51 protein-coding genes and 2 pseudogenes (2 of these 53 running past the window's edge) are annotated in these 57,069 nt (G+C 68.8%); 23 read left to right on the forward strand and 30 right to left on the reverse strand.

Features of this window, described 5'->3' with window-relative positions:
- Positions 1 to 788, forward strand: partial view of an arylsulfotransferase family protein gene (locus ACFYZZ_RS16805; protein WP_389176192.1) — the 3' portion only. It extends 577 nt beyond the left edge of the window; 788 of the gene's 1,365 nt are visible here — the last part of the coding sequence; the start codon falls outside the window, past its left edge; the stop codon is at positions 786 to 788.
- Positions 789 to 854: 66 nt separating this feature from the next.
- Here ACFYZZ_RS16805 and ACFYZZ_RS16810 read toward each other — a convergent pair.
- The 4 genes and pseudogenes from ACFYZZ_RS16810 to ACFYZZ_RS16825 all read right to left on the reverse strand — a co-directional run.
- A pseudogene (locus ACFYZZ_RS16810) lies at positions 855 to 1,082 on the reverse strand (cupin domain-containing protein); the annotation flags it as partial.
- A gap of 18 nt (positions 1,083 to 1,100) precedes the next feature.
- A complete protein-coding gene (locus tag ACFYZZ_RS16815; RefSeq protein WP_389176194.1) occupies positions 1,101 to 1,832 on the reverse strand; it encodes an SDR family oxidoreductase in 732 nt (243 codons plus the stop codon).
- 223 nt (positions 1,833 to 2,055) lie between these two features.
- On the reverse strand, positions 2,056 to 2,934 hold the full coding sequence (locus tag ACFYZZ_RS16820; protein ID WP_389176196.1) for a universal stress protein: 879 nt from the start codon (positions 2,932 to 2,934) through the stop codon (positions 2,056 to 2,058).
- 325 nt (positions 2,935 to 3,259) lie between these two features.
- Positions 3,260 to 3,805, reverse strand: coding sequence for a MarR family winged helix-turn-helix transcriptional regulator (locus ACFYZZ_RS16825; protein WP_389176876.1), 546 nt, complete (start codon positions 3,803 to 3,805; stop codon positions 3,260 to 3,262).
- 260 nt (positions 3,806 to 4,065) lie between these two features.
- Between ACFYZZ_RS16825 and ACFYZZ_RS16830 the strand changes: the two genes are divergently transcribed.
- Positions 4,066 to 5,133 carry an alkene reductase gene (locus ACFYZZ_RS16830; RefSeq protein ID WP_389176198.1) on the forward strand — a complete coding sequence of 356 codons (1,068 nt, stop codon included), beginning with the start codon at positions 4,066 to 4,068 and terminating at the stop codon, positions 5,131 to 5,133.
- Between the two features lie 59 nt (positions 5,134 to 5,192).
- Here ACFYZZ_RS16830 and ACFYZZ_RS16835 read toward each other — a convergent pair whose 3' ends face one another.
- The 3 genes from ACFYZZ_RS16835 to ACFYZZ_RS16845 all read right to left on the reverse strand — a co-directional run bounded on the left by ACFYZZ_RS16835 (position 5,193) and on the right by ACFYZZ_RS16845 (position 8,724).
- Entirely contained in the window at positions 5,193 to 6,365 is a 1,173-nt protein-coding gene (locus tag ACFYZZ_RS16835; protein ID WP_389176200.1) for a M23 family metallopeptidase, read from the reverse strand.
- A 299-nt stretch (positions 6,366 to 6,664) separates the two neighbouring features.
- The gene (locus tag ACFYZZ_RS16840) at positions 6,665 to 7,291 is read right to left on the reverse strand and encodes a low molecular weight phosphatase family protein (RefSeq protein ID WP_389176202.1); all 627 of its coding nucleotides are present in this window, start codon (positions 7,289 to 7,291) and stop codon (positions 6,665 to 6,667) included.
- A complete protein-coding gene (locus ACFYZZ_RS16845; RefSeq protein ID WP_389176204.1) occupies positions 7,288 to 8,724 on the reverse strand; it encodes a polysaccharide biosynthesis tyrosine autokinase in 1,437 nt (478 codons plus the stop codon). Before ACFYZZ_RS16845 ends, ACFYZZ_RS16840 begins: the two co-directional genes overlap by 4 nt.
- A 480-nt stretch (positions 8,725 to 9,204) precedes the next feature.
- Here ACFYZZ_RS16845 and ACFYZZ_RS16850 point away from each other — a divergent pair, with 480 nt between their 5' ends.
- The 7 genes from ACFYZZ_RS16850 to ACFYZZ_RS16880 all read left to right on the forward strand — a co-directional run bounded on the left by ACFYZZ_RS16850 (position 9,205) and on the right by ACFYZZ_RS16880 (position 16,420).
- Entirely contained in the window at positions 9,205 to 9,843 is a 639-nt protein-coding gene (locus tag ACFYZZ_RS16850; RefSeq protein WP_389176206.1) for a hypothetical protein, read from the forward strand.
- Positions 9,844 to 9,853: 10 nt separating this feature from the next.
- Positions 9,854 to 11,743, forward strand: a complete 1,890-nt coding sequence (locus tag ACFYZZ_RS16855; protein WP_389176208.1) for a DUF4012 domain-containing protein — start codon at positions 9,854 to 9,856, stop codon at positions 11,741 to 11,743.
- Entirely contained in the window at positions 11,736 to 12,569 is an 834-nt protein-coding gene (locus ACFYZZ_RS16860) for a glutaminyl-peptide cyclotransferase (protein WP_389176210.1), read from the forward strand. The genes ACFYZZ_RS16855 and ACFYZZ_RS16860 overlap by 8 nt, the downstream gene beginning before the upstream one ends.
- Positions 12,570 to 12,704: 135 nt before the next feature.
- Entirely contained in the window at positions 12,705 to 12,887 is a 183-nt protein-coding gene (locus ACFYZZ_RS16865) for a sugar transferase (protein ID WP_389176878.1), read from the forward strand.
- Positions 12,888 to 12,942: 55 nt separating this feature from the next.
- Positions 12,943 to 13,992: a WecB/TagA/CpsF family glycosyltransferase gene (locus tag ACFYZZ_RS16870; protein WP_389176212.1), complete on the forward strand. Its 1,050-nt coding sequence runs from the start codon at positions 12,943 to 12,945 to the stop codon at positions 13,990 to 13,992.
- Positions 13,993 to 14,048: 56 nt separating this feature from the next.
- Positions 14,049 to 15,215, forward strand: coding sequence for a glycosyltransferase family 4 protein (locus tag ACFYZZ_RS16875; protein ID WP_389176214.1), 1,167 nt, complete (start codon positions 14,049 to 14,051; stop codon positions 15,213 to 15,215).
- Positions 15,209 to 16,420, forward strand: a complete 1,212-nt coding sequence (locus ACFYZZ_RS16880; RefSeq protein WP_389176216.1) for a glycosyltransferase — start codon at positions 15,209 to 15,211, stop codon at positions 16,418 to 16,420. The genes ACFYZZ_RS16875 and ACFYZZ_RS16880 overlap by 7 nt, the downstream gene beginning before the upstream one ends.
- Positions 16,421 to 16,484: 64 nt before the next feature.
- Here ACFYZZ_RS16880 and ACFYZZ_RS16885 read toward each other — a convergent pair whose 3' ends face one another.
- A complete protein-coding gene (locus tag ACFYZZ_RS16885; RefSeq protein ID WP_389176218.1) occupies positions 16,485 to 17,456 on the reverse strand; it encodes a GDP-L-fucose synthase family protein in 972 nt (323 codons plus the stop codon).
- 244 nt (positions 17,457 to 17,700) lie between these two features.
- On the opposite strand from ACFYZZ_RS16885, the gene gmd reads away from it, so the two are divergent.
- Complete coding sequence (gene gmd, locus ACFYZZ_RS16890; RefSeq protein WP_389176219.1) at positions 17,701 to 18,741, forward strand: GDP-mannose 4,6-dehydratase; 1,041 nt, start codon at positions 17,701 to 17,703, stop codon at positions 18,739 to 18,741.
- A gap of 103 nt (positions 18,742 to 18,844) precedes the next feature.
- Here gmd and ACFYZZ_RS16895 read toward each other — a convergent pair.
- The 3 genes and pseudogenes from ACFYZZ_RS16895 to ACFYZZ_RS16905 form a co-directional block, all read right to left on the reverse strand.
- Positions 18,845 to 19,602, reverse strand: a pseudogene (locus tag ACFYZZ_RS16895) (transposase).
- A gap of 32 nt (positions 19,603 to 19,634) precedes the next feature.
- Complete coding sequence (locus tag ACFYZZ_RS16900) at positions 19,635 to 20,153, reverse strand: DUF6082 family protein (RefSeq protein WP_389176221.1); 519 nt, start codon at positions 20,151 to 20,153, stop codon at positions 19,635 to 19,637.
- Positions 20,137 to 20,331: a hypothetical protein gene (locus ACFYZZ_RS16905; RefSeq protein WP_389176222.1), complete on the reverse strand. Its 195-nt coding sequence runs from the start codon at positions 20,329 to 20,331 to the stop codon at positions 20,137 to 20,139. Before ACFYZZ_RS16905 ends, ACFYZZ_RS16900 begins: the two co-directional genes overlap by 17 nt.
- Positions 20,332 to 20,618: 287 nt before the next feature.
- Between ACFYZZ_RS16905 and ACFYZZ_RS16910 the strand changes: the two genes are divergently transcribed.
- On the forward strand, positions 20,619 to 21,359 hold the full coding sequence (locus tag ACFYZZ_RS16910) for an FkbM family methyltransferase (RefSeq protein ID WP_389176224.1): 741 nt from the start codon (positions 20,619 to 20,621) through the stop codon (positions 21,357 to 21,359).
- Positions 21,360 to 21,548: 189 nt separating this feature from the next.
- Here ACFYZZ_RS16910 and ACFYZZ_RS16915 read toward each other — a convergent pair whose 3' ends face one another.
- The 3 genes from ACFYZZ_RS16915 to ACFYZZ_RS16925 all read right to left on the reverse strand — a co-directional run bounded on the left by ACFYZZ_RS16915 (position 21,549) and on the right by ACFYZZ_RS16925 (position 25,506).
- On the reverse strand, positions 21,549 to 22,445 hold the full coding sequence (locus tag ACFYZZ_RS16915; protein ID WP_389176225.1) for a glycosyltransferase family 2 protein: 897 nt from the start codon (positions 22,443 to 22,445) through the stop codon (positions 21,549 to 21,551).
- Between the two features lie 51 nt (positions 22,446 to 22,496).
- Positions 22,497 to 23,732, reverse strand: a complete 1,236-nt coding sequence (locus tag ACFYZZ_RS16920) for a lipopolysaccharide biosynthesis protein (RefSeq protein WP_389176227.1) — start codon at positions 23,730 to 23,732, stop codon at positions 22,497 to 22,499.
- 271 nt (positions 23,733 to 24,003) lie between these two features.
- Positions 24,004 to 25,506, reverse strand: a complete 1,503-nt coding sequence (locus ACFYZZ_RS16925; protein WP_389176229.1) for an O-antigen ligase family protein — start codon at positions 25,504 to 25,506, stop codon at positions 24,004 to 24,006.
- A 406-nt stretch (positions 25,507 to 25,912) separates the two neighbouring features.
- Here ACFYZZ_RS16925 and ACFYZZ_RS16930 point away from each other — a divergent pair, with 406 nt between their 5' ends.
- Positions 25,913 to 26,674, forward strand: a complete 762-nt coding sequence (locus ACFYZZ_RS16930) for a class I SAM-dependent methyltransferase (protein WP_389176231.1) — start codon at positions 25,913 to 25,915, stop codon at positions 26,672 to 26,674.
- 281 nt (positions 26,675 to 26,955) lie between these two features.
- A complete protein-coding gene (locus tag ACFYZZ_RS16935; RefSeq protein WP_389176233.1) occupies positions 26,956 to 28,449 on the forward strand; it encodes a sugar transferase in 1,494 nt (497 codons plus the stop codon).
- Between the two features lie 124 nt (positions 28,450 to 28,573).
- On the opposite strand, the gene ACFYZZ_RS16940 is transcribed toward ACFYZZ_RS16935, so the two are convergent.
- Positions 28,574 to 28,939 (reverse strand): hypothetical protein, encoded by a 366-nt coding sequence (locus ACFYZZ_RS16940; RefSeq protein ID WP_389176235.1) that lies wholly within the window; start codon positions 28,937 to 28,939, stop codon positions 28,574 to 28,576.
- 127 nt (positions 28,940 to 29,066) lie between these two features.
- Between ACFYZZ_RS16940 and ACFYZZ_RS16945 the strand changes: the two genes are divergently transcribed.
- The 3 genes from ACFYZZ_RS16945 (at position 29,067) to ACFYZZ_RS16955 (ending at position 31,480) form a co-directional block, all read left to right on the forward strand.
- Positions 29,067 to 29,921: a slipin family protein gene (locus ACFYZZ_RS16945; RefSeq protein WP_389176237.1), complete on the forward strand. Its 855-nt coding sequence runs from the start codon at positions 29,067 to 29,069 to the stop codon at positions 29,919 to 29,921.
- A 24-nt stretch (positions 29,922 to 29,945) separates the two neighbouring features.
- Positions 29,946 to 30,452 carry a glutathione peroxidase gene (locus ACFYZZ_RS16950; RefSeq protein WP_389176239.1) on the forward strand — a complete coding sequence of 169 codons (507 nt, stop codon included), beginning with the start codon at positions 29,946 to 29,948 and terminating at the stop codon, positions 30,450 to 30,452.
- Between the two features lie 161 nt (positions 30,453 to 30,613).
- Complete coding sequence (locus ACFYZZ_RS16955; protein ID WP_389176240.1) at positions 30,614 to 31,480, forward strand: MerR family transcriptional regulator; 867 nt, start codon at positions 30,614 to 30,616, stop codon at positions 31,478 to 31,480.
- A gap of 123 nt (positions 31,481 to 31,603) precedes the next feature.
- Here ACFYZZ_RS16955 and ACFYZZ_RS16960 read toward each other — a convergent pair whose 3' ends face one another.
- The 3 genes from ACFYZZ_RS16960 to ACFYZZ_RS16970 all read right to left on the reverse strand — a co-directional run bounded on the left by ACFYZZ_RS16960 (position 31,604) and on the right by ACFYZZ_RS16970 (position 33,841).
- Positions 31,604 to 31,795 (reverse strand): DUF397 domain-containing protein, encoded by a 192-nt coding sequence (locus tag ACFYZZ_RS16960; RefSeq protein WP_389176242.1) that lies wholly within the window; start codon positions 31,793 to 31,795, stop codon positions 31,604 to 31,606.
- A gap of 191 nt (positions 31,796 to 31,986) precedes the next feature.
- Positions 31,987 to 32,844: a helix-turn-helix domain-containing protein gene (locus ACFYZZ_RS16965; RefSeq protein WP_389176244.1), complete on the reverse strand. Its 858-nt coding sequence runs from the start codon at positions 32,842 to 32,844 to the stop codon at positions 31,987 to 31,989.
- Positions 32,845 to 33,085: 241 nt separating this feature from the next.
- Positions 33,086 to 33,841, reverse strand: coding sequence for a GPP34 family phosphoprotein (locus tag ACFYZZ_RS16970; RefSeq protein WP_389176246.1), 756 nt, complete (start codon positions 33,839 to 33,841; stop codon positions 33,086 to 33,088).
- 195 nt (positions 33,842 to 34,036) lie between these two features.
- On the opposite strand from ACFYZZ_RS16970, the gene ACFYZZ_RS16975 reads away from it, so the two are divergent.
- Both ACFYZZ_RS16975 and ACFYZZ_RS16980 read left to right on the forward strand, forming a co-directional pair.
- Positions 34,037 to 36,304 (forward strand): D-alanyl-D-alanine carboxypeptidase, encoded by a 2,268-nt coding sequence (locus tag ACFYZZ_RS16975; protein WP_389176248.1) that lies wholly within the window; start codon positions 34,037 to 34,039, stop codon positions 36,302 to 36,304.
- Positions 36,305 to 36,490: 186 nt separating this feature from the next.
- A complete protein-coding gene (locus tag ACFYZZ_RS16980) occupies positions 36,491 to 38,434 on the forward strand; it encodes an MFS transporter (RefSeq protein WP_389176250.1) in 1,944 nt (647 codons plus the stop codon).
- A gap of 118 nt (positions 38,435 to 38,552) precedes the next feature.
- Here the strand turns inward: ACFYZZ_RS16980 and ACFYZZ_RS16985 are convergent, their stop codons facing one another.
- The 7 genes from ACFYZZ_RS16985 to ACFYZZ_RS17015 form a co-directional block, all read right to left on the reverse strand.
- Positions 38,553 to 39,299, reverse strand: a complete 747-nt coding sequence (locus ACFYZZ_RS16985; RefSeq protein WP_389176252.1) for a hypothetical protein — start codon at positions 39,297 to 39,299, stop codon at positions 38,553 to 38,555.
- The gene (locus tag ACFYZZ_RS16990; RefSeq protein ID WP_389176254.1) at positions 39,292 to 40,503 is read right to left on the reverse strand and encodes a protein phosphatase 2C domain-containing protein; all 1,212 of its coding nucleotides are present in this window, start codon (positions 40,501 to 40,503) and stop codon (positions 39,292 to 39,294) included. Before ACFYZZ_RS16990 ends, ACFYZZ_RS16985 begins: the two co-directional genes overlap by 8 nt.
- A gap of 5 nt (positions 40,504 to 40,508) precedes the next feature.
- The gene (locus ACFYZZ_RS16995; protein WP_389176256.1) at positions 40,509 to 42,551 is read right to left on the reverse strand and encodes a protein kinase; all 2,043 of its coding nucleotides are present in this window, start codon (positions 42,549 to 42,551) and stop codon (positions 40,509 to 40,511) included.
- Positions 42,548 to 43,501 (reverse strand): hypothetical protein, encoded by a 954-nt coding sequence (locus ACFYZZ_RS17000; RefSeq protein WP_389176258.1) that lies wholly within the window; start codon positions 43,499 to 43,501, stop codon positions 42,548 to 42,550. Before ACFYZZ_RS17000 ends, ACFYZZ_RS16995 begins: the two co-directional genes overlap by 4 nt.
- Positions 43,502 to 43,767: 266 nt before the next feature.
- Positions 43,768 to 47,496: a HEAT repeat domain-containing protein gene (locus ACFYZZ_RS17005; RefSeq protein ID WP_389176260.1), complete on the reverse strand. Its 3,729-nt coding sequence runs from the start codon at positions 47,494 to 47,496 to the stop codon at positions 43,768 to 43,770.
- An 8-nt stretch (positions 47,497 to 47,504) separates the two neighbouring features.
- Positions 47,505 to 47,891, reverse strand: a complete 387-nt coding sequence (locus tag ACFYZZ_RS17010; protein ID WP_389176262.1) for a hypothetical protein — start codon at positions 47,889 to 47,891, stop codon at positions 47,505 to 47,507.
- A 345-nt stretch (positions 47,892 to 48,236) separates the two neighbouring features.
- A complete protein-coding gene (locus ACFYZZ_RS17015; protein WP_389176264.1) occupies positions 48,237 to 49,082 on the reverse strand; it encodes a hypothetical protein in 846 nt (281 codons plus the stop codon).
- Between the two features lie 92 nt (positions 49,083 to 49,174).
- Here ACFYZZ_RS17015 and ACFYZZ_RS17020 point away from each other — a divergent pair, with 92 nt between their 5' ends.
- From ACFYZZ_RS17020 to ACFYZZ_RS17030, 3 genes are all read left to right on the forward strand, one after another.
- The gene (locus ACFYZZ_RS17020; RefSeq protein WP_389176266.1) at positions 49,175 to 49,963 is read left to right on the forward strand and encodes an SDR family oxidoreductase; all 789 of its coding nucleotides are present in this window, start codon (positions 49,175 to 49,177) and stop codon (positions 49,961 to 49,963) included.
- Between the two features lie 116 nt (positions 49,964 to 50,079).
- Positions 50,080 to 51,651 (forward strand): sodium:solute symporter family protein, encoded by a 1,572-nt coding sequence (locus tag ACFYZZ_RS17025; RefSeq protein ID WP_389176268.1) that lies wholly within the window; start codon positions 50,080 to 50,082, stop codon positions 51,649 to 51,651.
- 39 nt (positions 51,652 to 51,690) lie between these two features.
- Positions 51,691 to 52,323 (forward strand): lipocalin family protein, encoded by a 633-nt coding sequence (locus tag ACFYZZ_RS17030; RefSeq protein WP_389176270.1) that lies wholly within the window; start codon positions 51,691 to 51,693, stop codon positions 52,321 to 52,323.
- A 31-nt stretch (positions 52,324 to 52,354) separates the two neighbouring features.
- Here ACFYZZ_RS17030 and ACFYZZ_RS17035 read toward each other — a convergent pair whose 3' ends face one another.
- Both ACFYZZ_RS17035 and ACFYZZ_RS17040 read right to left on the reverse strand, forming a co-directional pair.
- Positions 52,355 to 53,470 carry an ADP-ribosylglycohydrolase family protein gene (locus tag ACFYZZ_RS17035; RefSeq protein ID WP_389176272.1) on the reverse strand — a complete coding sequence of 372 codons (1,116 nt, stop codon included), beginning with the start codon at positions 53,468 to 53,470 and terminating at the stop codon, positions 52,355 to 52,357.
- A gap of 95 nt (positions 53,471 to 53,565) precedes the next feature.
- The gene (locus ACFYZZ_RS17040; protein WP_389176274.1) at positions 53,566 to 54,306 is read right to left on the reverse strand and encodes a TetR/AcrR family transcriptional regulator; all 741 of its coding nucleotides are present in this window, start codon (positions 54,304 to 54,306) and stop codon (positions 53,566 to 53,568) included.
- Positions 54,307 to 54,412: 106 nt separating this feature from the next.
- Between ACFYZZ_RS17040 and ACFYZZ_RS17045 the strand changes: the two genes are divergently transcribed.
- Positions 54,413 to 55,441 (forward strand): alpha/beta fold hydrolase, encoded by a 1,029-nt coding sequence (locus tag ACFYZZ_RS17045; protein WP_389176276.1) that lies wholly within the window; start codon positions 54,413 to 54,415, stop codon positions 55,439 to 55,441.
- Between the two features lie 18 nt (positions 55,442 to 55,459).
- On the opposite strand, the gene ACFYZZ_RS17050 is transcribed toward ACFYZZ_RS17045, so the two are convergent.
- Positions 55,460 to 55,960, reverse strand: coding sequence for a MarR family winged helix-turn-helix transcriptional regulator (locus ACFYZZ_RS17050; RefSeq protein ID WP_389176278.1), 501 nt, complete (start codon positions 55,958 to 55,960; stop codon positions 55,460 to 55,462).
- A 95-nt stretch (positions 55,961 to 56,055) separates the two neighbouring features.
- Between ACFYZZ_RS17050 and ACFYZZ_RS17055 the strand changes: the two genes are divergently transcribed.
- Positions 56,056 to 56,508: an SgcJ/EcaC family oxidoreductase gene (locus ACFYZZ_RS17055; protein WP_389176280.1), complete on the forward strand. Its 453-nt coding sequence runs from the start codon at positions 56,056 to 56,058 to the stop codon at positions 56,506 to 56,508.
- A gap of 33 nt (positions 56,509 to 56,541) precedes the next feature.
- Here the strand turns inward: ACFYZZ_RS17055 and ACFYZZ_RS17060 are convergent, their stop codons facing one another.
- Positions 56,542 to 56,802, reverse strand: coding sequence for a hypothetical protein (locus ACFYZZ_RS17060; RefSeq protein ID WP_389176282.1), 261 nt, complete (start codon positions 56,800 to 56,802; stop codon positions 56,542 to 56,544).
- Positions 56,799 to 57,069, reverse strand: partial view of a DUF6247 family protein gene (locus ACFYZZ_RS17065; RefSeq protein WP_389176284.1) — the 3' portion only. 77 nt of this gene lie beyond the right edge of the window; the window shows 271 of its 348 coding nt (coding positions 78-348); the start codon falls outside the window, past its right edge; it ends in the stop codon at positions 56,799 to 56,801. Before ACFYZZ_RS17065 ends, ACFYZZ_RS17060 begins: the two co-directional genes overlap by 4 nt.

Here is a 57,069-nt window from a genome sequence, read left to right on the forward strand (position 1 = left end):
TCGACGAGGGCCCTGACGGCCGGCTGCTGATCTCGGCCCGGAACATGTGGGCGATCTACGACGTCACCAAGAGATCCGGGAAGATCCGCTATCGGATCGGCGGAAAGAAAAGCGACTTCACCTTCGGCCCGAACGCGGACTTCTACTGGCAGCACGATGCCCGATTCCGGCCGGGAAACCGGATCAGCATGTTCGACGACGGCTGCTGCGACCTGCCCGACGGCGCCCCCGAACAGGTGTCGCACGGCCTGATCCTCAACCTCGACTTCCGCAACCGGAAGGCGACCGTGGACAGGACCTACTACCACCAGCCACCGCTGGAGTCGCCGACCCAGGGAAACACACAGGCCCTTTCCAACGGCAACGAATTCATCGGATGGGGCCAGAGCCCGTACTACTCGGAGTACGCGGGCGCGGGGAACACCCAGGGCAACGGCTCACAGAACCTGCTCTACGACGTGAAGCTGCCGGGCTCCGACATCTCGTACCGAGCGTTCCGGAACGAATGGATCGGCACCCCGTACTACCCCCCGAGTGCCGCGGCACGGCCCAACGGCGGGGGCAGCGTCCTCTACGCCTCCTGGAACGGCTCGACGCAGACCAGAGCATGGCGGGTACTCGCCGGGTCCGACCCCCACGCCCTGTCGGTCGTGGTCAGACACGCCCCACGCTCCGGATTCGAGACAGCCGTCACCACGAGCGCCCCCGGACCGTACTTCCAGGTAAAGGCACTGGATGCGCAAGGCAGGGTCATTGGGACGTCTCACGTCGTGACGCTCTCCAGGTAGCGGTTGGCGAGGGAGACCGCGGAAGCGCGGCATGGCTGAGCACAGCCTGTTTTTCCCGGGTCACGTGCCTGGCGCACACATCATGGTGACGAGGAAGCGGCTCCAGGAGTCGGTCCGGTTGTTCCCGTCCTGGTAGTGGATGACATCGCCGCCTGGCTCCCAGAACGTCTCTCCGGCCTTGATCACCCGCTCGGGCTCGCCTTTCAGCTCGAAGAGCATCTCCCCTTCCAGCATGTAGCCGAAAGCGGGTCCCGAGTGCCGGTGCGGAGGGGTGCCGGGGTCGCCGGGAGGAAATTGGGTGGGCTGGGTGGTTCAGGAAAGCCAGTCGGTGTAGTGGGTGGGGGCGATGCGGGTGTCGCCCTTGGCGATGAGGGCGTCGCCATGGACGGCGGCGAACATGCCGGCGGTGTCATCGGTGACGACTGTGCGGCCGTCGGGGTGGGCGTTCAGGGTGATGCGGCCGAGTTCGTCGAGGGGGAAGGTGTCGGGCCCGGCAACGTTGAGGGTGCCGTTCAAAGGGGTGCCGGCAGCGACATCGGCGACGGTGTCGGCGACGTCCTGGGCGGCGATCGGCTGGATCGGGGTGGTGGGCAGGCGCACGGTGTCGCCCTCGGTGGTCCAGGACAGGACGGCGTCCATGAACTCCATGAACTGGGTGGCGCGGACGATCGAGTAGGGGATCGGCCCGGCTTTGAGGATGTCTTCCTGGAGGGCCTTGGCCCGGTAGTAGACGAGGTCGGGCACCTGGTCGGTGCCGACGATCGAGAGGATGACGACGTGGCCGACCCCGCCCTTGTGACTGGCGGCCAGGAGATTGTCCATGGAGGTCCGGAAGAACGCCGGGGAGGCGTCGTCGAAGGTCGGGGAGTTCGTCACGTTGACGACGACGTCGGCGCCGGCCACCGCCTCCTCCAGGCCCTGGCCGCTGATCACGTCGACACCTGTGGACATGGAGTGCGGCACGGCCTCGTGCCCGGCCGCGTTCAGCTTCTTCACGACCTGCGACCCGATCAGGCCGGTACCGCCGATGACTGCGAACTTCATTGATCACCTTTCGTCCCGCGCCGATGGGGCATGCGTCCAGATTGCGACGGTGCGGTGTGCGGCGCACGCGGGCCGGGCGCTCCGGGGCATCCCGGTGGCGCTGCACGCTGACGGCATCCTCAGCTTGGTCGGCGACACCCTGGCGGCCACGGCACTACTCGGCCTGGCAGCGAACGATGGGCTGCGGAGCTGATGCCGAAGGCCCGGCGGACGGGGCCGGTGGTCACTCCTTGCCCCGGACCACGGCAACGGAGCAGTGCGCGTGATGGAGCAGGGCCTGGCTGACCGAGCCGAGCAGCAGGCCGGTGAAGCCACCGCGTCCGCGCGCGCCGACCACGACCAACTGCGCGTCGTGGCTTGCGTCGATCAGGGCAACGCGGATCCGGGAACGCACCAGGCGCCGCTCCACCGCGACCTGGGCGTAGCGCGTCTGCCACGGGGACAGGGTTTCGTCCAGCAGGCGCTGCTCCTCCTCGCGGAGCCGGTCGATGTCGACCACCATGTTCAGCGGGTCGCCGGGCCCTTCATAGGCCCGTTCGCTCCAGGTGTTCCACACGTGCAGGGCCAGCAGGCTCGCACCGCGCATCGACGCTTCGGCGAAGGCGAATTCGACAGCACGTTCGCCCGCCGGAGAGCCGTCCACCGCCAGCAGTACGGGTCCGGTCGGATTCGGCCTGCCCCGTACCACCAGCACAGGGCAGCGACTGTGGGCGGCCAGATGCACGGCGGTGGAACCGAGGAGCAGGCTGCCGAACGCGCCCAGCCCGCGGCTGCCCACTACGACGAGCGAGGCGGTGTGCGACTCGATCTCCAGCACCATCAGCGGCTCGCCGACGGTGACCTCTCGTGTGATGTCCACATGCGGCGCGATCTCGCGTGCCCGTTGTTCGGCCTCGGCCAGCGTGCCGTCAACCAGCTCGCGCACCCCCGCCCTGGCAGGATTCCAAGGCGGCCCACCAGGCGGTGGATGGATCGAGGGCCACGCGAAGGCGTGCACCAGCCGCAGGCCGACCCCGCTCAGCACCGCCTCGTGTGCCGCTGTCTCGACCGCGTCCAGGCTGGACGGTGAGCCGTCGACTCCCACTACGACGGGTTTCGCCATGCCGCACCTCCTTGCCGGGCCGGCTCGGCAGCCGCCTGCCCGGCTCTCGTCCATCGTCCGCCACCGTGCCGGGCCGCGCATCGGACCCCATGATGGCCCTCCCGGCATCCCTTCAAGTCGGCGATGCCGCACGCGTCCCTGGACCGCCTTGGCCCAGCTGCCCTACCGGCCGAGCAGCCAGGCGCCTGCCTGAGGCTCGGTTTCGCGGCCTCGGAGGACCTCGCCGACCTCACCGAGGGCGTCCGTCGCCTCGGTGAGGCGGCACGAGCATGCGCTACGGCATGAGGCGCGGGCGGGAGCCGCCAACCGCTCCTCGCGGCCGCCGTCAGCGCTCCGTCTCTGCGTCTGTGTCTGTGCCTGCGTCTGCGTCTGCGTCTGCGTCTGCGTCCGCGGGATCGGCGGCTGCCCGTGCAAGGTTGTGTTCCAGGCGTTCCAGCGTGAGCAGGGCCGCGGTCCGTTCCTCGGGAGAGAGGTCCGCGGTTACGAGGTCCTCCAGCTGGCACCAGGTCTGCTCGACCTCATGGCGCAGGGCCTGGCTGGCCGCCGTTGGTTCGATGAGGGACGCGCGCTTGTCGGTGGGTGAGGGGCGGCGGCGAACGAAGCCGGCCTGTTCGAGGCGCTTGATGGTGCGGGTCATGGTGGCGGCGTCGGAGTCCATCAAGCGCACCAGGTCGGCCTGGCGCTGGGGGCCGAGTTCCCACAGGTGCATCATGACCAGCTCCTGACCCGGATGCAGGCCGATGCGGCGCAGCAGCTGTCCCGCGAACATGCGGTGCAGGCGGGCCAGGCGGAAGATCGCATGGCTGACCGGTCCGCCGCCCGCCGCGGCCGGCACCGGGACGGAGGCAGCCTCCGGCTTGGACTGCGCCATCACCTCTTCGCCTTCCCTCTTCTCCCTCTTCATCCCTCTTCTTCTCTTGCTCAGCTGCCTGGCCGAGCAGCTAATTCTACCTCCGGTAGGCAGTTCGGCCGCCCTCGGCTGCCCGTTCGGGCCTGGAGAGCGGGTACAGACAGGGCCGTAGTGCGTGATGCACATCACATTTGACCTCGGGAATGGGTTCAGTGGATTTACCTGTTCGGACAGGTAAATCGACATCGTCGACATCGTCCAACCCTTCCCGAGGAAGAGCCATGACCACTGCTTTCGAACCGATCGTTCTGGGCGGCAAGCGCCTGGTGAACCGCGTCGTGATGGCGCCGATGACCCGCAGCCGTGCCTACGGGCCCGGCGCCGAGCCGACCGAGCTGATGGCGACGTACTACGCGCAGCGCGCCGGCGCCGGGCTGATCGTCACGGAGGGCATCCAGCCCTCGCCGGTCGGCCAGGGCTACCCCGACACCCCCGGCCTGCACACGGACGCGCAGGTGCGGGCCTGGCGGACGGTGACCGACGCCGTGCACCGCGAGGGCGGCGTGATCTTCGCGCAGCTGATGCACACCGGGCGGATCGGCCACCCCAAGCTCCTGCCCGACGGCCTGGTGCCGGTGGGGCCGTCGGCGGTGGCCGCCAAGGGGCAGGTCTACACCCATGAGGGGCCGCAGGACTTCGTGACGCCGAAGGAGCTGAGCGAGGCGGAGATCCGGCAGACCGTCGACGACTTCGCCGACGCGGCCCGAAACGCCGTCGAGGCCGGGTTCGACGGCGTGGAGATCCACGGCGCCAACGGCTACCTGATCCACCAGTTCCTCGCGCCCAACACCAACCGGCGCACCGACGCCTGGGGCGGTGACATTGAGGGCCGGATCCGCTTCGCCGTCGAGGTCGTCACGGCCGTGGCCGAGGCGATCGGCGGCCACCGGGTCGGCCTGCGGATCTCGCCCGGAAACCCGTTCAACGACATGTCCGAGGACAACCCGGGCGAGGTCTACCCCGCCCTGCTCGACCGGATCGCCGGCCTGGAACTCGCCTACCTGCACCTGATGGAGGGGCCGGACCGCGACCTGACCACGGCGCTGCGCGAGGCCTGGTCCGGCACCTTCGTCCTCAACCCGTTCACGCACCCCGACGTCACCGGCCCCGACGAGCTGAAGCTGCTGGAGGACGGGATCGCGGACATGGTGGCCTTCGGGGCGTTGTTCCTGGCCAACCCCGACCTGCCCCGGCGGCTGGCCGTCGGCGGTCCGTTCAACACCCCGGATCCGGCCACCTTCTACGGCGGTGACCACCGCGGTTACACCGACTACCCCGCTCTCGACTGACGGTCCCCAGGTCCTCCCCCTGTCGGCCGGGGCTCGTCCAGGTGGCCCCGGCCGGGTCTTCAGATCGTGCGGCCCCGGTACAGCCGACCCCCGACATCTGTGAACCGCAGGTCCAGGCCGACGCCGTCGCGCTCCGCGTGGAAGTGGAGGTGGGGCTCGGTGGAGTTGCCGCTGTTGCCGACCTCGCCGAGGAGGTCGCCCGGTTCGACCATGTCACCCGGGCGCACCGTGACCGAACCGGGGCGCAGGTGCGCCAGTTTCACGATCTCGTGGCCCGTGTCGAGGAAGACGTGGTTGCCGTAGGGGGGTTGGTAGCGGATCTCGCCCGGGCGCTGATCGGCGATCGTCGTGGCCGCCGAGATCACGCGGCCGCGGCAGGGGGAGCGGACGGGGCGGCCGTACGCAGCGTAGTCGGCCAGGTCGCGGCCGGGGCGGGTGCGGGTGCCGTGCGGGCCCAGGGAGACCAGGTCCAGGGCGGCGCGCTGCTCCGGGACCCGGGCGTGGTGGTTGAGGGGGCGGCCGCCGCCCTGGATGACGTACCAGGTGCCCTCCAGGGGGAAGAGGAGGGGCTGGGAGACGGGGGTGCGCCAGTGGTGGAGGCGGGCTCTGGTCACCAGGAGCACGGCGCCTGCGAGGAGGGCCAGGGACGCGGTGAGGGCCAGGGTGAAGTGACCGGTCGGGAGGGTGGGGAGGCGGTAGGCCGAGGCGAGGGCGGTGAGGGCGGCCGCCTCGACCGTGCGGCGGTGCAGGCGTGGCTGCTGGGCGGGGGCGCCGCAGCCTTCGAGGAAGACGAAGAAGGCCGCGAGGGTGGCCAGGCCGGCGCACCAGGAGGTGCGGTCGGCGGCCGTCCAGAGCGTGAAGACGTTCCAGAGGGTGATCAGGAGGACCAGCGTCAGCCAGGGCGCGGGCAGGGGGAGCGGGCTGCGGCGGGACGGGGGTTCGTGGAGGACTCCCTCCAGGAGCAGGCCGGTGATCTTCTCGCCGTCGGGGGTCTGGTGGGCCCAGGCGCGGACGCCGCCCTGCGGGCCGGAGACGATCAGGCCGTCGGGGCTGTCCGTGACGGTGACGGGGGTTCCGGTGCGGGCGAGCGTGGCCTCGACGATCTCCTCCATGCGGGAGGCGCCGACCGCTTCCGCGACGCCCGGCGCGAGCCGGACCCTGCCTGCCGGGTCCGCCGTGAGGAAGCGGACCAGGATGTCGGCCTCGGGCGGCGGAGCGGGGGACAAGGGCACGGCCTCTGACGTCGGATCCTGCATGTACCGCCATCCGGCGGTGCCGGCCAACATGACGGCGGCGCTCGACATCGTATCCGGCGGTCGGCTGGAGCTTGGCATCGGGGCGGGGCGGAACTAGGACGAGTCCGATGCCTACGGCGTCGAGTTGGGCACCGCCAAGCAGCGCAGCGACCGGTTCGGTTGCCCTGAGAATCCAGGCCGATGTCATCGTCGTGCCCGGACAGGAGTCGGAGGAGCGGGATCGCGCCCTCCAGACCGTCATGAGCGGCAACAGTTCTCTTCCAGGGACCCTCGATTCAGACGCTCGCCCCGCCGCCCAGCAGCCGGGCGAGCGTGCTCACCGCCCCGTCGATCTCGCGGGCGCAGGCGTACAGCACAGGGTGGGGCCTTCCCCACGGGTCCGCGACGTCGTCCTCGGCCGGCGGGACCGGGGCGGTGGTGCCCCGACGGGCGGCCGCGGCGGTGACCACGGCGTCGAAACCGTCCACGAGCCGCGGGCCTTGCCCGTCCGGTAGGCCGCCGTGCGCGGTCGCCGCACCTGCCCTGCCCGCTTCCCCGCCCCGCGCTTCGCCGACTCCCCCCACAGCGAGACGCACGAACTCCTTCAGGGTGAAGCAGCGCCGCATCGCCGACGGGGCGAGCCGCACGGCCGCCTCCCGGTGCTCACGCGCGAGTCCGAGGACCAGCGCCGATCCCACGACGAGCTGCGTGGTGAGCGGGCGGGCCGCGAAGCCGGATCCGTCAGCGCCCAGCTTCTCCAGCACCGCCCTCGTGGAGCTCTCCGTGCCGGGCCGGGGCCACGCCTGCGTGCCGGCGCTCTCCGGCCGCACGGCCGAGCCGGGCGGAAGCCTCGCGGCCAGCAGCCGTTCGGCGAGCACCGAGCGGTGCACGTTGCCCGTGCAGACGAACAGGACCCGGGTCATTTCTCACCCGTGACATGCGTGGCCACGGCCGCCGCGGCCTCCTCCTTGCGATCCGACACACGAGGAGCGGGCAGCTCGCCATACGGCCCGTAGGCGCCGTAGCGGTCGCCCCTGGGGACCGGAGCCATGTTGAAGACTGTGCCGAGGACGTGGACGCCCAAGCGGTCCAGCGACTCCCCGGCGGAGCGGACCTGTTCCCGGCTGGTCTTCGCGGCGCGGACGACGAGCAGCGCGCCGTCGGCGAGCGAGGCGAGTCCGACGGTGTCGGCGACCGGCAACAGCGGCGCGGTGTCGACGATCACGGCCTCGTAGGTGTCCGCCAGCTCACGCAGCACCTCCTTCATGCGCGCCGAGGCGAGCAGCTCCGTGGGGTTCGGCGGTACGGCGCCACTGGCGAGCACCGAGAGCCGGCCGCCGACCTGCTGCATCACGTCCTCGAAGCGGGCCTGCCCGATCAGCACCGTGGTCAGACCGGCGTCCAGGATGAGGCCGAACGTCCTGGCCACGCAGGGGCGGCGCAGGTCAGCATCCACCAGGCAGGTGGAGACACCTGCCTCGGCCAGCGAGAGGGCGAGGTTCGCCGCGGTGTTGGTCTTGCCCTCGCCGGGCAGCGAACTCGTCACCACGATGATCCGCGGCGGGTTGTCGACCTGGGAGAACTGCAGGTTGGTGCGCAGCTTGCGGAAGGCCTCGGTTCGGTTGGAGCGCCCGTCGGCGCTGACGAGCGGTTGTTTGGGGGCGCTCCTGTCGTACGGGATGGTGCCGAGACCCGGCAGCGCGGTGAACTCGCCCAGCGCCTCGCTCGTCTTGAACGTGGTGTCGAGGGTCTCGCGCAAGGCAACGAGTCCGGCACCGAGCAACAGGCCGCTGAGCACGCCCGCGGCCAGGTTCAGCAACGGGCGGGGCGAGACCGGACCGGTGGGGGCGACGGCCTCCTGGGTGACGCCCAGGGAGACGGGCGAGGTGGGCGGGACGGCGTCCGCCCGGGTGCGCTTGGGCGTCTCCAGGCGCTCGACGACCGCGCTGAACCGCTCCGCCACGGCGTTGGCGATGCGTGCCGCCCGCTTGGGCGCGGTGTCCTGGACGGTGATGTCGATGAGCACGGTGTTGAGCGGGGCGACGGCGGTGATCCGGGACGCCAGTTTCTCCGGTGTGGTGCGCAGCCCCAGCTTCTTCACCACCGGTGCGGTCACCTGACGGGTCGCCACGATCGAGGCGTACGACTGCACACGCGCCTGCGAGAAGTTCTGCCCCTGGTTCAGCTGCGCGGTGTCCTCACTGGTGGGGGTGGCGACGAAGAGCTGGGTCCTCGCCTCGTAGACAGGGGTGCTCAGGCCCGTCACGGCGAACGCCGCCCCGGTCCCGAGAACCAGACAGACCACGACGGTCGGCCAGCGTCTGGCAATAGCTTTAAGGAATCCGTGGAGATCCAAGCTGCACCCCTCATAAGCCCCTCGTAGACCGAGGGAACCATCCGATATGAAATGTCCTGTTCCCTGTGCGCACAGCCGAACATAGGGACTCGCGCGCTCAAACCGGGGGAGCCACCCCTATGTCGGACCGTCGGACGACACCGGTGGCGCAGGCCGTCCCGCCCCTCGCCGCGGCGACGTAGACCAAAGGCGGGCAAGCGCTCCACCATCCGGTGGCTTCTAGGTGCCGTCACGCGAGCGGATGTCGGTATGTCCCACTTATTCCATGTATCAAGATCTTGGTACCCGAAGTCTTGATCACGGCCAGCGCTCGGCCTGGCCCGTACTGAATTCGAGTTGAGGAGAGTGAGGAAGATGACGACGTTGCCCAGATGGCGGGTTGCCCTGGCATCGGCTGCATCGGCTGCCATGCTCATCGGGGCACCCCTGGTTGCGGCACAGGCCGCCTACGCGCAGCCATACCCGGGGTCGCCTCCGCCCTTGAACGTCAGCACCACCACGGTGACGGCCGGAGGACTGCTGAGCTTCGACTCGCCTCCGGGAGTTTTCGATCCCGGGCAGAGCATCACGGTGCTGCTGGAATCGACGCCGATCGTCCTCGGTCATTTCCAGGCCAGGCCCGACGGGTCGGTGGCAGGGACTGTGACCATCCCGGAGAGCGCCCCTCACGGCTGGCACGTCCTCCGGCTCACCGGAGACAACCCCGACCTCAGCGTCGGCGTCACCATCTACGTGGCGGGCGGGGTCGGTGGCACCCCGACGCCGACGCCGACACCGACGCCGACCGAGCCCCCTGAGCCGACCAAGCCCCCGAAGCCGACCCACAGGCCGACCAAGCCCCCGAAGCCGACCCACAGCCCGACCAGCCGGCCCACCCACTCGGACAAGCCCGAGCACCCCGGTGGGCACAACGGAGATGACGACGGAAACAACGGATCCTACGGACGCGGCGAAGTCGGCGACCCCGCGAGCTACGAGCACCAGACTCAGCACCACAACCGCGAAAGCCTCGCGGAGACGGGCAATGGCAAGGCCCTGACCGTGGGCGGCACCGCGGCGGCGCTGCTCCTGGCGGGCGGTGGCACGACGCTGGCCGTACGCCGTCGCCGCAGCTCATGACGGGCCGTCCATGACGGTGCGAGACATCCGCGAGGCGGTACGGCGTCCCGGCCCCGGCCGGGGCGCCGTCCGCATGCCCGGGGCAGGCCGCTCCGGCGAACCGGCACCAGGTCGCCGCCGCGTACTCAGGGCAGCACTGCTGGCGGGCGCACTGCTCCCGCTGGCCGGGGCCGTCTGGATCGGCGTCACCGGCGCACTCGCCCGCGGGGAGCTGCTCGCGGCGCAGCAGGACCTCGACGCGCTGCGGCACTCGGTGGCGGCCGCCACGGCGCCCGGCTCCGCCTCCGGCAAGGCGCCCGCGCCCGCCCGGGAAGCGGCACAGGCAGTGCGCTCGGCCGCCGTCCACGCGGCTCGGGCGCACCATCTCACCACCGGGCCGGCCTGGTACTCCGCCGCCGAGCTGCCCTTTCTCGGGGACCCCGTGAGAACCGTGCGCGGCGCCGCTTACGCGGCGGACCGGCTGGCCGGCGACGTGCTGCCCCCGCTGACCGGCGTCCTGCCGCCGTCCGCACCGCACGGAAGCAGTGGCGCCATGTCCGAGGCCCTCGCGGCGTTGCAGCAGCACGAGCCGGAGATCGCCCGGGCCGCGGACGTCGCCGCCGAGGTGCGGACCGACGTGCACGGTCTGCCCCGGTCCACCTGGCTGCCGGCGGCCGACCGGGCCCGTGCCGGGCTGCAGCAGCAACTGGACCGCCTCGCCCCGGTGATGACCGACGCCTCCCTGGCGGCTCGCGTCCTTCCGTCCATGCTCGGCACGCAAGGACAACGACGTTACTTCCTCGCGTTCCAGAACCTCGCCGAGGCACGCGGCACCGGGGGCCTTCCGGGCGCCTTCGCCGTGCTGAAGGCCGACCGGGGCCGACTGTCGTTCGAGCGGTTCGGCAACAACACGGAGATGCAGACGACGAAGCCGGACATCGACCTCGGCGCCGAGTTCAACGCCCGCTACGCGGGCAGCGACCCCGTCCACGTGTGGCCCAACTCCAACGTGAGCCCGCACTTCCCCTACGCGGCCCGCATCTGGGCAGCGGCATGGCGCAAGCACACCGGCGAACGCGTGGACGGGGCGATCGCCGTCGATCCGGTCACGCTGAGCCGTCTCCTGCGGGTCACCGGCCCGGCCCGGATGGCCGACGGCACCGAGCTCACCGCCGACAACGTCGTGGACCTCACCGAACGGGCCAGCTACGCGAAGTACGACGATCTCGCCCGGCGCAAGGCGTTCTTCGTCGACGCCGCCCGTGCCGCCGCCGCACGGCTGATGGGGGCGCTCGACGACACGCCCCGGCTGCCCGCACTGCTCGTCGCCGTGAACGACGTCCAGCGGGACGGACGGCTGAAGGTTTGGAGCGCCCACACGGCGGAACAGCGCCTCCTGGAAACCCGCCCCTACTCGGGCACGCTCCCGAACACCCCCGGCCCCTTCGCGGGACTGGTGGTGAACAACGCGGCCGGCAGCAAACTGGACTACTACCTCGACCGCAGCCTCACCTGGGAAGCGGGCGCCTGCTCCGGCGGTCACCGAGCGGTGACCGTGACCATGACCCTGACCAACCGGGCGCCGGCCTCCGGACTTCCCGACTACGTGACCATCAGGGCGGACCACCCTCCCTACCGCACCCGGCCGGGTGACAACCGCCTCCGGGTGTCGTACTACGCCGGAGTCGGAGCCACCCTTACCGACGCAACCCTGGACGGCCGCCGCGCGCTGCTCGCGCCCGGCGTCGAACGCGGCCACTCCGTGTTCACGAAGGACTTGGAGCTGCCCGCAGGCGTCGGCCACACCCTGGTGCTGCATCTGCTGGAGCCGCACGCGGACGGCGCGCCGACGCTGCTGCGACAGTCCCTGGTGCGGCCGCTGCGGACCACGCTCAAGCCGGGAGGCGCCTGCCGTGTCTGAGCGTGTGCGCCGCGCGGCGGGGGCCGTGCTCGTGGCCGCGCTGCTGCTCGCGGCACGCCCGCCGGCGGACCACGCCCCCGACAACCCGGCAGGCCGAGGCGTGGAGGGGCGGCAGGCCGCGGCGCACCGGGTCGAGCAGCTGCGGGTCAAGGTGCTCCAGGCCCTTCCGCACGACCCGAAGGCGTTCACCCAGGGACTTGAGATGGCCGACGACACGCTCTACGAAGGCACCGGCCTTCCCGGCCTGTCCTCGGTACGGGCGGGGCCTCCGGGCAAGAAGTCCACGGTCCAGGTGGCACTCCCCGCGCCCTTGTTCGGGGAGGGCATCACCGTGCTCGGCCGAACCCTGTGGCAGCTCACCTGGCAGAACCGGACCGCCATCGAGCGCGACGCCAAGACGCTTGCGGAGCTGCGTCGCGTCCCGTACCCGGACGACGGCTGGGGGGTGTGCCTCGATCAAACCCGGCGCCGGCTAGTGACCAGCGACGGCTCATCACGGCTGACGTTCCGCGAGCCCGGGACGCTCGCGAAGACGGGCGAGGTCGCCGTGACCGAAGGGGGCCAGCCTGTGACGAATCTGAACGAATTGGAGTGCGTCGGCGCCGCCGTGTACGCCAACGTGTTCCTCACCGACCGCATCGTGCGCATCGACCCCGCCACAGGAGCGGTGACGGCGAGCATCGACGCCTCGGGCCTGCTGCGCGACGACGAACTCGTCCCGGGGTCCACGCTGAACGGCATCGCGGCGGTCCCCGGCACGGATCAGTTCCTGATCACCGGGAAGTACTGGCCCAGAATGTTCAGGGTGGTGTTCGTCCCGGCCTGACAGACGGACGGTCGCGGGGGCTGAAACGGAGCGCGGGGGACACCCCTGCGGACACCGAGCCCGCGCCGGGCCTGACCGAGGTTCCCGGGTGCCGGGTGGACGTCCTCTCCGTGGCCAGCGCTGGGCGCGGCGCTGCTGATCGTGCTGCTCGTCCCGGTGTTCGCGGCAGTGGGCCTCGCTGTACGGATGGACTCCCCGGGCCCCGTCGTGCACCGGCAGACGCGCATCGGCCGCGGGGGAAAACCGTTCATCATGGCCAAGTTCCGCACCATGGTCGTCGACGCGGAGCAGCTGAGGCACCAGCTGAATTCAACGTAGTGCGGGAACACATGTCCCTGCTCGGTCCGCGTCCGCCGTTGCGAACTCCGGGCCGGTGGCTGCCATTCAGGCGAAAGGTTCAAAGTCGCGGGGCATCGTCACTGATTTCACCAGCTCTGACTGGTACACCAACAGCGTCTCGCAGAACAGATCAGCGCCAGCCGGTTCTGGCCACGAAACCAGCGTTTCGAAGATGCACCAGGAGGCTTCTCTGACCACGCCGTCTGCTCCCACAAAGGAAACGACCGCTGAGTGGCAACCTGATGCCGTTCCGGTCGTCGGATGTCTCGGCATCCCCATTGCCGCGCACGACCGCCGAAGTGCTGCCCGTCAGGTCGTGCAACTCGCCGAGCTGACACGTCGTGCGCGCCCTGCACAGGAGCACAAAGAATCACTGTCCCCAGACGCAAGTCGACGAGGCGGCGGCGCCGTTCATCTTTGCAATGCCTATACGCTGGCTTTGGCCGCCAAGGACGCCGAACTTCACGCCTTGCTTCGGTCGGCCGCTCTGAACCTTCCCGACGGGCAATCCGTTGTATGGGCCAATCAGCTGCTTCACCGGACCGCTGCTCTGCCGTCTTCCCGCGTATGCGGAACCGAACTTCTACTGGACGTGTTCGCACTCGGCCAGACAGCAGGACTGCGTCACTACCTACTGGGTTCGACCCGGGAGGTGTTGGCAGCGCTGCAGCGGGAGTTGCACCGACGCTTCCCCCATGCCCTGATCGTGGGTGCTTGCTCCCCTCCCTTCCGACCACTGACCGCCACTGAGTCATTTGAGCAGGAAGAAGCCATCCGCAAGACCGGGGCAGACGTCGTATGGGTGGGGCTCGGCACACCGCAGCAAGACCGGCGAACCGCGGAACTGGCGGCTGTCCTCCCCTCGATGTGCGTGGCCGTGGGAGCAGCATTCGATTTCATCGCCGGCCACAGACGGCGAGCGCCCCGCTGGATGCAACGGTGGGGGATGGAATGGCTGTTCAGACTCACTTACGAGCCCCGCCGGCTGTGGCGCCGTTATTTGTTCGGCAACACGCGGTTCGTCCATGGCGTCATCAGACAGCACCTCCGTCAGCGCGTCGCATCAGGCCGGGGAGCAGGATGAAGAGCATTCCTCATCTCCACGATGCACCGACCCGTGCGATTCGGGGAGCATATCGCGTGGCTCTTGTGCACAGTTTCTACTCATCACAGCAGCCGAGCGGAGAAAACGCTGCTGTACAGGATCAGGCAGATGCGTTGCGAGCGGCGGGGAACGATGTCGCCGTGGTGGCCGCACACACCGACGCCCTGGAGCAGCAGCATGGATACGCGCTGCGCGCTGCTGTGCGGGTCGCGACCGGCCGAGGCCGTTCCCCACTGGCAGAACTGGAACAGCTCGCGCCCGATGTCGTGCACGTGCACAATCTGTTTCCCAACTTCGGCACCGAGTGGCTTGAACACTGGAGAGGAGCACTCGTCGCCACCGTGCACAACTACCGTCCGGCCTGCGCTGCCGGAACACTCTTCCGGGACGGCAAGGTCTGCACTCAATGTCCCGACGGCGACCGCTGGGCGGGCTTGCGCCACGGCTGCTACAGGGGTTCGCGAACGGCTACGATGCCCCTCGCGTGGGCGACTCGTGGCGGTGCAGCAGCTCATCCCGTACTGCGCCGTGCTGACAGGATCGTGGTGCTCTCAGAGCGAAGTCGGGACCTTTATCTGCGCTTCGGGCTGTCAGCTGAGAGAGTGGCCCTGGTGTCCAACTTTGTCGACGTTCCCTGTCGCCCACACACCGGAGGCCCGGACGCCGCACCGGCGGACACAGCCTCCCGTTGGCTCTACATCGGACGGCTCAGCGAGGAAAAGGGAATTGTGCCACTCCTGCTGAACTGGCCGCATAATGAGCGCCTCGACGTCATCGGCTCCGGCCCCCTCACATCCACGTGCCGCCAGTTGGCCCCGAAACACGTGCGGTTGCTGGAAAGCATGCCGCGCGAGCACATCCTGGACTTGCTACCCGGCTACACCGGCCTGATCTTTCCCGGTCTTTGCTTCGAGGGCGCCTTCCCACTGGTCTGCCAGGAGGCCTTGGCTACCGGTGTACCGATCCTGGCAAGGGCAGGAACCTCGGCTGCGGACACAGTGCGCCGGGAGGGGACGGGGGCGCTTTACGACACGGCCGACGATCTGCCCCGGGCTCTACGGGACGCGCGCACGGTGTTTCCCGGACTTCGAGAACACTGCCGCAGGGTCTATACCGAGCGTTACACAGCCTCATCCTGGAGCGCTGCGATGGCTGCGGTGTACAGGCAAGCGGTCAACCACCGTGAGGCCGCGGCATGCTGAGTGCGAAGAGGCAACCGAGTAAACGTGTTCTCGTGGTGCAGCCATATGTCCCCGCTTACCGTACGGCGTTCTTCGAGCAGGTGGAGCGCGTCCTCGCATCAGCCGGGGTCGCCCTTGAAGTGGCCCACGGCTCCCCCACAGGGGAGCAGGAGGCCAGGAGGGATGCCGCCGTCTGCCGCTGCGCGACTCGGGTCCCCACCAAGAGGTGGTCGACGCCGGGTGGGCGACAGCTGAACTGGCACACGCTGGCACGCCAGGCGGCGAGGGCTGACGCTGTCGTCCTGGAACAGGCGCTGCACAACCTCGAGGCGTATCCCCTCCTGGTGCGGAAATCAGTCAGTCACCTCAGGAGACGCGTCCGCCCGATCGGATTCTGGGGGCATGGTCGCACCTTCACCAAGCCGCAGAGCCGGCTTGAAGCATGGGCCAAGGACGTACTGACCCGACGTGGGTCATGGTTCTTCTCCTACACCGATGGAGGTGCTGCTCACGTAGCGTCCGCAGGCTTCCCCCGGGAACGCATCACCGTGGTGCACAACTCGATCGACACCGCGGCGCTGTCGAATACCTGCGAGCGCGCGCGGAGATTCGGGACCACCGAATACGCCGAGGCAACACTCCTCCGACAGCGTCACAATCTGGTGGTCGGCCGTACAGCGCTGTTCCTGGGCGGGCTGGACGCACCCAAACGAATTCCGTTCCTCTTGGACACCGCTCGGCGGATCGCACAGGTACTGCCGGACTTCCGCCTGCTGGTTGCCGGAGACGGACCGGAGCGAAACCTCGTCGAGACGGCAGCGTCTTGCCCCGGAAGTGCCGTGATCGCCGTTGGCCGGGCGGTCGGGCGGAATGCGGCTTTGCTCGGTGCGGTCAGCGACATCATGCTCATGCCGGGCCGGGTCGGACTATGTGCTGTCGACTCCTTTGCCTTGCGTACGCCGATCGTCACCACGGCCTGGCCCTGGCACGCCCCCGAATTCGAGTACTTGACCGACGGAGGCAACGCCGTCGTGGCCTTTGACGATCCTGGTGCCTACGCTGCAGCCGCAGTTGCTCTCCTACGCGACCATGACCGCCTCGCAGCACTGACTGACGCATGCAGCGGAGATGCATCGGTGTACACAATCGAGAACATGGCCGCGCGATTCGGCGATGGCCTGCTGAGGATGTTGAGCGAGTACGAGGGCACCAGTCGGCGGACTTGACACGCAAGACGAGCGCACACCGAGAGAGGCCCGACCGGGCGGGGGTCGGGCTTCTCGAGGGTTCTCAGCGGCCAGTTGACTCGTACCAGGCGTATGTGTCCGCGATGCCGTCAGACAGCTTGATCGCCGGAGCCCACCCCAGAGCAGTCATCCTCGAGACGTCGAGGACCTTGCGATACGTACCGTCCGGCTGGCTCGCGTCCCATTCGATGGCCCCCTCGTAACCCACGACGGCCGCCACCATGTCCGACAGTTCTCTGATGGTGAGATCCTCGCCTGTGCCCACATTGATGGGTGAGTCCGAGTCGTATCTCTCGAGCAGAAGAAGGCACGCCCTGGCAAGGTCATCAGTGTGAAGAAATTCGCGGCGGGGATTCCCTGAGCCCCAATTAACGACCTTGGGCTCCCCTTCCATTCGGGCTTGATGGAACCGCCGAATCAGAGACGGCAGCACATGCGAGTACTCGGGGTGAAAATTGTCACCGGGACCGTACAGATTGGTGGGCATGGCGCAGATCCAAGGCAGTCCATGCTGCCGGCGGACGGATCTCACCTGTGTAACTCCGGCGATTTTGGCAATCGCGTACGCTTCATTGGTCGGTTCCAGCGGGCCGGTCAGCAACGCCTCTTCGCGGATCGGCTGGTCGGCGTGTTTCGGGTAGATGCAGCTGGATCCGAGGAAGAGCAGCCGTTGTACGCCGTGGCGCAGGGCCGCATCCAGCACATTCACCTGGATCAGCAGATTGTCGGAGATGAATTCGGCCGGGCAGGTGTCATTGGCCTTGATGCCGCCCACGCGGGCCGCCGCGAGGATCACGGCGTGCGGTTGGTGCTTCGCGAACCACTCGAAGACGGCCGGCCGGTCCCGCAAGTCGAGTTCGGCCGAGGTGGGACCGAGCAGCGAGCTGAAACCTTCGGCCGTGAGAAGCCTCCACAAAGCCGATCCTACGAGCCCGTTTCTCCCGGCGACGAAAAGGGGAGCGGATCGATCCAAGGGACGGTACGTGTCGGTCGGTACCGCATGGGCAACGCTCATCTGGGGCTCCTGTCACACGAGTTAATGCCGCATGCCACGGTCCGGCCCGCTACCGCGTCGCCAGGGACCGTCTCTCAGTGCGGCCACCGCATGAACCACACTCTATTACCGAAGCTCGCAATGCAGACACGTCGCCACAATCCACGTAAAGGGATGATGAAATCCCTATTCTGGCCTGACACCGGGAACCAACGGGAGCGCTCACCGAAGGGTTCCATACGCCGACGTCACCCATGGAGCTGACGTGACCGCGAAGACGGCACTTATCACGGGAATTACCGGACAGGACGGTTCCTACCTCGCGGAACTCCTGCTGGACAAAGGATACGTCGTACACGGCATCGTTCGTCGTGCCTCCACCTTCAACACCCAACGGATCGAGCACCTTTATGTAGATCCCCATCACCCACAGGCACGGCTCTTCCTGCACTACGGGGATCTGACGGACGGAACCCGGCTGGCCGGCCTGCTGGAGAAGGTGCAGCCGGACGAGGTGTACCACCTCGCCGCACAATCCCATGTGCGAGTGTCCTTCGACGAGCCCGAGTTCACCGGGAACACCACGGGCCTCGGTACCACGCGTTTGCTCGAAGCGATCCGATCCGTGGGCCTGTCGTGCCGCTTCTACCAGGCCTCAAGTTCGGAGATGTTCGGCGCCGCGCCGCCGCCACAGTGCGAATCCACCCCGTTCCATCCGCGGTCCCCGTACGGCGTCGCCAAGGTCTACGCATACTGGGTGACCCGTAACTACCGCGAGGCCTACGGCATGTATGCCGTCAACGGCATCCTGTTCAACCATGAGTCCCCGCGGCGCGGCGAGACGTTCGTCACCCGCAAGGTGGCCACGGCCGCGGCGCGTATCAAAACGGGACTGCAGGATGTGGTCTACCTCGGCAATCTCGACGCCCGCCGGGACTGGGGCTACGCAGCCGAGTACGTCGAGGCTATGTGGTTGATGCTGCAACAAGACCAGCCAAATGACTATGTAGTGGCCACCGGGACCAGCCACAGCGTGCGCAACTTCGTGGAGTACTGCTTCACCCACGTGGGCCTGGACTGGCGCGACCATGTACGTTTTGACCCGCGGTACCTGCGGCCCTCCGAGGTCGACGACCTGGTCGGCGACGCCTCCCGGGCCGAGCGGATCCTCGGTTGGCGACCGAGCGTGCGCGCCCCCGAACTGGCACGGCTGATGGTGGACGCCGAACTCGACGCGCTACGACACCCGGCCGGTCTGACGACTGTGGCCACTGAACGGGTGATCCCTGCGCCGACTGCAGGGTGACCTCGAACGGATGGCGCCTCACACTAAAGGTTGTACCGCAAACGATCTTCTACGGGTTGGCGCGCAGGGGCCGACCGGCGGGATCCCCCTTATCCCGCGAGAACTAGAGATTGTGCAGGCGTGCAATGCCGCGCATGGCGTGGTGGACTCCATCGCCCTTCAGGCGACAGTCGCGGAGGATCTTCCAGCCCTTCATGCGGGCGAAGGCATGCTCGACACGGGCGCGGACCTTGCGGTGCGAGGCGTTGTGTTCCTCTTTCCACGCCGGCAGTTCGGTCTGACCGCGCTCGCGTCGATACGGAATGACCAGATCGGTGCCCCGGTAGCCGCCGTCCGCGATCACCGTGGTCCTGCCGACGGCGTCCTTGGCGCCGGACAGCTCCCATGCCTTGCAGTCATTGCGGTTGCCGGGCAGCAGTCGACCGACCACGACGACGAGCCGGCTGTCGGCTCGATCACGATCTGATGGTTGGTGGAGTACCGATAGTTCTTGGACTGCTCGGCTACCTCGTGGTCGCGGGTGGGCACCAGGGTGCCGTCCACGATCAGCACGGTGTCCTTGGAGAACCGGCGCCGCGGCCGCAGAGACATCAGCGGGCCGAGGCGATCGATGATCCGGTCTGCCGCAGACTTCGAGATGCCGAACAGCAGGGGCAGCTGGCGCATCGTCAAGTTCGTGCGCCAGTAGGCCGCGACCAGCAGCACTCGGTCTTCAAGGGGCAGGCTCCAAGGCCGTCCCCGGCCAGCCGCGTCGGCCCCCTCACGCCGCGGCGCGGTCACCAACTTCCCGAAGCAGCGCGGGCTCGGCCCGGAGAACGGGGCTATCAAAGACGGCTCCGACGCCGTGATCACACCAATCACACCGTGATCATCCAACTCGTGGCCGACAGCCCTTAGCGTCGGCTGCGCAAAAGCGATCCGAGCGCCAAGCCGGTACCCAGGCCAATCAGGGCACCGACCGATGTCCGCCATACAAGCGCCGCTCCTGCGCCAGGCACGTCAGGCGGACTGGGGGCGACGGCCGAGCGCGTCGGCGGTCCGGCAGCGACAGCGACAGCGACAGCATGCTCATCGCCCACGATGGCCAGGAAGCGACGACCGATACGGCTACCGGACGCACTTGCAGTCCATGAGGTCTGGGCCCTGCCCCAGTAGTACCGCCCAGCCTCTCCGGTGAACATCCCGGCCAGCATGTCCCGCAGGAGAGGCTCGCGGATGGTCCCGATCTCGTAGCCCATCCAGGCGTAGTTCATCATGAGGTCCGCATAGACATGCCGCTTTCGCTCATGGGGATCGGCGATGTCCGTGGCGCCCCAGACAGGCTGGTAAAGCGCCATGTCGTCAAGTTCCAGGCGGACCAGCTCGAGGTAGTAGGTGCGAATCCCCTGGACCTGCTCAGCCCTGGCCTGCACCGGCCAACGCGAGCGCCGAGACGATCACCGACGTGAAGCCGTACGTCGCGCCGATCTGGCTCAGCCTATTCCAGTCCACCCCCTTGGAACCGGAGATGTCTTGCAGCACGAAAGGCGACAACAACAGCGCCGCCAGCGCAGCCGCCGCAGCTGCGACCAGCCCCAGAGCCCTGCCCACCCGGCGAGCCACTGATGCTGCAGCCGCGGACCGATGACGAGCTACCAGGTAAATCACCCCCAGGCGAGCCTGCCCCAGCGGCTAGGCCGAACCATGGGGCTGCCTATGTGCAGCCGTCATGCTCGACATCGCCCGCCTGCACCAGCTCACCGTCGCCGACCAGGCGTGCGCCCCCTGCCAAGAGGCCGCCGCCATGTCGGCCCGGAGATCGTTTACGGGACACCCCTTAGAAACAAATCCCGCCCGCCAATACCGCAATCAGCGCTACGAGCCGCCACAATTGACGGGTGACCCTTCTACGCCAGGCCCGCAGGGCTGCGCAGCGATTCGGGATCGATGTGAACCGATTCCCGGAGTGTTCCTTCGAATACCGCGTCGTCCAATTGCTGCTCCGAAGTGGCATCGACGTGGTTCTCGATGTGGGAGCCAACCGTGGCCAGTACGGTGCAATGCTGCGACGCTTTGGCTACCAGGGCCGGATCGTCTCCTTCGAACCGGTGCACGGCCCGCTGGCGGTCCTCATGCGACGCGCTTCCCCAGATCCGCTGTGGACAGTGCTGCCGTACGCGTTGGGCGACGAGCGGGCCGCGGTCACCGTCAACGTGGCCGGCAACGGCGCTGCGAGCAGTTCCGTCCTGCCCATGCTGCCCCGGCATGCTGATGCCTGCCCGGAGTCACGCTACGTGGACCGGCAGGGGGCCGAGCAGCACCGCCTGGACGCGCTGTGGCAGCAGGTGGCCTCGCCGGGTGACAAGGTTTTCCTCAAACTTGATGTCCAGGGCTACGAAGAGGCGGTGCTGCGGGGGGCCGGAGATCGGCTGCATGATTGCGCCGGTCTGCAGATGGAAGTCTCCTGTGTTCCTCTGTACAAGGATGGTCTGTTGCTCGGGAAGGCCTTGGAACTGGTACAACACGGATACGGCTTGACCTTGATGGCATTGGTTCCGGGATTCACTGATCCCCGAACCGGCCAGATGCTCCAGTGCGATGCAGTTTTCCTCAGAGATAAACTGCTCCGCGCCACGTAGAGCCATGGTGTACCCGCGACTCAGCTCGTCCTGCCTCGCAAGCGTGGTTCTGCGCTGGTCATTCGTAGGAAGGAACCGGCAGCCCGGCGGTTCTGGGTGCGGCCGTGGGCTTTGGCCGCCACTGCTGACCAGCTGCCGGACGTCGGCAGCGAACGCGCAGCCTGATCAGTTGCTTGCTCTCGCTGCCGGTCAAGCCCGCGCAGCATGCGATGGCCCGCTGCCTGGGCCTCGCGAGGCACGGCCACGGTTGCGCATCAACATGCCATCGACGATGAGCCGAAGGTAAGGCCACAGCCAATACACGGGCCACAATGGTCCGGCGTGGCGTCGGGTGAAGCGCAGCCAGCTGCGTGGCGGCAGCCCCTTGGGCGCACGCATCAGGCGCCACCGCGCCCACCCGGACAGGGTTGGGTCTGCATGGCTTCCGGCCACCGGGTTCCCGGCACACGTGCCCAGCGTTCCGGGTGCCACCCACACAGTGCAGCCAAGAGCTCCAGCTCTCAAGCCGTAGTCGAAGTCGGCCATGCCATGATGGAACTCAGCGTCGATCAGTCCCACGCGTTCCACCACGTTTCGTGGCACCAGGACGAGGTTCCCGTTCATGGTGTCCGCGGCCAGCGGATGGTGGGCGGGAGCGACCTTCGTGAAGCGCGTCGGACGCGTCGAACTCTGGCGAACCACACCCGAGTACGTAACTGTCCCGGTGCGCGGGTCGCGCAGCGCGCCGACGACGAGCGGGTCCTGCCCCGAACTGGCCAGCACTCGGTGTGTGGCCAGCAAGCACCTCAACGCCCCAGGGTCCAGAACGACGTCGTCGTTCAACCAGAGCAGGAAGTCATAGTTCTCCGCGGCTGACACAGCAAGTGCCATCGCCTTGGCCCAGAAGAGTGACCCGTCGCCTTGCACTACGTGAATACCGGGCCAGATCGCACGTGCGGCAGCAGCGGTGCCGTCGGTGCTTCCGTCGTCGGTGAGCACGATCCGCAGCGACACGTCGGGGGGGCACTGTCCGGCCAGCGAACGCAGACACTGGACGGTGGTGTCGCGTCTGTTGTGACAGGCCATCACGACTACGACAGAAGTCATCGGCAAACTCCTGAGGAATTCGGCGTCCGCTGCATCGGGGCCACATCGCCGTCACGTCCGGCGGAAGGCTCTCAGCAAGGTCGGTACCAGCACGAGGACAGCGTAGGAGACGACGGAGCCGATAACGGGGCCCTCCGGTCCGAGTCGCGCCAGGGGGATTGAGACAGCGAGATTCACGACGGCCATGAGGCTGAAGGTAATCGCCTTGAAACGCAGTCCCGCAGCATCGGTCATCCACATATTGGCCGGACATGCGACCGCCTGCACGAAGAGCAGCATGGCGAACACGACCATGAGCTCGGTCCCCACGCGGATCTGCTCGTGCATCATCCATGTGCCCGCAAGGGGCCCGAGCACAACGATTCCGACGCCCATGACCAGGCTGCCTGCCGCGAAATATCCGGTGAGCCAGGCAAGCTGGCGCCTGGGTGTGCCGTACGAGCCCCTCCTCCGGGCGAACATCGCCCACAGCGGAAGCCCGGCGGCGCTCAGCAGGCTGCTCGCCGGCGCGAAGAACTGGGCACCGGCCGAATAGCCGGCCACCGCCATCGCATCGGCCGTGTGGCTGAGGACCAGCCGGTCGGTGGAGTAGGCGACGGCCACGGCAGCTGTAGTGATGGTCATGGGAAGTGCGAGGTGCGCGATGGGTACCCCGCCACTCGACGCACGTCCGCGGACACTGCGGAGGATCATTCCCAGCAGCGGCATCCCGAGACAGCGGCCGGCGAGAACCACGCCAGCTGCGTTCACGATGCTCTGCGAGAGGAAAACGGCGGAAATACAAACGCTTGTCGGAGCGTCCAGGCCGACGGCGAACAGCACGAGGACGAGTTGCAGGACGCTGCCCGCCCCCTGCAACAGGAACGAAACCTCGTTCCTGTTCACGGCAAGCAACACCGATTTGCCCAGCCCGAGCGGCATGCTGCACCCGAACAGCACAGATGCGACCGCGACCGCGAGGTCGGTCCCGGGCTGCGCGGCGTCGCCCAGCGCCCTCTCCCATACCCCGAGCAGGGCCATAATGACGCCCGCGGCGGCGATGACTGCTCCTGCATACATCAGGTTGCGTGCCGACGACAGGACCGCTCCACGCACCAGCCGTTGTTCGCACGAGGTGTCACGCGCAACGGCATCTGTGAGGGCGGCGCCCGCACCCAGATCTGTGACCGGAAGCATCGCCGGCAGCGTGGTCACCAAAGCGAACAGCGCGTAGCCGGACACTCCCACCGCGCCGACCACGGTGTGGACCAGCACCAGGTTGGTGACCGCGGTGACGGGAAGCATCATGGCCCTCGCGCCGACCGACCGAGTGACGGGGCCGAGGAAACGTGCCTTCGGTCCGCCATGTGTCCCACCCGGGGCGTGCGCCGCAGGAACTGGTGCAACGGGTGCTGTCGATGGCCGCCCGTCCAGGCTCAGGTCGTGCGGGGAGTGTGGTGCTGCCACTGGATCTTTCCGCCTAACGCTCGTGCGTGGCCGGGGCCTGAGTCGGCGCGGGCGCCGTCGCGCCACGGACAGTCGGCCTGCCGGATCTTGCGGGCCCTGATTGAGGTTGGGGCTACTGGCTGTCTTCTCCCTGCTTGCGCGGCTGTTCCGCACCTCCTCGCCCACAGCGTAGGAAGCATTCCCCGAAATACCCACAGTCGCGGCCGCACATCCGTCCATGTGGGCGCATTCTCAATCGGTTTACCGTCAGCGGGTGTCTGGAGTCAGACGCACCCAGAGATGAAAGCCCCCGCACCTCCCCACTGCTGACGGTCGGTCGGTGGTGGGCCCTCCCCTCCATAGCCTCAGCCGAGCACAAAATGGCGGCCAGGAGTGAGAACGTCAAGCCGTTGAGTTCGGCTAGGGACCAGGGCCGCTCCGTAATGCCGATATAGATGGGCGCCGTGAGCACGGTCAACATGGCCACTCGTTGACTTCCAGCCGCATTCTGGACCATTGCCGCAAGGATGCCCAGAAAAAGCAAAAATCCGATCCAGCCAGCCATGAACCTGGTATCCAGCAGCTGATTGTGAATAGAGTAGATCAGAGGATTGATATGCTCCTGGGACAATCCCAGCAAGGCGTCCCGGCCGAAACCGATAACCGGCGCGGAATCCACCTTCTGGTATGCCACAGACCACAAATAGCCCCGCCCCGTGTAGGTATGGCTGTAGCTCTCCATCATAGGGAGAACAAAGCCGGTCACCAGTCCGGAGGCAACGATGGCCCAGGCCGCCCGGAGACGCCACCAGTCAGCGGAGGTGCCGTGTCGGGGCTGCAGAATAGTCAGTGCCAGAATTGTCACCGTCACAGCAATGAGTGCCGTTCGGCTTCCGGTCAGCGCAGCCATTCCTGCCACATAAAGAGTCAGGACGAATCGAACTTTACCGCGAAAGCCGAGATAAACGTATGGCAGTGCGAGAGCAAGAGTGATACCGAGGGCATTTTCATGGCCCAGCACTCCCCTGTACAGGAAACCCAGCGGACCGCATTTATCGTCCCGGCAGGGTTCCACAGCCCATTCTGGACGTACTGCTGCTGCCAATCCGCTGAAGATGGCCAAGGTGACGCCGAATACACCCGCCCCGAGGGGAGCGCCACGCCCGGTCGGCAGTACAGCACACACTACCAAGGCCGCGGCGAGACCCATCTGGGCCGCCGAGAACATTTTCCCGTGGTTCAGCCCGGTACTGAATACAATCGCGATATGAAGCAGCAATGCGCTGACGGTGATGTAATGAATTCCTCTCCATTTCGTGGACACCCCGCGCCAGAAGGCGAGAGCTACGGTCAAGAGAATAATGACGATCAGCATCCACCGCAGAGCGCTGAAATATGGATTCGCTACAGCGTGCAAAAGGAGCTTGTTTCCGAAGACGTCAGTGACGAACGACGCCTTTCCGCTCCACGCGAGGGCCAGGTCCGGGAGATTCATCAGCCATCCCAGCGCAATGATGAACACGGCTGTAATGTTCCAGTCACCCGCGCGGACCGCGGAGTGTAGAGCAGTAATAAGGCAGAGCGTGCCGACGGCGCTACCCGCGAGAAGAAGCGCAAGTGTTCCCGGTTCCAGCATCGTTCCTCACTCCCAGGTCGTCCTCACCATGCCCTCGACCTTCTGCATTGAGATAGTCCGCTCTATCGTTTCTACGCCCGCTTTGGACGGAATCAATGGGTGATCTGGATGGTTTCACGCAATCGGCGTAGCCGTCGGTGACACAAGGCATCCGGCAGCAATGGTCCCGCTCGCCAACCAAAACGTTATTTTCGGATTTTCCGGGAACTTCGAGCCGGTGTTCGTGCGGGTGGCCGTCGCCCACCAGCACGAGCCGGCCAGGCCCAGAATCATCCAAATTTAAAATTGCAGTGGTGCAGCGGATTGAGGGATCTGATGCCGGGACACGGCGAGCCGTACTGGATATATCGCTTCCACATGCCCAGCATTGGGCGTCGAGGCGCTGCAACCAGCCGAAAGGATATCCGTGTTTCCGACCCGTCTTTCAGAGCACTACGAGACAAAATACGCCGAAGAGCGTACCGCCGCCGATCCCACGCCCCTGCCGCTGGACTTGGTGCCCCGCAATCGGTTCGAAGCCGCAGTGACCACGCTGGCGGCGGAACTGCCGAAGGGCGCCGACGTGCTTGAACTGGGGGCCGGGAATGGTTTGGTCGCTGAGAGCTTGCGCGCCGGTGGAGTACATTTTGCCAATTATACGATCGGTGACATCGCAAGAGTGCGGTTGGACGGGCTTCGGCGCACCTTCACTGACCCCCGGTTTCATTTCGTGCAAGCCAATGCGGAGCAGGCATCGGCCACAGCCCAAGGGCCTTTCGACGCTGTGGTGATGGTCGCCCTGATTGAGCACTTGATCGACCCAATGGGTGCCGTGGCCGACATCCGCACCCTGCTCAAGCCCGGCGGCTTCGTTTACATCGATACCCCCAACATCGCAAAATGGACGCGTCGCGTGAAGCTCGCATGCGGCCGTTTCCCCGCAACAGCATCTCGTAACGAGGGTCTGACGACGTACGACGGCAAGGAAACCGACTTGCATGACGAAGGGCATTTGCATTACTTCACACACAGGTCAATGGAGCAGATGCTGACCCGCAGATGCGGATACCGGTCAGTTGTATTCCGCCCGTACTTCGAGGGCCCGCGGTTCCTCGGCAGGCCGGGCTTCGCACTCGCACGACGTATTCCAAGGCTATTCTCCGAAATCGCTTGCATTGCCTACGCATAGAACTAATCGCACCGTTCGGAGCCGGAGCCCGCGCAGCGGGCGGGGTTCGTACGCCCCCTCGCCTGTGCGCCGGTCACCGGCGGACCGCACCGCCCCTCCTCCGCTCTCCCGCAGAAGCCCCAGGGACTCCTTGCCTCCCGGCCCCGGCATCCGCATATGCACGAGGCATGCAGCTCTGCTCATCGGGTGAGAGTTGCCCATGGCCCAGCGTCGCGCCCCGCTGTTCGGTGGACGGCCATACACACTCGAACAGTCCTTATTTTGATGCTTTTGGAGGGTGAATGTGGCTGTTCGAGGACACGATGCCCCACGTACCAGGGGCAAGACCTGCGCAGACACCGGTCATCCAGGAGCAGCCGCCGACCGGTCGCCGCACCGGCAAACCCCTCTGGTTCGCGCCCGCCGCCGTCATCGGCGACGCGGTCGGCGCCGCCGTGCCGATGTATCTGGCCTTCGCGCCGGCCGACAGCACACATGCCGCGGCCTGCGCGGCGGTGGCGGCCGCGGCATGGCTGCTGCTGCGCGGTGTACGGGACCGCTACTGCGAGCGCCGTCTCGGTGAGCGCGACAACCTCGGCGCCGCGCTGCAGGACTGGCTGATACTGGTCGGCCTGCTCGCGGTGGTGCGAGCGGCGACCGGCGAGGAGTCCCCGTTCCTGGTCGCACTCGCCGCCCTGGCGCCCTGCGCGCCGACGAGTGCCGTCGTGCACACGCTGATCCACCGTCATCTGGTCGCCCGGCGCCGCGACGGCCGGGCCGTCCGCCGGGCCCTGGTGATCGGGGAGGCTGACGCCGTCGACAGTCTGGTGAGCCACCTCGCGAAACGGACCGACCACGAACTCGTCGTCGTCGGGGTGTGCCCGGTCGGTGACGAGAACCCGGAGGCACTGGCCCCGGTCGCCACCCGCCTCAGCAGGCAGGCACCGTCGCGCCCGTCGGCCGACTCAGGCCCTGTGCTGGAGGCGGCCCGGCGGCTCGACGTGGACGTGGTCGTCGTCGTGCCGGGACCGTACCTGACCGGAACGCGCCTGCGGCGGCTGTCGTGGGCTCTGCACGGCGAGGAGCGCCCGCTCATGGTCGTACCGGGCCTGGCCGAGGTTGCCGGACGCCGGGTGGGCGTCCACTCCGTGGCCGGGCTCACGATGCTGAACGTGGCGCCGCCCCTGAGGCGGGGCCTCGCGATGCTGCTCAAGTCGGTGACGGACCGGCTGGGCGCGGCGCTGCTGATGGTGCTGCTCGGCCCGGTGTTCGCGGTAGTGGCCCTCGCCGTACGGCTGGACTCCCCGGGCCCCGTCGTGCACCGGCAGACGCGTATCGGCCGCTGCGGAAAGCCGTTCACCATGGCCAAGTTCCGCACCATGGTCATCGACGCGGAGCGGCTGAGGCACCAGTTGGCCGGGACCAACGAGCAGGACGGGCGAATGTTCAAGATCCGCCGCGATCCGCGGATCACCCGCGTCGGCCGCGTGCTGCGCCGCTGCTCCCTGGACGAACTGCCCCAGCTGTTCAACGTGTTGCAGGGGCACATGTCCCTGGTCGGTCCGCGACCGCCGCTGCCCGACGAGGTCGCGGGGTACGACGAGGTGGAGCTGCGCAGGCTGGCCGTCAAGCCGGGGCTCACCGGCCTGTGGCAGGTCAGCGGCCGCTCCGACCTCTCCTGGGACGAGACGGTCGCCCTGGACCTCAGGTACGTGGACAACTGGTCCCCGGCCGGGGACTTCGCCGTTCTGGCTCGCACGGTGCGCGCCGTCGTAGCGGGCACCGGGGCTTACTGACCCCCCTTCACCACCGACCCAGGACGGCTACGACTACCGCGCGTTGAGCATCGTGCCCCGGACCACCTGACATCCCCTCCTGGCACCCCTTTCTGCCGTCAGCAGGCGCGGTCTCCTCGCCAGCTCACCGACGTGATCGCGGCGGATCTTGAACATTCGCCGTCCTGTGCCGCTCGTCCCGGTAGCGCACCGCCCATGACGGCCCGAGGTGTCCGGCCAGTCGCCGGGCGACCGCCCGGCCCTGCGTGACGTGCCTGCGCAGGGCCGGGCGGGAGCCGAAGCCTTCCGGCGGCCGGGACAAGCGCCAGGTCCGCAGCACGTCCGCCAAGTCGTCCGGCAGGCCCAGTTGGGGGGCGTCCAGCGGGACTTCGCCGGTGTACGCCTCGATGTCCTCCGACCACCCGTCCTCGTACGGCTCGTACGCCTCGTACAGGGGCGACGGCTCGCCGAGCGCCCGCACGAGCAGGTGGAGCGGTCGCTCAAGGGTCATTCGAGTTCCGGCAGCGCAGTGGTTCTTTACACACTCCTGACGCGCCCCGCCGCATCCGTCCGGCCCCGACTGGTGTCCTCACCGGTGTCCGGAACCGGACGGAAGTCGCGTCGGAGAATGGAGTGCCATGGAAGGCACCGTCGTCGCAGTGGTCGTCGTGGCCGTGCTCGTCCTGCTCGTGCTGAAGAGCGGTATGCGGGTGGTCAACCAGGTGGAGCGCGGAGTGGTGTTCCGCTGGGGCAAGGCACAGCCCGCCTACCGGCAGCCGGGCATCACCTTCCTCATCCCGTTCGCCGACCGGATGCGCAAGGTGAACGTGCAGGTCGTGACCATGCCGGTGCCCACCCAGGAGGGCATCACCAAGGACAACGTGTCGGTGAAGGTCGACGCCGTCGTCTACTTCCGGGTGACCGACCCGGTGAAGGCGGCCATCGAGGTGCAGGACTACCACTTCGCCGTCGGGCAGGTCGCCCAGTCCTCCCTGCGCTCCATCATCGGCAAGAGCGACCTGGACGATCTGCTGAGCGACCGGGAGCGGCTGCACGAGGGGCTGGCCCTGATGATCGACAGTCCGGCCGCCGGGTGGGGCATCCACATCGACCGCGTCGAGATCAAGGACGTACAGCTGCCCGAGTCGCTGAAGCGGTCCATGTCGCGGCAGGCCGAGGCGGAGCGGGAGCGGCGGGCCCGGGTCATCACCGCGGACGGCGAGTTCCAGGCGGCCCAGCAGCTCGCCAACGCGTCGAGGATCATGTCGGACACGCCCGAGGCCATGCAGCTGCGGCTGCTCCAGACGGTCGTCGAGGTCGCCGCCGAGAAGAACTCCACGCTCGTGATGCCGTTCCCCGTGGAGCTGCTGCGGTACTTCGACCGGGCCGCACAGCACATCGGTGCCGACCTCAACGCGAAGAGCGTCCCGGCGCAGCAGCCGCAGGAGACCATCCCGGCACAGCAGCCGCAGCAGAGCGCCGACCAGTCGTAGCAGCGGTGGAGTTAGCATCCGCTCATGACGACCAACGACCACAACGGCTCTGTACTGGACACCGAGATCGGGGCCCTCAAGGGCGGCTCCGCGAATCTGCCGCAGTACGCCGGCAAGAGCGTCCTCATCGTGAACGTGGCCTCCAAGTGCGGCCTGACCCCGCAGTACACAGGTCTTGAGCGGCTGCAGGAGCGGTACGCCGAGCAGGGCTTCACCGTGCTCGGCGTGCCCTGCAACCAGTTCCTCGGGCAGGAGCCCGGCACCGCCGAGGAGATCGCCGAGTTCTGCTCCGCGACGTACGGCGTGAGCTTCCCGCTGACCGAGAAGGTCGAGGTGAACGGGGAGGGCCGGCACACGCTGTACGAGCGTCTGGTGGGCTTCGCCGACGCCGAGGGGCACAGCGGGGACATCCGCTGGAACTTCGAGAAGTTCCTCATCGGCCGCGACGGGCAGGTCGTCGCGCGCTTCTCGCCGCAGACCGAGCCGGAGGCGGCGGAGGTCGTGGCGGCCATCGAGGGCCAGCTGGGCTAGGGCCTGTCCGGCGGATCCTGCCGCAGGGAAACAGCGGCGCCTTGTCGGCGCGGCTGAGCAGGCCCCGCGTCTGCGGCAGGATCCGCCGGAGAGGCCCTAGGTTGACCTTGCCCCAGGGGCAGGGCTGAGCGTCCTTGTCACCGGGCGGGAAGGACCGCCCGGTGACGGAGGATGGCATCGTGAACGAGGAGCTGCTGACCATCGGCGCGTTCGCCGCGCGGGCCCGGCTTTCGGCCAAGGCGCTGCGGCTGTACGACCGCCTCGGGCTGCTCGCCCCGGCGCATGTCGACGAGGCCAGCGGTTACCGCTACTACCGCGCCGACCAGGTGGAACGCGCCCGTCTGGTGGCCCTGCTGCGGCAGCTGGACATGCCGCTCGCCCGGATCGCCGAGGTGATCGGGGCGCGGGGCACCGCGGCCGCGGATCTGCTGGCCGCCTACTGGGCGGACGTGGAGACCCGGGTGGCCGGGCAGCGCACCCTCGCCGAGTACCTCCGTGGACGACTGTCGGGGAGGAGCTCCGAGATGTACGACAAGTTCGTGGTCGAGACGGTGGACGTGCCCGCGCGGGTGGTGATCACCGAGACGCGGCACACGCTCGCGGACGAGCTGCCGGCCTGGATCAGCGCCTCGCTGGACCGGCTGCTGAAGGCCGCGCAGGAGTGCGGGGGCGTGGCGGGTGAGCCGTTCGTCGTCTACCACTCCGAGGTGTCGATGGAGAGTGACGGGCCCGCCGAGTCGTGTGTGCCGGTGGCGGACGAGGCGGCGGCCCGGGCGTGGGTGGAGGCACACGGCCGGGCCGGGGCGACCCGGGTACGGGTGGAGCCGGCGGCCCGGCTGGCCTACACCCGGATCACCAAGGCCCAGGTGGCCCATCCGCAGATCCTCGCCGCCTTCGAGGCGGTGGAGCAGTGGATGGCCGGGGAGGGCCTGGAGATGGCCGGCCCCTGCCGCGAGGTGTACTTCGCGGACTGGGACACGGCCGGGCCCGGGGATCCGGTGTGCGATGTGGCGTTTCCGGTGAAGTAGCCCCGGGCCGGATGTGGCCGAGCCCCCTCGGCAAGGACGGCGACTCGTCGAGAGGGCTCTGCGGGGTGAAGCGTGTGCAGTTGTCGTCGGACGTGTCTGCGAGGGAACGTCAGAGAGGGCTCCCTACGCCTTGACCGAGGCGACGAAGACGTTCCACGCGTCGGCGGGGAAGGCCAGGATCGGGCCCTCGGTGACCTTGGAGTCGCGTACGGCGAGCTCCGCGGTGGTGGGCGACTTGACCTCGACGCAGGCGCCGTTGCCCGCGGAATAGGAGGACTTCATCCACGTCTCCGAAGCGCCCTGAATCAGTGCCATGTCCACTCCTGTTGCGAGTTGCTGGTGGTGCGGTTCACGCCAACCTTGTCGTCTGATTGGCGTGATCGACGCTACCGGGCAACCGCCTCTGCTGGAGTAGTCGTTCACTCAAGCGGATGGCATATTCCAAGTGAGCCTTCCACTGAATCGTAACGACGGTGTACGATCCGGCACTTCCTGTGGAGCAGGGCTCAATCCGCGTAGGTTTTCGCCACGTCGGAGATGTATTGCCGGGATTGCTCCACATTGAGGGACTGTGCCCGCAGATGCTCGTACATCACGGCGTACTTCTGCACGTCCTGCGCCTTCTCCAGGTACAGGTCGCTGGTCACGCCCTCCAGGTAGACCACGCTGGAGTCGGCCGCGTCCGTGAACTCCAGGATCGCGTACTGCCCGTTGAGCCCCGGATGCGCGCCCACCTCGAAGGGCAGCACCTGCACGGTGACGTGCGGCAGCTGGGACATCTCGATCAGATGCTCCAGCTGCTCACGCATCACCAGCTTGCTGCCCACGACGCGGCGCAGCGCCGCCTCGTCCAGCACCACCCACAGCCGAAGAGCCGCGCCCTCGGCGGTGATACGTTCCTGTCGGCGCATGCGCACCTGCACGCGCTTCTCGATCTCCGCCGTCGACGTCTCCGGCAACGCGCCCTGCACCAGGGCCTCCGCGTAGGCGCGGGTCTGCAACAGACCGGTCACCAGCTGGGGTTCGTACACCCGCAGCGACTCGGCATCGGTCTCCAGGCCGATGTACACGCTGTACGGGATGTCCCCGAACGTGTGCCACCAGCCCTGCTGTCTCGAATCCCGGGCCATCTCCATCAGCGAGTCGACGATCCGCTGGTCCTCGACCTCGTACACCCCGCACAGATCGCGAACGTCACGCTGACTGATGCTTCTGCGGCCGTTCTCCAGCCGACTGATCTTCGACTGCGACACGAGCAGCCGCTCCGCCACCTCCTCGGCCGTCATGCCCTTGAGCTCGCGGAGCCTGCGCAGCTCCTGACCCAGCCGGCGTCGCCGTACTGTGGGATTGACATTGGACGCCACGGGACGTGCACCTCCGGCTGCCTGCCTGTACCTGGCACTTTGCGTATCTGCTGTTGAGCAGACTGCCACCAAGGTGCTTTCTACCGCTGGGAAACAGTGGATATGCGGCGCGTACGCGTCAGTTCGGGCACGGATTTACGAGTGCGGACGCGGTCGAGCGGGGCGGTGAGACCACGAGGATCTCACCGCCCCGCTCGAACCAGCGGCTCCCGTACCGGGTCTTGGGGACTTTCGGTGCGGCTCAGTGGGCCACGGCGCGTGCCATGGACCCGCGGCTCGGCTGCATCGGAACCCCGCGTGCGGGTTCCGCCGTGGTCCTGGCTCCGTGCCCCGCCTGCCTGCCGGCCGTGGCCGGCCCGCGCCGCGGCTGGGCCGCAGCGCCGTTCTGTACGTCCATCACGGCATGCGCGACCAGCCCGCCCATGGGGTCGTGCCGGATCAGGTCCCGCAACCGGGAACGTGAGGAGCGGCCCTCATTCCCCGGGTACAGGTGCTTGCCGAGTCCGACGGCGTGGGCCAGGGCGGCGAGCGCCGCGGTCCGCGGGTCCGGCGGTACGCCGGTGCGGATCGCGGAGTCCAGCCGGGCACGGATCTCCCGGCTGATTTCGGTGTCCGTCGCCTGGTACCGAGTCGTCGGCAGCACCCCGCACATCTGCCCCGGCACGGCGGCCACCATGCCGCACCGTTCGAGATGCGAGAGGTAGATCTGACGCAGCCCCAGCCGGGGCCCGCCGATCCAATGGACGGCACGTACGGGAGCGCCGCGCCTTCGCAGCAACTCCAACGCACAGTCCAAAGTCGGATCTCCAGTCGGCCGTGGTACCACCACGGCGATACGATCCCCGTCTGGGGCTATCCGTCCGGCCAGCGCCAGCTCCACTAGCTGTGCTCCGGCCAGACCGAGGTCGAGCGACTGCGGCTGTGCAGTGGTACCCGTGGCCGGGTCCAGTGCCAGCAGCAGAAGCTCCTCCGGAAGTGTTCTGCGGCTCCTGCCCATCCATGCCTCCCCGCGTGGATGACAGACAGGGTGACCCCTCTCACATTGGTCTGTCGAGGGTGCGTGACCGGTTCGTGAGGGAACCGGTAGGTATGTCGTTCTCGTCTACCACAGGGGCCAAGCCCTCACACAGGACACTGGTACATGGTTCGGACAGGGCGCGCGAGTGGGCGTGCGGCGCACTAGGAGGCATCGGTGGCGGGCGAGTCCCCCGACAGGTCGAAGCAGCACGAGTCGTCGGCGGAACCGACGTCGGGGAGCGGGGGTACGGTTCCCGAAGCCCGCGATCCGCGCCTCGCGGTCTCCCGCGAAAAGGATTCCTCCGGCGCCGCGGTGGACACGGCGACGAAGGTCCTCTCCATCCGCAACGTGAAGGTCGCCGCCAACTCCGAGGACGACGACTCCGACCTCCGCGAGGCGGTCTCGGCGTGGGTCCGCTCGGCCGAGGACCCGAAGACCCCGGAAGAGCCGGAGCACCAGACCGAGCCTGCCGACCCCAAGTCGAAGCCCACGAAGGCGGACACGAAGTCGGAGCCTACGGAGGACACAGCCGAGCCCCAGGACGAGGCCGAGAACACGAAGGCCGAGCCAGAGGACGAGGCGAAGCCTGCTGCGGACGCCGAGCCCGAGGACGCGAAGGCTGAGCCCGAGGACGAGCCGAAGCCTGTTGCCGAGGCCGAGCCCGAGGACGAACAGAAGGCCGACGCCGAGCCCGAGGACGAACAGAAGCCTGCTGCCGAACCCGAGGACGAGCCGAAGGCTGACGCCGAGGACGAGGGCGAGCCGAAGGCTGCTGCCGCCGAGGACGACGACGAGCCGAAGGCTGCTGCCGCCGAGGAGCCGCAAGCCGCCGACGGCGAGGACGCCCCACAGGAGCCACCCGCAGCCGACGACGAAAGCCGCACGGGTGGTGCGGGTGGGAACAAGACCGCCGAAGGCGAAGCCGAGGCGAAGCCCGCCAAGACAAAGCCCGCCGAAGCAAAGCCCGCCGAGGCGAAGGGTGTTGACCAGCCGACCACCCTCATCAAGGTCGTCAAGCCCAAGAAGCCCCAGGTCGACCAGCCCACCACCACCCTCAAGCTGGGCGGCAGCAAGTTCGTCCCGCTGAAGAACGACACCTCCGCCCCCACCACCGCCCTCCCCCAGGTCGGCCCCGAACGCACCACCCAGCAGCCCCTCCCGCCCAAGCCCCCGCTGGACCTGCTGGCCGAGCTGACGAACACGCCTCCGCCCCCGGAGACCCCGGTCCGCACCCTGCTCCGCCGGGTCAAGATCTGGACCCCCCTGGCCCTCCTCCTGGCGATCATCTTTGCGGTCGTACAGGCCTTCCGCCCGCTCCCCCAGCCCACCCTCGCCCTCACCACGAAGGACACCTTCACCTTCGAGGGCGACCTGGCCAACATCCCGTGGCCGGACAAGGGCCAGGCCGCCCTCGACGTCCAGGGCATCGGCACGTTCGGCTCCTCCGGCGCCCAGAAGCCGGTACCGATCGCGAGCGTCGCGAAGGTCATGACGGCGTACCTGATCCTGCGCGAGCACCCGCTCAAGAGCGGCGAGGACGGCCCCAAGATCAAGATCGACAAGCCCGCCGAGGAGCAGTCGGACGCCGGCCAGGAGTCCACCGTCCCGGTCACCGCCGGTGACAGCATCTCCGAGCGCGAGGCCCTGGAGGCGATCCTCCTGCCCTCCGCCAACAACGTGGCCCGGCTGCTCGCCCGCTGGGACTCGGGTTCGGAGAAGGCGTTCGTGACGAAGATGAACGCCGCCGCCAAGAAGCTCGGCATGACCAACACCACGTACACCGACCCCTCGGGCCTGACGGACTCGACGGTCAGCACGGCCGTGGACCAGGTCAAGCTGGCCAAGAAGGCGATGGAGCAGCCCGCGTTCCGCGAGGTCGCCGCGATGATGTCGTACGTCGACTACAAGGGCGCCAAGCACAACAACTACAACCGGCTGGTCGGCTACAACAACGTCGTCGGCATCAAGACCGGCACCACCACCTCCGCCCTCGGCAACCTCGTCTTCGCGGCGAAGCAGCAGGTCGGCGGCGAGACCCGCACCATCATCGGCGCCGCGATGCGCCAGCCCGCCGGCGGCTCCGACAACACCATCATCAGCGGCGTCCTGGACGCGGGCGACAAGCTGATCCGGGCCGCACAGGGGGCGCTGAAGTCGGCGACGATCCTGAAGAAGGGCACCGTCGTCGGGTACGTCGACGACGGCCTCGGCGGCCGTACGCCGGTCGTGGCGACGAAGGACGTCACGGCGGCCGGCTGGGCCGGTCTGAAGGTGAAACTGTCCTTCACCTCGGACGCCGTACCGCACACCGCGAAGGCCGGCACCAAGGTCGGCTCGCTCACCGTGGGTGACGGTTCGGCCGGTGCGGTGACGGTCCCGGTGGCACTGCAGAAGGACCTGACCGAACCCGGCTTCACGGACAAGCTGACCCGTCTCGGCTGAGCCGTAGGCCCGCTTCACCGCTCCCCCACCCCGCCGACGGAGCCCGTCGGCGGGGTGCGTGCTAGCGTCACGAAACGGGGCAGCTCGCCGGTCCATGGGACGGGGCCGCGAACTGGACGAGAAGCGGCCGGTAACACCGAGGGACACGGCCGAGAACAGAAGACGGGACACGGGGAGTGCCTTCAGGTGGCCACAACGGAGCGGACACGCGCGGACGACGCCGACCCGGACCCGGGATCCGGCCCTCGAATACGCCTGTCCACGGCTGACACGGACGCTCGCGCCGACACGGACGGTCGTCACCACGACCGTAGCGACAGCCGCACCGACAGCCACACGGACAGCGGCGCAGACGAGCGGACAGACGGCCGGACGGACGACCAACCGTACGGCCGTACGACCGCACCTCAGGGCCGGCTCGCCCGACTCCTCGCCGCCGCCGAGCCCCTGCGCCAGCGGCTCCTGCTGCACCCCGTGCTGTCGGTCACCGCTCTCGCCGGCCTTCTGCACATCGTCTGGTTCTTCACGTTCGCGAACAGCGGTGGCGACCTCGCGGCCCAGGACGCCTGGGCGGAGTTCGTCGGCCGGCACCCGGACTCGGCGTACAACCTCGCCTGGTACGGGGGCATGCACCCGGTGTCGTACAGCGTGGTGTCGCCGTATCTGATGTCGGTCCTCGGCGTCCGTACGACGATGATGATCGCCGGGACGGTCTCGGCGGGCCTGCTGACGCTCGTGCTGATCCGCAGCCGGGCGGTGAAGAACCCGCTGTGGGCCGCGATGGCCGGGGTCTTCGCGCTGATCTGCAACGCGGTGTCCGGGCGGGTGACCTTCGGGCTCGGCACGATGTTCGCGCTCGGCGCGGTCGCGGCCGTCTTCTGCTGGCCCTACCGGTGGCGGTTCAAACGCTGGGCGAAGGCCCTGGTAGCCGCCCCGCTGGCGGCGCTCGCCACGATGGCCTCGCCGGTCGCGGGACTGTTCGTGGGCCTGGTCGCGGTCGCGCTGTTCCTGCAGAAGCGGCGGCCCGGCGCGTGGGCGCTGGGGCTCGCGCCCACGGCGGTGGTCGCCGTCTCGACGTGGCTGTTCCCGTTCTCGGGCACCCAGCCGATGATCTTCGGCTCGGTGATCCTGCCCCTGGCATACGGCCTGCTGTGCCTGTTCCTCGTCCCCAAGGAGTGGATCACCGTACGGCTGACGGCCGCCGTCTACAGCCTCGGGGTCGTCCTGGTCTGGCTGATCAACTCGCAGATCGGCTCGAACATCTCGCGGCTGCCGATGCTGTTCGCGGGTGCGGCGCTGATCGCCGCCCTGCCGTACACGGTGCCGCGCTCGCGCAAGTGGTACGCGACCGTGGTGGCGTTCCTGGGCTTCGTCGGCTGGATCGGCTTCAAGACGGTCGACGACATCATCCACACGACCCCTGCCGCGTCCTGGGCCCGGGAGCTGGCGCCGCTGGTCAACCAGCTCCAGAACGTCGGCGCGGAGAAGGGCAGGGTCGAGGTGGTCCCGGTGCGCTCGCACCGCGAGGCCTCCGCGCTCGCGCCGGACTTCAACCTGGCCCGCGGCTGGCTCCGGCAGGCCGACATGGAGCGCAACCCGCTCTTCTACGACGACACGCTCAACTCGGCGAACTACCACGAGTGGCTCCAGCGGTGGGCCGTGCACTTCGTCGTGCTGCCCAAGGACGAGCCGGACGGGGACGGCGGCGAGCGCGAGCGGCAGCTGCTGCAGCGCGGGATGCCGTACCTGAAACAGATCTGGGGCGACGCCAACTGGCAGCTGTTCCGGGTGACCGATCCGACACCGCTCGCCGAGCCGAACACGGTGGTGGACCGGGCCGAGCAGGGCGAGATGACGCTGCAGGTGCACAAGCCGGGGCGGATCCTGATCAAGATCCCGTACTCGCCCTGGCTGAGCGTCGTCGACGGGCAGGGCAAGAGTCTCAAGCCGCCGCAGAAGTCCTCCGACGGCTTGACGTACGACAACGTCAACGGGTGCCTGATGGAGACGCCGGAGGACTCCAAGGGGGACAAGTGGACGATGCTGCTCGCGCCGAAGGCCGGGACGTATCACTTGGCTGCGCCGTACCAGTTGCCGCGGGGTACCCCCTGCCCGGACGAGCTGAAGTGAGCCTCACTGGCAGCTGCGAAGCTCCGCGACGTACTTGTCCGTGCCCGGGATCGTGGGGATCTCCAATTCCAGCGACGCGTCCGACGCTTCCCACCGTGCCGGGCGAGTTTCTCGGGCGTCAGTGGGAGCGGTGGTGACCGCAGGCGACATGGCGGAGGGTGAGCATGTCGGCGGCGCCGAGCAGACCGCGGGTCAGGAAGTACTCGGCGAGTTCGGCGCGGCTGGGGCGCGCGGCGGTGTCCGGCCACAGCCCCGCCCTGACCTCCTTGAGCACCTTGTCGACGTACCCCACGCTGAAGCCGGCGCACTGCGCGGCCACCGCGCGGTCCTTCAGGTCCTGCAGTGCGGGGTCCCCGGACAGCCAGGGGGCCAGGACGGCGACCAGAACGGTCCTGGACGACTGCTGGACGAGCATGCGCTCCACCTGGGGGGTGGGTTCGGGTCCGCGGTAGGTCACCGTCCCTGACTGGGTTTCGGTCTCCCCGTCCGGTTCGGCTGCCGGCCCGATCACAACGCCGACCTGGATCTCGCCCTTCGGTCCGAAGTAGAGGACGGTCCGGCCGGGGTTGAGGCGGACCGCCCCGCCCCGTCCGACCTCCTCGTATCCGCCGCGCGGGGGCGCGACCCTGACGCGTCGGCTGCGGGACTCGTTCAACAGGGTCCAGCGGCCCGCGAGGTAGGCGATCTGCGGGCAGTCGGGCCGGCGGGAGAGGAAGCGCTCCACCTCCGGGTCGTCCTGTGCGACCACCTTCCGGGTGAGGTAGAAGGTCTCCTCCGGGTCGAGCTGGAAGGACCTCAGGCCGTCCCGGGTCTGGAGCTCGATGGTCGCTCGTGGTGCGGCGTGCATGACCCCCCGATCACTCACTGAACAAGAATGGCTGCTCGATTGATCCACTGAGGACCACATCGGCGACAATTACGGTGATATTATCCGTTCCTCCTGCTTTGAGAGCAGACTTCATCAGAATCGAAGCGGTTTCCGCAGGCGCCATGTCGGCGGTCGACATGATCAGCCCGCGCAGCTCCCGCTCGTCCAGGTCGGCCGGCAGTCCGTCGCTCGACAGCACCAGCCGGGTGTCCGGACGGGCGTCGATCGCCCACAGGTCGGGACGGACCGGTACGGACGAGCCGATCATCCTCAGCAGCGGACCCTGCGGAGCGGAGTGCGGCTTGGTGATCTGCCGCACCGATGTCCGCTCGGGAGGCACCGCCCATACATAGCCGTCCCCGACGTGCGCCCCCACGATCCGGTCGCCGATCACGGCGCAGGCGTCCAGGGTCGTGGCCATGCCCCGCAGCCGTGGATTGCCCTTGACGTGCTGCAGGACCGCCGCGTTGGCGTCCCGGAAACCTCCCTGGAGGTGATGGTGGGTGCGCTGAGCGCCGCGCCGCCAGGCCTGGACGACCGCCTCGACGGCCAGCTTCGAGGCGACCTCGCCCGCCGGAGCACCACCGACACCGTCGGCCACGACCAGCAGATCCGTGTCCGCGAAGTGGGAGTCCTCGTTCCGTCGGCGGTGCCGGCCGGCCGTGGTCGCTGCTCCGGCGTGCAGCCACACCTCGGCGCCGTCCTCGCACTCTCGCTGCGGGGCCGTCCCCGACGGCAGCACCAACTCCCGTGACGCCCCGGTGCCCGGGACCTCCGGACGCATTTCGGGTGGCAGTGCGGGAAGCGACTTGCGGGGTGTCACGAGCGGTTCGGACGAATGCTGTTCCTCCGCGGAGGTCTCGTCCTGCGCGGGGGGCTGTCCGCCGGCGGCCGCCGGCGGACTGAGCGCCGGCAGCGTACGCGACGGCTCCCGCAGCAGGGGCGGAACACCGTGACCGGGTGCCGCGGGGGTGTGCTCCTTGGCGGGTGCCGCCGCATGCGCACCCTTCTTCGGCGCACCACGGTCGGTCGGCGCCTGGCCGTGCAGTGGCGCGGCCGACGGACCGGGCCTGGTCGAGGCGTCGTTCTGGTGCCGGGAACGGCGTACGAAGGTGAGGCGCAGTTCTCTCCACAAGAGGATCACCACCGCGAGAAGGGGGATGGTCAGGAAGATGGCCATCAGGCTCACGAGTTTCAGCATGGCGGCTACTCCGACTCCGTCTCGGTGTCCGCCTCGTCGCTGAGGCTCTCCTCCGCGCCGCTGGGCAGACCGCTGAGCGCGATGTCCGGTCCGACGGGCATGTCCAGTGCGTTCGGATCGTCCCTCATCAGTTCCCGGGTCACCTGGCGCAGCATGAGCAGCGCGTTCTTGGCCGGTGTCGCCTCCTCTTGCTCGGTGAGGCGCTGGTGTTGCTCGGTGAGGCGCTGGTGCGGATCGTAGGACAGCCACTGGTCGGCCAGGTCCGCAACGTTCTTCGGCAGGCCCGTGACCAGCTCGTCCAGCCGTGCCGGGCGGTGGTTGCGCTTCATCAGTTCCGCGATGTGCATCATGTCCGGGTCCTCGGAGAGGGCGTTGGCCTCGCGGGACAGAGCGGGTTTGCCGGAGATCAGCCAGTACAGCAGGCTGCCCATGGCGTAGATGTCCGACAGGGAGGACCGGTCGTCGCGGGACTTGGTCACCGTCATCTGCTCGTAGGACATGTAGAACGGGGTGCCACGCGGGCGGTCGCTCTGGGTGGAGTTGGCCTGCGAGAACTGCCTGGCCAGGCCGAAGTCCGCGAGCGCGGGGCGCAGATTCCGCTGTTCGTCGCCCTCCCAGGACAGCAGGACGTTCTGCGGCTTGATGTCCAGGTGCGCGATGTCCTGCTCGTGGACCGCGTCGAGTCCCCACAGCAGCTGCTCGACCATGGTCAGGCACCAGTTCAGGGGCCTCGTCCTGACCACGCCGCGTCCGTAGACCGCGAGCGAACCCGGTACGTAGTGCGGGGTGACCGTCCACAGCCACTTCCCGGTCGCGCCGCTGTCGAGCACCTTGACCGCCCAGTCGCTGCGCACCTTCTCGGCGGCCTCCAGCTCCCTGCGCCACTCCTTGGCGTTGCGGCCCTCCTTCGACAGCAGCTTGATGACGAAGGAGGCCGGTGTCCCCGCCTGGCGCAGGTCCCGGCAGAGCAGGACGGCGGCCGCGTACCCGGGGGTGTCGGCGTTCGGGAGGTTGTCCACGACCTGCCACCGGCCGGCGAAGGTGCTGCCGGGCGGCACCACCATGACCGGTGCGTCCACGTCGTCACTGATGCTCTCGGCCGGGCGTTCCCCGGCCCGCCCGGACGGGTCCTCGTCGTCCATCTGGACGCCGGTCCTGGACCGCCGTCGCCGGGAGGCGCCCGCGCCGCCGAGCCGGGCCACGGCTTCCACGGTGGTGGGGGTGATGACCGACGCGTTGCGGTGCGCGAGGTCGGTCACCATGCGGGCAGGCAGCAGGGCCAGCCGGAACACCACGTGCACGAGCGCCACGAGCAGCAGCCACACGCCCATCAGCGCGTAGTCCACCGCCCAACCCACCGCGAGCGACCCCACGCTGGTGATGGCGGCCGTGGCGCCGCCGGCCGCGTACGCGGCCACGCTGTCCATTCCGGTCGCGGCCCTGTTCCCGCTGGTGGTCAGGTAGGCGCGGTAACAGCCGAGGATGATCGAGCCCACCACGGCCACCACCGACAGCACGTAGACCGCGCCGGTGACGGCGCGCTTGACGCTGCGCGGCTGCTGGTCGAGCGGGCCGACCCGGTGCGAGTTGCGGTCGGCCAGGACGAACGGCAGTCCGCCCAGCACCAGCGTCCCGCCCACGAAGACCCAGGCCACCGACTTGGCCATCTCCAGTTCCGGGCCGCTGGCGTGGATCACGCCCTTGGTGGCGTCGTACTGGTCGGGGGCGAAGATGGCCTTGGCGGTCAGCGAGACCAGGTAGTACTCGGACCTGACGAACAGGAACGCCCCGGTCACCGCGATGATCGCGGCGATCAGCGGCCACACCGGCCAGCCGCCCTTGGAGATGCCGTGCCGGGCGGCGGACACCGCGCGGCCGGTGTTGTCGGCGGCTGCCTGCAGATCCGCCGTCACCAGTCCGAAGCAGTACGCGCACCACTGGGCCACGGCGACGGCGATGGTGTGCAACTGCCTGCGCAGGAAGGCGGACAGCGGCAGCAGCAGGAGACAGGCGACGCCGGCCCAGACGATGACCGGAATGCCGCTCACGCGCCGCCTCCCGTGGAACCCGCAGAGTCCTCGAAAAGGTGCTCGGGATATCCGGGACGGGTGATAGCGACCGCGGAAGCGCCGAGTTCACGGAACTTCTTCGTCCACCGGGTTTTCCGTGCGTCGCACCGGACGGCCTGCGAACAGGTGAAGTCGACGACCGACACAGTCGCTCCGGCCATGCGCGCCGTGGACTGCTGCTGCAATCCGTTGGGGTCCAGATCGGACGCCATCACGAGGTGGCGGGGGCCTTTCCGGGAGGGGTCGGCGAACTGCTCGGACGCGTTCTTGAGGCAGCCGCCGAGATCCGTTCCCGATTCGGATGCCGACACCTTCAGGGCGCCCAGCCGCCGCCCTTCGGTCCGGGCGGCGGAGAGCGCCTGATCACGCAGTTCGCCCCACCGCTCGACGAATTTCTCCGCGTTTCCGGACACCCGGCTGCCCTGAAGGGGACCGGAACTCGTGCCGACGGCGGCCGGCTTGTCCCGCAGGGCCGGGATGTTCAACTCCAGCCTGGGCGGTTTGCCGTACGTGTTGACGCCGATCGTGTAGACGTAGACCGTGCTGGCCTTCCGACCAGGAACGACGAGCTTCGGTAAGGCCTTGGCGACCGCGTTCCGCGCCGACTCACGCTCGGCGGTGGGGTAGGAACTGGACGTGTCGAGGCAGACCACGACGACGGCGCCGGGCCGGGTCGCGGCCGGAAAGGAGTCGTCACTGATGCCGGCCGCCCCGGAGCCGGAACTCCCCGACGGGGAGCACGCCGCACAGGCCGACGCAGTGATCAGAAACGAACCGGAAAGAAGAATTCTTCGCAGTCGCCGACCGCGAAACGTAGTGTGCATGATCAACCCCCACGCATGATCTTTCACCGAAGGTGCGCGAAAGCACCGGTCGGCATGACGGCATGAACAGCCGTCGCAGACGAGAAACGAAGAGACGAGAGCCAAGCCGTCACGGTCGACGGCGAACTCACGCAGCCGACGTACTCTGCGTGAACCCCCGGCGCCACGGGCCCTGCCCCCGTGGCGGCAATTCCAGCACCGCCAGCCGGGCGGCGGCCAGTACGAAGCCTCGTACTCTTTCGGCGACCCCCCGCCGCCGTGCCCCTCCCTCGGACTTTCCCTTGCCATTTTGCCGAAAACAACCGTTCCGGAACGGTCTTTCGATGAAAACGGTGAAACCGGTACGGCCGGTCCGGCGCCGGCCGCCCACCTCAGGCCACGTCCCCGGCGCCCGGCCGCTCCCGCAGGGCGGTGAGAACGGCATGGTGTTTCCCGGCCGGCACCCTGACCGGCCGCGGCTGCTCGTGCCGCAACGCCTCTTCCACCGCCTCCGCCGTCCCCGGCAGGTGCGGCCACTGCCAGACCAGCATCCGCATCGCCAGTTCACGCAGAGCGGGATCGGGATCGTGGCGCGCCCGGTCGCGGACCAGGGCCCACGCCGCCTCCTCCTCCAGGCCCAGCAACCAGTGCCGGAAGGCCGCTTCACGCGGGTGCCACGCCAGGTCGTTCGCCGCCCGGTCGGCGAACAGCGCCCGCACCTCCTCGTCCTGCGGGTACCGTTCACCGAGGAGGTCCAGCGCCGTCGCGCGCGGCCGGGCGGCGCAGTCGTCGACGGCCCGCTCGACCAGCAGGCGGCGCACCTCGGGATCCTCGGGCCACTGGGTGCCGAGCACCTGGAGCGCGACCACCCGGGGATGGCTGTCGGGGTCGTCCACCGCCCGCTCCAGCAGCAGCCGCCGGGCCCGGGGGTCGCCGTCGGGCCACTGACCGGCCAGCAACCGCACCGCGGCGGCGCGCAGCAGCGGGTCCCCCTCCTCGACGGCGCGGACCAGCAGCAGATCCCCGGCCCGCTCGTCGGTGAGCCGCCGTCCGGCGACGATCCGCAGCGCCTCCAGCCGGGTCGCCCCGTTGCGGTCGTGAGCCGCGTGATCCAGCAGCACGGCGGCCACCCGCTCGTCGTCGGGCCGCCGCTCGCCGAGCAACCGCAGCAGGAACGCGCGCGCCCCGCCTCGCGGCTCCTCGGCGACCCTGCTCAGCAGGAACGTCCATACGTCCGGGTCGGCGGCGCACCGGTCGGCCAGTGCGCGCAGCGCGGCCCGGCGCACCGAGGGCGCGGCGTCCTCCACGGCGCGCTCCCGCAGCAGGCCGGGCTCCAGGATGTCCTCCGGCCACCGTTCGGCCAGCAGCGTCAGCGCGGTGGAACGGACGAGCGGGTCCTGGTCGGAGGCGGCGCGCTCGCGCAACAGCGCCGGAACGTGCTCGCGCGGCTCGTAATGCTCGGCGACCATCCGCAGCGCACCGGCCCGTACGGCGCCGACGGCGGAGCCGAGTGCGCGGTACGCGAGCGCGCGTACCTGCGGACGGTCGGCCCAGTGCTGTCCGAGAAGGCCGAAGGCGATCCGCGCCACATGGGCGGACCCCGCGTTCTCGGCCTGCGCGCAGAGCACTTCGGGAGTCCGCTCGTCGTCCGCCCACCGCTGGGCCAGCGCCGTCAGCGCGGCACCGCGGGCGTAGTCGCTGGACTCTTCGGCGACGCGTCGCCGCAGCAGCGCCTGCACCGGCTCCTCGCGCCACCAGTGCTCACCCAGTACCTGCAGCGCGGTACGGCGCACACGGTCGTCGCGATCGGTGACGGCGCGTTCGAGCACCAGTTCCAGACCGCGTCCGTCCCGGGGGCGGTGCTCGGCCAGCACCCGCAGGGCGGCGGCCCGGATGCCGCCGCCTTCGTGGAAGCGGGCCAGTGTCCGCAGCCGGGCCGGGTCCTCGTACAGGTGGCAGGCCAGGTGCGCGGCGGCGGACTCCTCCGAGATGACCAGCCCGCCGTCCTCGTAGAAGCGGTACTCGGGGACGAACTGTCCGCTCAGATGGAACCAGCGCAGGTAACGGGCCCGCCCCTCCCACGACTCGGGCAGACCGGCGAGGACCGGTCCCAGCTCCCTCAGACCGTCACCGGGGCCGACCGACAGGGCGGTGGTGAGTTCGTCGACGACCATCCTGCTCTGCGCGGCGAGCAGCTGCGGCCGGCCGAACTCGGCCAGACAGCGCGTCGCCAGGACGAGGATGCCGGGGTTGGCGCTGCGACGGTACAGGGCGAGCAGGTGCTCGACCATGGCCGCCGCCTCGCGGTCGTTCAGCTGGCCGGCGAGCAGCAGCAGCACCTCGCGCCAGGAGGGGTCGGCGGCATGCCGGGTGACGACGTCGTCCAGCAGGTCCTGTACGCCGGTCCAGCTCCGCCGGTCCCGGTAGCGGGCGGCGATGTCCCGGGCGGCCAGGTACTCCAGGAAGGCCCGGTGGACGAAGCCGTACACGTCGCCGCCGTACCGTGCCAGGATGAAGTTGCGTCGCCACAGATGGGCGAGGAGCGCGCGGGCACCGGCCCGCACGTCCGGCTCGGGCAGCGCGTACTGCTCCAGGAACTCCCGGAACACGGTTTGGAGTTCGCTCCTGTGGATCTGGTTGCCGGCGATGCCGAAACGGCCCTCCTGCATGCGGCGGGCCAGGAACTCCAGCAGTTCCATGCGCTCGTCGGGCCCCAGTACGTCCGCCACGGCAGCCGGCAGCGCCTCGTCCAGTAACTTCGCGTCGAGGTCCCAGTGCGCGACGAGCACGCTCACGGCGTGGTCGTAGACGCCCCGGCGGTGCCGGGGCAGCGAACGCCGCCGGCCGATGATGGCGAGGATGGTCAGCAGCAGCGGATTGCCGGCCAGTTCCCTGATCTGCCGGGACCGGTGCAGCGCGCCGACAAGCCGGCCGCTCAACTGGTCGGCCAGTCCCGGATCGTGCGGGCAGGCGATCGCGTACCAGCGGCGGACGAACGTCTCGATCTGCGGCTGGTCGAGATCCTGTAGCACGTGGTGCCCGAACCCGGCCTCGTCCAGTACCGCGTCCTCGTACCCGATCGTCCGGGAGGTGACGACGACCCGGGCCAGTGGGTTGGCCCTGGCGAACTCGGCGATCCTGCGCTCCATTTCCTGGCGCAGACGTGGAGCGAAGATCTCGTCGAGACCGTCGAAGACGACCAGGGCCCGGCCCTGGTCCAGCCGCAGGCGCAGGACCTCGTACGGGACGGACAGCCCCTCCTCGCTGTGCAGATGGCGCAGCAGGTCCTCGAAGCCGACCTTACGCCAGCGCGGTTCGGCGAAGCGGCGCAGCTCGATGATGACGGGAAGGGTGCCGGCGAGCGCGTCGAGGGCGGTGTTCCGTCCGCCTGAAGCAGGGCGGGGTGGTTCGGCGTCGGCCAGGAGTGTCAGGGCCACGTATCGCGCGACGGTGGACTTGCCCGATCCGGGATTGCCGAGCAGGACGACGCAGCGGTTGCCCGGTGCGGCCAGCAGGGAGAGCACGGACTGGCGGAGCCGCCCGAGGTGAGCGCCGCGCGCGCGGACGGAGGTGAGCGCGTCCGTCGGCCAGGTGAGCTGATCCGCCAGCAGTTCACCCTGCTCCAGCAGCCGCCGGACCAGGTCCCTGGGCAGGTCCACCGGCCGGGACTCGGCCCGCACCAGGGGAGGGACGAACACGTCCTGGAGGCGGACGACCGGTTGCGCGTGCTGGTCGTCCAGCGGGGTGATCACAGCGAGGTCGAGGCGTCCGTAGGTTTCGCGCATGCGGTGCGCGTACTTGCGTATCGCGGCGTCGATCTCTTTGGGGGACGGTTCGGGCGTCGTGCCGGGGGCCACGGTGAGCAGGACGTTTCCGTCACCGCTGATGACGAGGCCGGCGTCCCCGGCGACCACGACGGACCGGTCGCCCTGCGCCTGGGCCGTGACGGTGGGGGTGCCGGGGACAAGGGGAACGGCCGGGGTGACGGGAGTGGCCGATGCGGGGACGGGTGATGCAGGGACGTGCGGCTCCGGCGAGGCGGCCGACGGCCCTGAAGTGGGTGCCTCCAGGGCCGTCGCGGCGTCCGCGCCCGGGGAGCGGCGGCGGAACAGACCGGTCATGCGACGTATCAAAGGTGCGTACCGTCCCCCGTGATGATCTCCTCGGCGTTGCCGCCCACCGCCGCAGCGCGGTTTCCCGACGCCGACACGTCCGGCTGGGAGGCCGGGGAGGGCGTCGCCGGGGGAGTGACGGGGGGAGCGGCCGCGGGAGCCGGTGCCGGTGTCGTGGGCAGGACCGTGGTGTGGTCACCGGTGATCACCCGCCCGGCGTTGCCCCCGACGGCGACCGCCCGTTCGCCGCCGGCGCTCACCGTGCCACCGGTGCGGTTGCCCGCCGTCACCAGGGTGAACACGGATAAGGTGAGACCGGCCAGCGCGACCACTCCGCTGACCACACTGGCGACGGCACCCGCCGTGCCCAGGTCCGTCACGATCGCCACGACAATCAAGGCCACGATCGCGACTCCGCAGACAAACCCCACGACCCAGGGCCATAACCGGCGCGTAGGTGTTGGTGTCATGTTGGCTCTTTCCCTGAAATAAGCCTGGTTTCCCGGCTTCTGCCCGGGGGCGCACCACTGTAGGGGCTCCTACCAACGTTCCGACAGTGATGGAGAGCAACTTAGGAGGCGCCCGTAGCGATCGCGCGGGTCGAACAGGGCCGAGGGGCTGGACGGCCGTCCACCATCCGCCGTACACCGCTCCCAACCCCTGACGAATGCGGCGTCGGTGCCGAGTGACGCGGCGACGGCATCGTCACAGGCGTGATGCAGGCGCGGGTGCGCCTGGCCCCGGAGGGCTCATCGCAACTCGTCCACGTATCGGTCCGTACCGGGAACCGTTGGTATGAACGGTGCGACGAACTGCACGTCACCCAGCCCCGAAGCCGCCACTGCCGTGTTCAGGTCCGAGAAGTGCTCGGGCCAGGTGTCGCGGGGGTCGCGCTGGAGGAACCACAGCAGGGTCAGCCGGGTTCCGACCCCCTCGACCTGCTTGACGTAGGTCATCCGATCCAGGGGCAGCGACGTCGGCGCGAAGACGGTCACCATCGCCGCGGGTGAGCCCGCCAGCCGTTTGGGGAGGTGGTCGTCGCACAGCCAGGCGAGCAGGTCCGCGCGCCTGGCGGGGGAGTAGGTGTCGATGACCTGGACGACGAGCCCGGTGTAGGGGTGGTCCAGGGCGTGGATGTCGCGAGGGCCCTCGCCACCGTCGCGGTAGATCGTCGCCGCATGGTCCTGGAAGGCCGTGAAAACATGCGTGCGGTCCTGGAAGACGCGGTGGTCGCGGTTGAGGCGTTTGTTGATGCCGACGGTCCACCGCATGTGGTCGGCGTAGCGGCCTGCGGTGATCCAGTAGACGGATATGTAGCATCCGGCCGTCACCGGCTGCGCGACGGAGGAGGTCTGGGGGTAGCGCAGGAGTTGCAGGTCTCGCGTGGCGACCCAGCGGCGCCCGGCGTACATCCACGGCATGGCCATCGCGCCGGCGATGAAGTGGTCATCTTCGTACCAGCGATTGTATTCGCGCTCCCGGCCGGGATGTGGCTCGACCATGGTGATGAGGGCGTGGCCAAGGTCGGCTCCATAGGGGCCCACGGCGGCCAGTTCGGCGTACGTCTCGCTACGGGTGTCGGTCTCCTCGGACATGAACGCTGCTCCCCTTCCGTCCTCCTCCACTCACCCATACTCTGACGCCCCGTCAGATGATGCGCCAGAGCCAGGACAGCTGGAGGTCCGCCATGTCACTGCTCGCAGGCAAGACCGTCGTCGTCTCCGGGGTCGGGGCCGGGCTCGGCCATCAGGTCGCCGCGGCCGTCGTACGGGACGGCGGGAACGCGGTGCTGGGGGCGCGCACCGAGGCGAACCTCGCCAAGAGCGCGGCCGAGATCGATCCGGCCGGCGGGCACACGGCGTACCGGGCGACCGACATCACCGACGAGGGGCAGTGCGAGGCGCTGGCCGCGCTGGCGCGGGAACGCTTCGGGGCCGTCCACGCGGTGGTGCACGTGGCCGCCTGGGACTCCTACTTCGGCGGGGTCGAGGACGCGGACTTCGCGACCTGGCAGTCGGTCATCGACGTGAACCTGCTGGGGACGCTGCGGATGACGCGGGCGTGCCTGCCGGCTCTGCGGGCGGCGGGCGGCGGATCCGTCGTGTTCATCGGGACGCAGTCGGCGATCGCCGCGCCCTCGCAGGTGAAGCAGGCTGCGTACGCCGCCTCGAAGGGGGCGCTGACCAGCGCGATGTACTCACTGGCACGGGAGCTGGGGCCGGACCGGATCCGGGTCAACACGGTGCTGCCGGGCTGGATGTGGGGGCCGCCGGTGCAGGCGTACGTCCAGTTCACCGCGCACACGGAAGGGGTGCCGGAGGCGGAGGTGCTCGGGCGGCTGGCGGAGCGGATGGCGCTGCCGGAGCTGGCGACGGACGGGGACGTGGCCGACGCGGCGGTGTTCCTGGCCTCGGACCGGGCAAGGGCCGTCACGGGGCAGTCGTTGCTGGTCAATGCGGGGGAGCTGATGCGATAGCCGCTCATCCAGATGTTCACGTAGCTGAACGACAGTCATCTCACCGAACATCTTTACCCTGACTTGACCTTACACTTGCTTGTCGTGTTCACGTGGACGCACCCACGATCGAGCACATGAACAGTCTCGACTGGGCCGTGCTGATCGGCTACTTCGGAGTGATGGTCGCGATCGGAGTCTGGTCGCACAAGCGCGTGGACAACGTCAGCGACTTCTTCACGGCCGGCGGCAAGATGCCCTGGTGGCTGTCCGGCATCTCGCACCACATGTCGGGCTACAGCGCGGTGATGTTCACCGGGTACGCGGGGATCGCCTACACCTACGGCGTCACCTCCTTCATCACCTGGTCCTTCCCGATCGCGCTCGGCATCGCCATCGGCTCCAAGCTGTTCGCGCCGCGCATCAACCGGCTGCGGTCCCGGCTCCATGTGGCCTCCCCGCTGGAGTACCTGAAGAACCGCTACAACCTGCCCACGCAGCAGGCGCTCGCCTGGTCGGGCATGCTGCTGAAGATCGTGGACGTGGGCGCCAAGTGGGCGGCGATCGCGACCCTGTTGTCGGTGTTCACGGGGGTGTCACTGAACCAGGGCATCCTCATCACCGGCGCCATCACCGCCGTCTACTGCACGATCGGCGGCCTGTGGGCGGACGCGCTGACCGAACTCGGCCAGTTCGTCATCCAGTTGCTGGCCGGCATATCGATGTTCGTCGCGGTCGTGCTGAAGCTGGACGACAAGAACATCGGCTTCTTCGGCGCCTGGGACGAGCCCGCGCTGCACGGCCACGGCAAGCCACTGGTCGGCCCGTACGGCACGGTCTTCCTGCTCGCGTTCCTGTTCATCAAGCTCTTCGAGTACAACGGCGGCATGCTCAACCAGGCCCAGCGCTACATGGCGACGGGCAGCGCGTACGAGGCCGAGCGCTCGGCACGCCTGTCCTCGATCCTGTGGCTGGTCTGGCCGGTCGTCCTCTTCTTCCCCATGTGGATGTCCCCGCTGCTCGTCCACGCGCAGAAGCCGGACGGCTCGGACTCGTACGCCCTGATGACCGAACAACTCCTGCCGCACGGCCTGTTGGGCCTCGTCATCGTCGGTTTCTTCTCCCACACGATGGCCATGTGCTCCTCGGACGCGAACGCGATCGCCGCGGTCTTCACGCGGGACGTGGCGCCGGTGGTGTCGGCGAAGGCACGGTCGTGGACCGAGCGTTCGGGTCTGATCGCGGCCCGGGTGACGACCGTCGTCTTCCTCGGCCTGTCCATGGCGGTCGCGACACAGGTCAACTCCCCTGCCTTCAAGGACATCATCACGGTCGTCATCAAGTGGGTCGCCGGTCTCATGGGCCCGATCGCGATCCCGATGATGCTGGGTCTGCTCCGCCCGTTCCGCCGCTCCGGCCCGACGGCGGCACTCACCAGCTGGGCGGCGGGCCTGCTGGCCTTCTGGCTGGTCAACTACCCCATCAACTGGAACGTCGACGGCGGAGTCCCGCTCCAGTACCAGGTCTCGATCCCGCTGGCGGTCTCCCTGGTCCTGTACATCCTCATCGGCTACCTGAAGCCGGAGGACACCCCCGAGCGGCTGGCCGTCATCGAGAAGGTCAACACGGACGGGGACGGCGTGGCTGCCGTACCGGTGCCGGCCGGAGCGGGCGACGACGTCGTGGGGGCGCCCAACCAGCCCCTGTAATCTGCCGGTTGATCTTCAACAGGCAGGAACGGGGAAACGATGAGTCTGGACGGAATACGGGCGGCCTCCCGGACGGTGGGCCGCCGTACCGCCCTGCGCTATCTCGCCGTGGGCGTCGGTGCGTCGCTGCTCGCCGCGTGCAGGGGTAACGGGAACGACGAGTCCGCGGCCAAGGGCAAGGGCAAGGGCACGGGCGACGGGAGCGACGGCACCAAGGGGGGCTCCGGCGGCGGCTCGTCGTCCTCCCCCGCCCCCGGGGTGACCGGCAAGGCGTTCGCGGCCTTCGTCCGCGGCACCTGGAAGGTCACCTCCACGATGCCCGGCGGCGAGAAAGTCTCGTTCTCCGCGGTCGTCGACGACGGCGTCTGGACGCTGAACGGCGCCGGCGGGAAGTCGGTCAAGGGCACCTGGGCGCTCCAGGGCGGGCGGCTGGTGATGAGCGTCCCCGAGGACATGGGCGGTGACAGCTCCGGCGAACAGAGCGCCGCCGCCTCCGGCGTCCCCGCGTCGGTCGGCAGCTCTGCGAACCAGGTCCTCCCCTGGCAGCCGCCCGGGACATCCGGCACCAATTCCGGTCAGCGGCTGGAGGTGATGTACGCCAACGGTGTCCTGCACATCAGGCATGTGGACGCGAACGGCAGCACGACGGAGCACACCTGCACCCGGGCTTAGAGCCCCTGGCCGCCGGCGCCCGCGCCCGCACTCAGGCCCGTGGGTAGCGGGCCAGCCACCCGGGCGACGACCCCGCAGGCCCGTGCAGTGCAGGCCCCTGGGTCATCTCCATAGCGAAATCGTCGGCGAGTTCCAGGATCGTCGGGCGGCCCTCCAGCTCGGCCAGCCAGGCCGGCGGCAGGGCCGTTTCGCCGTGGAGGGCGCCGAGGAGGCCGCCGGTGAGGGCGCCCGCCGCAGCGGAGGGGCCGCTCTGGTTGACCGCGAGGCAGAGGCCGTGGCGTACGTCCTCCCCCACCAGCGCGCAGTACACGGCCGCGGCCAGCAGACCGTCCGCCGTGCCGTCACCGGCCAGTTCCTCCACCCGGGACGGACCGGGCAGCCCCTGCCGTACCGCGCCGAGTGCGTGCTGGAGGGCGTCGGAGACGGGCTGGTGCCCGGGGCGGACGGCGAGCAGGGCGAGGGCCCGCTGCACGGCGCCGTCCAGGCTCTCCCCGCGGGCGAGCGCGTGCACGATGACGGCGTACGCGCCCGCCGAGAGGTAGGCGATGGGGTGGCCGTGAGTCTGGGCGGCGCACTCCACGGCCAGCTGGATGACCAGCTGGGGTTCCCAGCCGACCAGCAGGCCGAAGGGGCCGGAGCGGGCCACGGCCTCGGGGCCCAGTTCGCCGGGGTTCTTAGGGGTCTCCAGCGTGCCCATGGTCTCGTCGCCGAACCCGACGAGCAGGGCCCGGGTCGGATCCCGCCGGGCGTACAGCCACTCTTCCCGCGCCAGCCAGCCGTCGTCCTTGCGGCGCTCGTCGGGCCCCCAGTCCCGCTGGGTGGCCGCCCACCGCAGATACGCCCGGTGCAGATCGGTCGGCGGATGCCAGGCGCCGGTGTCGCGGCGCACCTGGGCGCGGATCAGCCCGTCCACCGTGAAGAGGGTGAGCTGGGTGTGGTGGGTGACGGTACCGCGCCGCCCGTGCCCGAAGGCCAGGTCGAGCAGGCCTTCCCCGCCGTACACGGAACGGATCTCGTCCAGGGCGAGCGCGTCGGCAGGCCCACCGAGCGCGTCGCCGACGGCCACACCGAGCAGGGTGCCGCGCACCCGGCTGCGGAAGTCCTGCTGTTCGGCGCGCCCCCAGACGGCCACGGAAGTCGTACTCACTCAGACCTCCTCACGGCACCGTCCGTACGTACGACGCTCAGCACTGTAATCGACCAGGGGCGGTCGATTCACGGGGGCAAATCATGCCCGCCCGGTCATTCCCGCACAGCTATGAGCCCTTCGACCCCGTCCAGAATCCGGTCGAGGCCGAAGTCGAGCGGGTCGACACCGGCCGGATCGAAGGCCCCCTCGGCGATCGCCTTGGTGAGGGCCGGAAAGCGGTCCGCGTGCCGGGCGAGGAGTTCGCCGGTGAGCCGGTCCCACTCCCGGTCCTGCTCCTCATCGTGGTCGGACACCTGCTGAGCGAGGTTGCGCACGAGTCCGACGAGGAGCAGGAACACCTGGTGCCGCTGGGCGGCGCCGAGGCCGGTCGGTTCGAGGGCGGCGAGCGCCGCATCCAGCCAGCGCAGCTGCCGCGGCCCCATGACCTGGCGGCGCATCGCGGTGGCGGAGAGCAGCCAGGGGTGGGCGGAGTAGACCCGCGCACACTGCCGCACCCACTCCCGCACCCCCGCCCGCCAGTCCCCGCCCGGCACACCCGACAGATCCGGGCCCTCGGCCAGCACCGCCTCCACCATCAGCTCGACGAGTTCGGTCTTCCCCGGGACGTACCGGTACAGCGCCATCGCCGAGACGCCGAACCCGCCGGCCACCTTGCTCATCGAGACGGCGTCCAGCCCTTCCCCGTCGGCCAGTTCGACGGCGGCCGCGGCGATCCGCTGTGGGGACAGCTTCGGCTTGGGCCCGCGGGTGGGCTGCTCCTGCTCGCCCCACAGCAGCGCGAGGCTCGCCCGCGGGTCACGCGGCTTGTCCTGCTCCTTGTTCCGGGCGGCCATGCGGTCCCTCCCCTTCGGTCCGGACGAAGCCCGTTGACTCCGCCCACCAACTGTATATATCGTAAACACAACTGCTGACGGCATAAACAGTTTAGGGGGAACACTCATGCTGCTCACCTACCGGGCCCTCAAGCGCGCGTCGCTCACCAAGAAACTGCGCATCACCACACCGAACGGCATCGACGAGGGGTCGTACGTCCGCATCGGCGGCATCGACCAGTGGATCTCCATCCGCGGCGAGGATCTGTCGAACCCCGTGATCCTGGAGATCCACGGCGGCCCCGGCGCCTCCAACCTGGTCTTCGTCCCACGCACCCGCGCCTGGGAGCGGCACTTCACGATCGTGCGCTGGGACATGCGGGGCGCGGGCAGGACGTTCGCGGCGGGCGGCCCGGCCGGCCAGGGCGAGATGACGCTCGACCGCCTCTACGCCGACGCCCTGGAGGTGACGGAACACGTCCGCAACCGCCTGGGCGTCGCCAAGCTCCTCCTCGTCGCCAACAGCTTCGGCACGGTCACCGGTCTGCGGCTGGCCCGCAACCACCCCGAGCTGTACTCGGCGTACGTCGGCACCGACCAGAACATCATCGGCGGCGGCCGCGACACCTCGTCGTCCTACGAGGCGCTGCTGGCCCGGCTGGAGAAGGCGGGCAAGAAGAAGGAGCTGGCGAAGGTGGTGGCGATGGGCCCGGACCAAACGGCCTGGTCCGCACACGAGTGGTCGGAGCACGCGAAGATCGCCGTCACGACCGACCCGCTGACCTACGACACGATGAAGACGGTGGTGATCCGCTCGCTCTGGTTCTCCCCGTTCCACAACCTGCGCGGGCTGCGCTCGTACCTGAAGGGCATGAACTTCTCCGAGCAGCTGGGCCCGCAGGCGATGACGGTCGACGAACGAGCCGAGGGCACGTCCTTCCGCCTCCCGTTCTTCCTCTTCCAGGGTGACAGCGACGTCCTGACCCCACCGGAGCCGGCCCGCCGCTTCCACGAGGAGGTCACGGCCCCCGTGAAGGACTTCGCCCTCATCAAGGAGGCGAGCCACTTCGCATCGTTCCGGCACCCGGACCAGTTCCTGGACCTGATGCTGAGCAAGGTGCGGCCCGTGGTGACGGGGGACGCGGCGGTGCGCTGAAGCACCGTGGCGCAGGGGTCAGCCGCCACCCTCGGGCCGGGTGGCCCTCCTGCGCCTGGGCGCCACCGACTTGCGGATCTCCTCGGTGGCCGCACGGAACGCGGGTGCGGCGTGCTCGAAGTAGTCGAAGAGCACGGCGCGCTGCTCAGGGGTGTAGCGGGCGAGGATCTCGGCGATGTGGCGGCGGGCGGGGCCCACGACCTCCTCGATCCGGCCGAGCGCGTCCGGGACCGGTTCGACGATCACCCGCCGGCGGTCCTTGGGGTCGGCGGTGCGGCGCGCGTACCCGGCCCGCTCCAGGCGGTCGATCAGGCGCGTGGTGGCACCGGTGGTCAGCCCGGTCCTGGTGGCCAGTTCACCCGAGGTGAGCCCGCCTTCCGCCGCAATCAGGCTGAGCGCGTACCACTCCGACGTGTGCAGACCGGCGGCCTCCGCGCTGGCCAGACCCTGGAGGCCCACCGCGTCCAGGTACTGGCGGAAGATCACGTGCTCGTCCCCGCCGCCCACAGGGGTTGCCATCACCGGAGTTCCCTCCTAAATTTATCTGCACGGATGCAGATACTGCTTTCGTTCAGATTCTGCATGCAGTCTAGCGAGCAGAGGAGACCTCCACCATGTCGAACGCCACCCACGACGTCGCCGCCATCACCTCCGTACTGGACGACCTGGTCGCCGCGTGGGAGCGGCACGACGCCGACGCCTACGGCGAGCTGTTCACCCCGGACGCCACCTACGTCACCTACGTCGGCACCTTCTACCAGGGGCGCCAGGACATCGTGGACAGCCACCGCACCCTGTGGACGGGCTTCCTCAAGGGCACCAAGCTCGCCGACGAGGTCATCGACATCCGTTTCCAAGGACCGGACACGGCTGTGGTCAACGGGCGCGGCGACACCTACAAGGCCAAGCGGCCGCACAAGCTCAGCAAGATCCAGACGTACACCCTGGTCCGCGGGAGCGACGGCGCGTGGCGCATCGCGGCCTTCCACAACACCAAGCGCAGGCCGCTGATGGAGTCGATCTCCTACCGGTTCGCACCGGGGCTCGTCCCGGCGGCCGAGCGGTGAACTCCGTGCAGCGCCGAGGGCGTCAGGGCGAGGTCAGCCGTACCACGTGACGTTGCAGACATAGACGCATTCATGGCGAGGTACGGCAAGGAAACTGATGAAGCCGCGACCGCCGAGAATGTCGAACTCGCGCAGTCCGCCCTCACGGTCGAGAGGCCGACCCACCTTGACGGCGTCGTGACCGAGTGTGGCGAGTTCGGCCGCGAGCCGCTCCACCTCCGCCACCGCTCCTGGCGGCAAACCTCCCGTGACGTACTCGGCGCTCGGGTTGTAGTCCCAAGCCCAGTCCGTCACAGCCCCGCCTCCGCCTCGGCTACCTCGCGGATCACGCGGATCTCCGCGATGGCTGCCGCCGGGTCCTGCTCCCCCGCATCCACGATCCGCTCCAACTCCCTGAGTCGGGCAGCGCGTTCGGGATGCCGTTCGATCGCCACGAAGACGGCCCAGGAGTGTACGAAGGCGCGCAGTGGCGCCAGGCTCTGGGTCTGCTGCGCATTGGTCGTGGCTTCGAAAAGGTGCTGCGTGAGGGCCGGGACCCGACTCGGAGCGATGCGCGCGACC

Source organism: Streptomyces sp. NPDC001816, assembly GCF_042892235.1.
Lineage (GTDB): Bacteria > Actinomycetota > Actinomycetes > Streptomycetales > Streptomycetaceae > Streptomyces.

Coding starts and splice junctions, on each gene's coding strand:
- ACFYZZ_RS17025 (WP_389176268.1), top strand. CDS start 50,080: ATGAACAGTCTCGACTGGGCCGTGCTGATCGGCTACTTCGGAGTGATG.
- ACFYZZ_RS16885 (WP_389176218.1), bottom strand. CDS start 17,456: ATGAGCGTTGCCCATGCGGTACCGACCGACACGTACCGTCCCTTGGAT.
- ACFYZZ_RS16990 (WP_389176254.1), bottom strand. CDS start 40,503: ATGCTGAAACTCGTGAGCCTGATGGCCATCTTCCTGACCATCCCCCTT.
- ACFYZZ_RS16915 (WP_389176225.1), bottom strand. CDS start 22,445: ATGACTTCTGTCGTAGTCGTGATGGCCTGTCACAACAGACGCGACACC.
- ACFYZZ_RS16855 (WP_389176208.1), top strand. CDS start 9,854: ATGACGGTGCGAGACATCCGCGAGGCGGTACGGCGTCCCGGCCCCGGC.
- ACFYZZ_RS16970 (WP_389176246.1), bottom strand. CDS start 33,841: ATGGGCAGGAGCCGCAGAACACTTCCGGAGGAGCTTCTGCTGCTGGCA.
- ACFYZZ_RS17030 (WP_389176270.1), top strand. CDS start 51,691: ATGAGTCTGGACGGAATACGGGCGGCCTCCCGGACGGTGGGCCGCCGT.
- ACFYZZ_RS16815 (WP_389176194.1), bottom strand. CDS start 1,832: ATGAAGTTCGCAGTCATCGGCGGTACCGGCCTGATCGGGTCGCAGGTC.
- ACFYZZ_RS17050 (WP_389176278.1), bottom strand. CDS start 55,960: ATGGCAACCCCTGTGGGCGGCGGGGACGAGCACGTGATCTTCCGCCAG.
- ACFYZZ_RS17045 (WP_389176276.1), top strand. CDS start 54,413: ATGCTGCTCACCTACCGGGCCCTCAAGCGCGCGTCGCTCACCAAGAAA.
- ACFYZZ_RS16830 (WP_389176198.1), top strand. CDS start 4,066: ATGACCACTGCTTTCGAACCGATCGTTCTGGGCGGCAAGCGCCTGGTG.
- ACFYZZ_RS16925 (WP_389176229.1), bottom strand. CDS start 25,506: ATGCTGGAACCGGGAACACTTGCGCTTCTTCTCGCGGGTAGCGCCGTC.
- ACFYZZ_RS17020 (WP_389176266.1), top strand. CDS start 49,175: ATGTCACTGCTCGCAGGCAAGACCGTCGTCGTCTCCGGGGTCGGGGCC.
- ACFYZZ_RS16825 (WP_389176876.1), bottom strand. CDS start 3,805: ATGGCGCAGTCCAAGCCGGAGGCTGCCTCCGTCCCGGTGCCGGCCGCG.
- ACFYZZ_RS16820 (WP_389176196.1), bottom strand. CDS start 2,934: ATGGCGAAACCCGTCGTAGTGGGAGTCGACGGCTCACCGTCCAGCCTG.
- ACFYZZ_RS17005 (WP_389176260.1), bottom strand. CDS start 47,496: ATGACCGGTCTGTTCCGCCGCCGCTCCCCGGGCGCGGACGCCGCGACG.
- ACFYZZ_RS17015 (WP_389176264.1), bottom strand. CDS start 49,082: ATGTCCGAGGAGACCGACACCCGTAGCGAGACGTACGCCGAACTGGCC.
- ACFYZZ_RS16935 (WP_389176233.1), top strand. CDS start 26,956: ATGTGGCTGTTCGAGGACACGATGCCCCACGTACCAGGGGCAAGACCT.
- ACFYZZ_RS16840 (WP_389176202.1), bottom strand. CDS start 7,291: ATGACCCGGGTCCTGTTCGTCTGCACGGGCAACGTGCACCGCTCGGTG.
- ACFYZZ_RS16880 (WP_389176216.1), top strand. CDS start 15,209: ATGCTGAGTGCGAAGAGGCAACCGAGTAAACGTGTTCTCGTGGTGCAG.
- ACFYZZ_RS16945 (WP_389176237.1), top strand. CDS start 29,067: ATGGAAGGCACCGTCGTCGCAGTGGTCGTCGTGGCCGTGCTCGTCCTG.
- ACFYZZ_RS16920 (WP_389176227.1), bottom strand. CDS start 23,732: ATGATGCTTCCCGTCACCGCGGTCACCAACCTGGTGCTGGTCCACACC.
- ACFYZZ_RS17040 (WP_389176274.1), bottom strand. CDS start 54,306: ATGGCCGCCCGGAACAAGGAGCAGGACAAGCCGCGTGACCCGCGGGCG.
- ACFYZZ_RS16960 (WP_389176242.1), bottom strand. CDS start 31,795: ATGGCACTGATTCAGGGCGCTTCGGAGACGTGGATGAAGTCCTCCTAT.
- ACFYZZ_RS17055 (WP_389176280.1), top strand. CDS start 56,056: ATGTCGAACGCCACCCACGACGTCGCCGCCATCACCTCCGTACTGGAC.
- ACFYZZ_RS16950 (WP_389176239.1), top strand. CDS start 29,946: ATGACGACCAACGACCACAACGGCTCTGTACTGGACACCGAGATCGGG.
- ACFYZZ_RS16940 (WP_389176235.1), bottom strand. CDS start 28,939: ATGACCCTTGAGCGACCGCTCCACCTGCTCGTGCGGGCGCTCGGCGAG.